The following is a 54,736-nucleotide window of genomic DNA, read 5'->3' on the forward strand; positions in this document are numbered from 1 at the left end:
GGACGTTGAACTCCGCCCATTCCGCGGTCATCGATTTGGTCAGCAGGCGGATGCCGCCCTTGGCGGCGGCATAGGGCGCCACGGTGACGCGGGCCTGCTCGCTGGTCAGCGAGCCGATGTTGATGATCTTGCCCGCCCGCCGCGCGACCATGCGGCGGCCCGCCTCGCGCCCGACGAGGAAGGCGCTGGTCAGGTTGGTGTCGATGACCTTGCGGAAGTCCGCCACCGGGAAATCGACCAGCGGGCTGCGGATTCGGATGCCGGCGTTGTTGACCAGGATATCGACGGAGATGCCCTGCTCGTCGAATTGGGCGAAGGCCTTCGCCACGGCGTCCTCGTCCGTCACGTCGAAGGCGGATTTATGGACGGTATAGCCCTTGTCGCGCGCCCTGGCGGCGGCATCGGCGAGGGTGTCGGGGTTGATGTCGCTGAGGATGATCGCGGCACCGGCCTCGGCCAGCCCTTCGGCGATGGCGTTGCCCAGCCCGCGGGCCGAGCCGGTGACGAGGGCGGTCTTCCCGCTCAGATCGAACATGGTCGTCATGGTGGTGGGTCTTCCGGTTAGAGGCTTGTGCGGCGGACGCGCAGATCGGGACGCTCGAAGACGGCCGGCAGCAGTTCGGTGCCGAGCCCCGGCCCTTCCATTGGCAGGACATGGCCGTCGACGATGCGGGGAACCTCGGTGACGAGTTCCGCGTACCAGCCGGTGTAGAAGGCCCGCACCGACTCCTGGATCAGCGTGTTCGGGTTCGACAGCGAGGAATGGACCGCGGCGACATAGGCGACCGGGCCGGTGCAGTCGTGCGGGGCGTAGGGGCGGTGGTAGGTGTCGGCGAGCGCCGCGATCTTGCGGCCCTCGGTCAGCCCGCCGGTCCACACCAGATCGGTCATCACCACGCCGATGGCGCCGGATTCCAGCATGTCCTTGTAGGGGAAACGCGATCCCAGCGTTTCCGAGGCGCAGATCGGCACGCTGGTCGAGGCGGCCAGCTCGGTCAGCGCATTGACCGAGTTCATGCGGATCGGATCCTCATACCAGGTGGGATCGTAGTCCTCCAGGACGCGGGCGATCCGCTTGATCGTCGGCAGGTTCCACAGGCAGTGGAATTCGACCATGATCTGCATGCGGTCGCCGACCGCCTTGCGGATTTTCTCGAACGGTTCGACGGCGCGCTTCATCTGCTCGGCGGTGATGAAACGGCCGTCGTTGGCGATGGCGGCAGGGTCGAACGGCCAGATTTTCATGCCGGTGATGCCCTGTTCCAGCAGGCTTTCCGCCAGCCGGCCGGCATCGCTCATGAAGCCGTTCAGATCCTCGTACGGCCCCTCGCTGGAGCCCAGGTTCCAAGTGTCGACCGGCTTGATCTTGTTGGAGCGCACATAGCCGTAGCCGGCGCAGGTGTTGTAGACCGGCACCCGGTCGTGGCAGAGCCCGCCCAGCATCTGGTGCACCGGCTGGCCGCAGACCTTGCCGAAAATGTCCCACAGCGCGAGGTCGATGGCCGACGCGGCGCGGTATTCGGCGCCGGTCGAGGACTGCGCCATCGGCAGGTTCACCAGTTCGCGGGCGTGGGCCTCGATGCGCAGCGGGTCCTTGCCGAGCAGGCGGCCGGCCAGCACGTCATGGATGTGCGCCTCGACCGCGCCGGCGCCGTAGAAGGTCTCGCCGAGGCCGATGATCCCGGCATCGGTGTGGACGCGGACCCAGACGACGTTGGAGAACTCGTCCGTCCTCAGTGTTTCCAGCTGCGTGATTTTCATGGAGCGCTCGCAAGGGAGGGGTGGGCTTGCGCCGTGCCGCGGCACGGCGCCACCGGATCAGAAGACGATCTGGACCTTCATGTTGCTGTTGCGGTCACGCGCCGCGGCGAACGCGTCGGCCGCCGCCTCGAACGGGAACTGCGCCGTGGCCAGCGGCGACAGGTCGACGCCGCCGGTGGTCAGGGCGGACACCGCCCAGGCGAATTCCTCGTGGAAGCGGAACGAGGTCTTGAACGTCACTTCCTTTGCCAGCAGCCGGTTCAGCGGGATCGGGGTGAGGCCGGGCGCCAGCATGCCGACCTGGACGACGGCGCCGCCGGGGCGGGTGCTGAGTACGCAGGTCTCCACCGCCCTGGCGCTGCCCGACGCTTCGAAGCAGACGTCGAAGCAGCCGCGGTCGGCCTGCCAGCGGTTGGGGGTTTCGCTGTCGGCCAGCACGTTGACGGTTTCATCGGCGCCGATCCGGGCGGCGATCTCCAGCGGCTTGTCGGACAGGTCGGTGATGGTGATGTGCTCCGCCCCCGCCCGGCGCGCGGCGACGGCGATCAGGCAGCCGATCGGCCCGGCGCCGGTGATCAGCACCCGCCGGCCGAGCAGGCTGCCGGCCTGCGCCACCGCATGGAGGGCGACGGCGAAGGGTTCGGCGAAGACCAGATTGGTGTGCTTCGTGTCGGCCGGCACCGGGAAGCACTGGAAGTCGCGCACCACCAGCGTTTCACGGAAGGCGCCCTGGACATGGGGGAAGCGCGAGGCGCTGCCGAAGAAGATCATGTTGGCGCAGAGATTTTCCCGGCCGCCCAGGCAGTGCGGGCAGGTCCGGCACGGCTTGCCGGGGTTGACGGCGACGCGGTCGCCGATCCTGGTCCGGGTGACGTCGGCGCCGACCTCGACGACATCGCCGCTGATCTCGTGGCCCAGGACCATCGGCTCCCGGACGTTGAAGTCGCCGACGCGGCCTTCGAAGAAATAATGGAGGTCCGAGCCGCAGATGCCGCCGGTGGCGATCCTGACGCGGACCTCTCCCGGCTTCAGCGCCGGTTCGTCGAGCGTTTCAAGGCGAAGGTCCTTTTGTCCATGCAGAACACAGCCGCGCATCTGGTCTCTCCTGAAAGGTAACGGCGCGCCGTCGCGCCTCGTGTCCGTGTGGTGTCCCGTGTGGGATGCGGTCCGATTGTCCGGCCCCGCGGACGCCCCGTGCCTTGCCGGGTCGCCCGGCAGCGGTGGCGGCGCGTATCCGGTAAAATGGACCAATATACGAATTGGTCTTCTGGTTTGATGATTATGCTGGTCGCGCGGACTTGTCAACACGGCGTGTTCGGACTTGGGGCTGGCGTCGTCGGAAAGGGGCAGCGGCGATTGCCGGCGTGCCGGGGGTATCAGGAAAAATTTAGCGTTCTATCAATGGGATGGGCGCGAGCGTCCAGGCGGAGATCCCTGTCGGGCCGGGGGCTCGGTCCATAAAGGGGCGGGAAGTCAAGGCGTTGCCCTGCGACCGTCGGTCGCACGTTGGCAAAACATTTTGTGCATCCAGCGTTATGCAGTTGACAGGCCCTCGTCCGGTGCACTATCCACTGGAATAGAAGACCAATGTACCAATTGCCCAATTTTCGGCGGCCGGTCCGGCAGGTGCCTTCGGGATTTGGGCGGCATGGGGTGCCTTGCGCCGCCGCCCGCGATAAGAAGCACGCAGCATCCGGCCGGAGCGTGAGCGGACCGGAGCAGGGCATCGGATCCGGTCGGGCAATCAATCCATTCCGCTGGCCTCAGCGCTCCGTCGCTGCGGAATCCGGCGGGAAAACCATCGAGGGGGAACCATGAGTGCTATGCCCAAGGGGAAATCGCAGGCCGGCGGGGGCGCCGCGCCGCCCGTGTCCCCCCTCCGCGTGGTCATTGCCGACGCCAACTTCCTGCCCCACCGCGCCTTGATGGAGGCGCAGCTTCCCGCGGGCACCGTCGTGTCCTGGCATCCCGCCTTCGACGAGGCGGCGGTCGCCGCCGACCTGCCGGGCGCCGACGTCTTCGTCGGTCCGCGCTTCACCGCCGCGATGGGGGCCGCCGCCGACAGCCTGCGGCTGGTCCATGTCGGCGGTGCCGGCTATGACGGCATCGACGGCAAGGCGCTGCCCGCTGGCGTGCTGTGCGCCAACACCTTCTGTCACGAATTCTCGATTGCCGAATATGTCGCGGCGACCAGCGTCGTCATGCGCCGCCAGCTTTTGCAGCAGGACCGCGAACTGCGCCGGGGGCACTGGGATTCCTCCGTCTACGAATTGCAGCGCTCTCAATTGGGGTCGCTGGCCGGTGCCACCGTCGGCATCGTCGGGTACGGCCATATCGGATCGCATGTCTGGAAGCTGATGCGGGCGTTCGGCGCCTCCGGCGTCGCCGTCACCTCACGGCCTGCCAGGGCCGAAGGGGAGGGGTTGAACTGGGTCGCCGGCACCGACGGTCTCGACCGCCTGCTCGCCGAGAGCGACATCGTCGTGCTGTGCCTGCCGCTGCTGCCGGAGACGCGCCACCTCATCGGCAAGGCCCAGCTTGCGGCGATGAAGCCCGATGCCCTGCTGGTCAATGTCAGCCGCGGTCCGCTGGTCGATCCCGAGGCGCTTTACGACGCGCTGAAGGAGCGCCGCATCGGCGGTGCCGTCATCGACGTGTGGTACCAGTACCCGAACGGCGGCGCCCATGCCCAGCCGGCGGCGCTGCCCTTCGACACGCTCGACAACATTCTGATGACGCCGCACATCTCCGGCGTCACCACCCAGACCTTCCAGGGCCGCGTGCGCGACGTCGCCGCGAACATCGCCCGGCTGGCGGCGGGAGAGCCGCTGCGCAATCCGGTCAGCCCCCGCTGAACGCCGGCTGACACCGTCGCGGGCCTGCCCGGCGGCAAGCCCGGACGGGTCCAACCGTTGGGCCATTCGCTGGCGCCGCACCGGCCGGCTTGTCCATCGCCGGCACCCTCACGATCGCGCCCCTCATCGCGCGGCCCCTCATCGCGCGGTTCCGGCCGCGCACGCTCATTGCTCCACCGCTGCGGTGGTTGATGAAGGAAGCAGGACATGTCTCAGATATCCAGCTCCATCGCGGAAACCGAACGGATCGCCCGGGCAGATGCCCCTGCCGACGCTCCTGCCGCCACTCCTGCCGACGCCAAGAATGTGCGCCGCGCCGCGCTGGCGGGGCTTATCGGCACGATGCTCGAGAATTACGATTTCGTGATCTACGGCACCGCGTCGGCCCTGATCTTCAGCAAGCTGTTCTTCCCGACGATCTCCCCGGCGGCCGGCATCATCGCCGCCTTCGGCGCCTATGCCATCGGTTTCCTCGCCCGGCCGCTCGGCGGCCTCTTCTTCTCGCATTACGGCGAGAAGTTCGGCCGCAAATGGGTGCTGGTCACCACCCTGTTCCTGATGGGCGGGGCGACCTTCGCCATCGGCTGCCTGCCGACCTACGAGACGGCGGGCGTCTGGGCGCCGCTGCTGCTGGTGCTCTGCCGCTTCTTCCAGGGCTTCGGCGCGGGCGCCGAGCAGTCGGGCGGCGCCACGCTGCTGACCGAAACGGCTCCGCTGGGCCAGCGCGGCCGGCTGTCGTCGCTGATCATGGTGGGCGCCGCCTTCGGCACCGCGCTGGGCGCCGTCGCCTGGATCGGCGCACAGCAGCTTCCCAATGAAGCGCTGATGAGCTGGGGCTGGCGCGCGATCTTCTGGAGCAGCATCGTCGTCACCATCGCCGCCTTCGTCATCCGGCTGAAGCTGTCCGAAAGCCCGGTTTTCCTCGAACTCAAGAAGAAGGTGGACGTCAAGAACCAGGCTCCGCTCCGCGTCGTCGCGAAGCATGGCAAGAAGAACGTCATCAAGGTCATCCTGATGAACTGGGGCGTATCCACCCAGTCCTACACCTATCAGGTCTTCATGATCTCCTACCTGATCAATGTGGTGGGGGTCGATACGCACTTCGTTCCGCCGGTCCAGCTTGCCGCCGCCATCGCCGCCTCCTTCGCCGCCTTCCTGACCGGCAGCCTGTCCGACCGTTTCGGACGCCGGCGGATGACGCTGGTGCTGACCGGGATCCTCGTCGTCACGCCGTTCCTGGTCTTCCCCGGCCTCAACACCGGCTTGCCGGTCCTGATCACCGCCATCATCGTGTTCGGCTACATGGTCGCCGCCCAGGGCGTGACCGGCGTGCACATGAGCTTCTTCCCGGAGATCTTCGGCAGCCGCTACCGCTATGCCGGCGTGACGCTGGGGCGGGAGTTCTCGTCGATCATCGGCGGCGGCATCGCCCCGCTGCTGTGCGCCTCGCTGCTCGCCTGGTACGGCAATTCCTGGGTTCCGGTCGCGATCTACATGGCCGTCACCATGCTGGTGTCGTTCCTGGCCACCTACTCGCTGCCCGAAACCCTCGACCGCGACCTGAACACGCCGACGGATGCCGAATGGGGCGAAGCCCGGTCTTCCGGCCGCACCTGACCCGTGCGACGGCCAGTGCGGGGGGCGCGATCCGGGATTGCGCCCCCCGCACCCGTGAAAAACTGCCCGCGAGAGAGAAAGTTGACAGCCATGACCACCGAGCATCGTTACAAGCCCCTCCGCGTCGTCGGCGCCTATGCCGCCCAGCCGGATGAGGCTCATGAGCGCAGGGCGTTTCTGGAGGAGGTTCTCTCTCTTCCCGGTGTCGACGGCCTGGAGATTTCCTGGGGCGCGCCCGGCTGGGAGCAGGATGCCCCGCTTCTGGCCGAGCTGCTCGGCAATCGAGGGGGGCGGGGAGGGCATGTGCTGACCCTGATCGGGGCTGCGGCGACGATGGCTGCCAAGGCTCCGTCCGTCGGCTTGGCCTCACCCGACCGCGATGGACGCGAGCGGGCGGTCCAACTGGTTGCGTCGGCCCGCGAGGCCGCCCTGGACTGCCTAGCGCGCGGGCAGCGCATCGTCGCCGTCGAGCTTCAGTCGTTTCCGACGCTGGCGCCGGCCGATGCCGGGCTGGGCGGCGAGGCGCTGGAGCGGTCGCTGTGCGAGATTTTGGCGTGGGACTGGGACGGCATCGCCGTCGTCCTCGAACATTGCGACGCCCGCACCGCGACCTTGCCTTGGCAGAAGGGCCTGCTTCCCCTCGGCATCGAGATCCAGGCCGTTGCGGCTGCCGCGGCAAAGTCGCCGACGCCCACGGGAATGGCGGTGAACTGGGGCCGCTCGGCCATAGAGGAGCGGGACGCGTCGGCGCCCGAACGGCATGTGCAGCGCCTGCGCTCCGCCGGCTTGCTGCGCGGCGTGATGTTTTCCGGCGCGACGGATCGCGATGGCGCCTACGGCATGGCCTGGAGCGACGTGCATCCGCCGCTCCGCGAGCAGATGCCCGATTTCGTCATGGACCGCTTCACGGTGGTGGCGACGCTCGACGCCGCCGGCAGCGGCCTGCTCTATGACGGCGTCAAGGTCGCGGTACGGCCGCCGCAAACCACCGTGAAGGACCGCATCGCCGCAATCCGCGGCACGCTCGCCGCACTCGATGGCACGTCGCCCTGACCACGTGTGAAGCGGAGAGAACACCGCGTTCGTTTTCGCAGGCCCTGACAGGGACGGCGGGTTGCGGTTTCCGCCTGTTCGGACAGGCTCGGGGGAGACGGGATGGTTTGCGAAGGGGCGGGCATGGCGCGGGTCTCCGATTACGGCATGGCACCACCCAGCCATGGCGCGGATCGGCGGGCGCTGCTTTGGCAGACTGAACGGCATTATCTTCTGTCGATGACGGAAAGCCCGGTGCTTTGTTCTGCCGAAAGAAAGCCACTCGGCCGTCGACAGGCGGGCGGTCCGTGTTAAGCTCCCCCGCCATGCCCGGCAGAATTATCTGCTGCCGTCGTTCCGCCCCCCGCCTTCGAACCGGATGGGTTCCCCATGAAGCTGGACCGCATCGACATCAAGATTTTGCATCAGCTCCAGAAGAACGGCCGGATCACCAACGTCGAGTTGGCCGAACTGGTAAATCTGTCGCCCAGCCCCTGCCTGATGCGGGTCAAGAAGCTCCAGGCGGAAGGCTACATCGAAGGCTACACGGCGCAGATCAATGTTAGCAAACTGGGGCAGACCCTGACCGTCTTCACCGAGGTGACGCTGAAGAACCACCGGCAGGTCGATTTCGCCCGCTTCCTGGCCGCCGTCAAGAAGATCGAACAGCTGCTGGAATGCCATCTGGTGTCCGGCGGCTACGACTACATGCTGAAGTTCGTCACCTCCGGCATCGGCGAATATCAGGAGATCATGGAAAAGCTGACCGACATGGACATCGGCATCGACAAATATTTCAGCTATGTCGTGCTGAAGTCGCCGATCGTGCGTGCCCACATGCCGCTGACGACGCTGTTCCAGATGTGATAGCGCGCGGGGGGCGGTGCAGCGGACGGATCGTCCGCCGCATCGCCCCGGCTTTCAACGCACGAACGCTGTGACTTAGGCGCCGAGCTTCGGCACCGTGTGGGTGTCGAGCGCCACGCAGATGTTCTTCGTCTCCATATAGAAGTCGAAGCTGTAGTCGCCGCCGTCACGGCCGATGCCGCTGGCCTTCATGCCGCCGAAGGGGGTAGGGAGGTGGCGGTTGTTCTCCGAATTGATCCACACCATGCCGGCATCGAGCTCCAGCGCCACGCGGTTGGCCCGGCTGACGTCGCGGGTCCAGACATAGCCGGCCAGCCCATAGGCGACGTCGTTGGCCACCGCGACCGCTTCCGCCTCGTCCTGGAAGGGAATGGCGGTCAGGACGGGCCCGAAGATTTCCTCCTGGGCGATGCGCATGCGGTTGTTCGCGCCGGTGAACAGCGTCGGACGGACATAGTTGCCGCCGCTGCCCGGCTTTCCGGCGCGGACGCCGCCGACCTTGACCGTCGCGCCGTCCTCCTGCGCGATGGTGCAATAGCTCAGAACCTTGTTCAGATGGCGCTCGTGCACCAGCGGGCCGACCTCGGTGGCGGGATCCAGCGGGTGGCCGACGCGGATGCGGGCGACACGCTCCGCCAGCCGGTCGACGAAGGCGTCATGGATGCCGCTCTGCACCAGCAGGCGCGAGGACGAGGTGCAGCGCTGGCCGTTCAGGCTGTAGATCATGAACACCACGGCGTCCAGCGCCCGGTCCAGATCGGCGTCGTCGAACACGATGACCGGGTTCTTGCCGCCCAGCTCGAAATGGACGCGCTTCAGCGTCGGGGCGCCCTGGGCCATGATGTGGCTTCCGGTGGTCGATTTACCGACGAAGGCCACCGCCTTGATCGCCGGATGCTCGGTCAGCAGCTTGCCGGCCTCCTCGCCCAGCCCGTTGACCAGATTGGCGACGCCGGCCGGCACGCCGGCTTCGGCCATGATCTCGGCCAGCAGCATGGCGGTCAGCGGGCTCCACTCCGCCGGCTTGTGGACCACCGTGCAGCCGGCGGCCAGCGCCGGGGCGATCTTCCAGGTCGACAGCATGAAGGGCGTATTCCAGGGCGTGATGACCGCCACCGGTCCCAGCGCCTGCCGGACGGTGAAATTCAGATGGTCCTTGGCCGGCAGCGACAGGCCGTTGGCGGCATCCGGCGCCCGGTCGGCAAAGAAGCGGAAATTCTCCGCCGCGCGTTCGGCGGCCTTGCTCATGAAACGGATCGGCTGGCCGCTGTCCAGGCTTTCCAGCACGGCGATCTCCTCCGCCCGCGCCAGGATGCCGTCGGCGACCCGGTGCAGGATGCGCTTGCGCTCGGTGCCCGGCAGGGCGGCCCAGGCGGGGAAGGCGCGCTGCGCCGCGGTCGCGGCGGCATCGACGTCGGCGGCGTTGCCGGCATGGACCCGGTTGATGATCCCGCTGTCGATGGGGGACAGATTGTCGAACAGCCGCTCCGACTGGCCGGGCACCTCCCGCCCGTCGATGAAATGGCCGAGCGGACGATCCCGGAACCGGGTCAGGAGCCGTTCCGCGGTTGCGAGATTTGTTTCGAAAGCGGATGCCATGGCGTTTCACTCCAGGTTTTGGTTGGCGCTTGTTGGGTGGTGCTATGCGGGGCCGGGATATGGCGGGCCGGGGGGTGCCGCGGGCGGCGCGCCCGGCGGAGAACTTGATTTGTTAATATTTAACATGTTATATAAATCGCGCTGCGGTGCTGTCAAGCGCTTTCCCTGCGCAGGGCCGCCGCGTTATGGTGCGGGAAACCTCCAGACATGCGTCTACTCTTTCCAGATGAGGCCGGAGCCTTGGGCAGACCTTCCAGAAAAGCCGCGGCGGCAGAACCCACAGGAGTAACCGGGCAGTCCGCTGGCGAGATGCGGGCCTTCCGCCGGTCCCTGCCGATGGCGCTGCTTAAGGCGCGCGAGGCGGTGATGGCGCGCTTCCGTCCGCTGCTGCACGAACATGACCTGACCGAACAGCAGTGGCGGGTGCTGCGCGCCCTGACCACGGCGGACGAGTTCCGTGCCGGCGAGTTGGCGCGGGTCAGCAGCATCAGCATGCCCAGCCTGTCACGCATCCTGCGCACGCTGGAAAAGCGCGGGCTGATCCAGCGCGGGATCGAGGACAAGGATTTGCGGGCGGCCCAGATCTCGATCACGCCGTCCGGCCGCGACATGATCGCGCTGATCGCCCCCCACAGCGAACGGCGCTATGCCGAAATCACCGAGGCCTTCGGCGCCGACCGGCTGGCGACGCTGTACGGGCTGCTCGACGAACTCGCCGATTGCCTGGGCGGTGCGGACGGCGGCGGCGAGGAGGAGTAGGGGGGCTACAGTCCCCCCATGCACAGATATTTGATCTCCACATAATCCTCGATGCCGTAGCGGGAGCCTTCACGGCCGTAGCCGGATTGCTTCACCCCGCCGAACGGCGCCACCGCGGTGGAGATCAGGCCGGTGTTGATGCCGACCATCCCGTATTCCAGCGCTTCGCCGACGCGCCAGACGCGGGCGTGGTCGCGGGTGAACAGATAGGCGGCGAGGCCGTAGTCGCTGTCGTTGGCGAGGCGCACGGCCTCGGCTTCATCGGTGAAGCGGATCAGGGGAGCGACCGGGCCGAAGATCTCCTCCACCGCCACCCGCATCGACGCAGTGACGCCGGTCAGCACCGTCGGCTCGAACCATGTGCCACCCAGCGCATGGCGCCGGCCGCCCACCGCCACGCTGGCGCCGGACCGGGTGGCGTCGGCCACCAGCTCCTCCACCTTCGCCAGGGCGGCGGCATCGATCAACGGCCCCTGCTGCACGCCGTCCTCGAGCCCGTTGCCGACCGTCATCGCGGCCACCGCCTCCGACAGCCGGGCGGCGAAGCGGTCATAGATGCCGTCCTGCACCAGGAAGCGGTTGGAACAGACGCAGGTCTGGCCGGCGTTCCGGTATTTGGAGGCCAGGGCACCGGCGACCGCCGCGTCGAGATCGGCGTCGTCGAAGACGATGAAGGGGGCGTTGCCGCCCAGTTCCATCGACAGCCGCTTGACCGTGCCGGCGCATTGCCCGATCAGCAGCCGGCCGACCTCGGTGGAGCCGGTGAAGGTCAGCTTGCGCACCGCCGGGCTGGCGGTCAGCACCGCGCCGATCTGCCGTGCCGGCCCGGTCACCACCGAAAAGACGCCGGGCGGGATGCCGGCGCGCTCGGCCAGTGCCGCCAGCGCCAGCGCCGACAGCGGCGTCTGTTCGGCTGGCTTGACGATCATCGTGCAGCCGGCCGCCAGTGCCGGCGCCGCCTTGCGGGTGATCATCGCCGCCGGGAAATTCCACGGCGTGATGGCGGCGCAAACGCCGACCGGCTCCTTCACCACGACGATGCGGCGGTCGGGCAGGGGGGACGGGATGACGTCGCCATAGAGGCGCTTCGCCTCCTCGGCGAACCATTCGACGTAGGAGGCGGCGTAATCGATCTCGCCACGTGCCTCGGCCAGCGGCTTGCCCTGCTCCCGCGTCATCAGCAGGGCGAGATCCTCGCGGTTCTCCAGGATCAGCTCGAACCAGCGGCGCAGCAGGGCGGCGCGGCGGCCGGCGGTTTCCGCCCGCCAAGCGGGGAAGGCGGCCTCGGCGGCGGCGATGGCGCGCGCGGTCTCCCCGGTGCCGCAGCGCGGGACATGGGCGATGGTGGCGCCGGTCGCCGGGTCGGTGACGGGGCTGCGCCCGCCGTCGTCGGCGTCGATCCAGGCGCCGGCCACGAAGCAGCGCTCGCGCAGCAGGGTGCTGTCGGTCAAATCGATCATGGATTTGTATCCTGCGGGGCTGGGGCGGTCAGTAGCCGCCGGGCGCCGGAGTGGCCGCCGTCGGAGAGGTCGTCGGCGAGGCAGATGGCTGGCGGAAGCGGGCGGCCAGGTCGGCGGCGGCGCGGGCGAACAGGGTGGTGTCCACCCCGACCCCGACGAACAGGGCGCCGGCCGCCAGATAGGCGCGGGCCAGCGTCTCGTCGGTCGCCAGCACGCCGGCGGCCTTGCCCGCCTTGCGGGTGCGGGCGATGCCGTTCTCGATGGCCGCGCGCACGGTCGGATGTCCCGGCTGGCCGCGCAGGCCGAGCGATGCCGACAGGTCGGCCGGGCCGAAGAAGACGCCGTCCACCCCCTCCACCGCGGCGATGGCGTCGAGATTGTCCAGGCCGCGGGCGGATTCCACCTGCACCAGCAGGCAGATCTCGCCGTCGGCCTCGTCCAGATAGCCGCCGATGCGGTTCCAGCGCGAGGCGCGGGCGAGCGCGCTGCCCACCCCGCGGATGCCGCCGGGCGGATAGCGGGTGGCGGCGACCAGCGCCGCCGCCTGCTCCGCCGTCTCCACCATCGGCACCAGCAGGGTCTGGGCGCCGAGGTCCAGCATCTGCTTGACGATCGCCGCGTCGCCGACCACCGGGCGGACGATGGGATGGCTGGGATAGGCGGCGATGGCCTGGAGCTGGGCCAGGATGCCGCGCAGGTCGTTCGGGGCATGCTCGCCGTCGATCAGCAGCCAGTCGAAGCCGGCCCCGGCCGCGATCTCCGCGCAGTAGGCGTCGGCCAGCCCGAGCCACAGGCCGAATTGCGGCTGTCCCGTCGCCAGCGCCCGCTTGAAGGTGTTTTCCGGGTTCTTCATCGATGCACTCCTTGGGATCTTTACACGAAGCGCAGCGCGATGGAGCCGAAGGGGCCGTAATCGGCATGGACCGTGTCGCCGGCCTTGACCGGCACCGGGCGGGTGAAGGAACCGGCGAGCACGACCTGCCCCGGCTCCAGCGCCACGCCATGCGGTGCGAAGCGGCGGGCGAGCCAGCAGATGCCGTTGGCCGGGTGGTTCAGCACGCCGGCCGCGACGCCGGTCTCCTCGATCACGCCGTTGCGGTAGAGCAGGGCGGCGGCCCAGCGCAGGTCGGTGTCCAGCGGCCGCATCGGCCGGCCGCCCATGACGATGCCGGCATTCGCCGCATTGTCGGAGATGGTGTCCATCACCTTGCGCGGGCGCTTGCTGTCGGGATCGACGCGATGGCAGCGGGCGTCGATGATCTCCAGCGCCGGAATGACATAGTCGGTGGCCGACATCACGTCGAACAGGGTGACGTTCGGACCCTCCAGCCGCGATTTCAGGATGAAGGCCAGCTCGACCTCCACCATCGGGGCGATGAAGCGGTCGATGGCGATGTCGCCGCCGTCGGGGAACAGCATGTCGTCGAGCAGGGTGCCGTAATCCGGCTCGTCGATCTGCGAGGATTGCTGCATCGCCCGGCTGGTCAGGCCGATCTTGTGGCCGATGACCTTGCGCCCCCCGGCGATCTTCGCCTCCACCCAGCAGCGCTGGATGGCATAGGCGTCCTCGATGGTGATGTCGGGGTGGTCGAGGGAAATCTGGCGGGTCTGGACGCGGGTCTTCTCCGCCTCGTGCAGGCGCGCGGCGGCGGCCCGGACGGCATCGGAACTGAGCATGGGGAATGCCTCGTCTCAAGCGGCCTTGTAGCGGCCGTGGATGTTGTTGTGCTTCCAGGTGCCGGCCTCGCTGAATTCCTGGATCTCCAGCGACAGGGCGAGGAAGCGGCTGGCGAAGAGCGCCGCGAAATGGTCCTTGACCATGGCGAACAGCGCGTCGCCGGTCTTCATCTTCTGCTCGGCGCTGCGGCCGGCGCCGATCTTCAGCGTCAGGTGGACGAAGGCGTCGTCGGCCGTGCCGTCCGCCACGCAGAAATCCTCCAGCCGGATGGCGCGGGAGCGGATGCCGCCGGTCGGAAAGACGCCGCCCTGGGCGATCAGCACGGCATTGGCCTTGCGCAGCAGCGCCGGGATGTCGGCTTGTTCGCCGAGGTTCCCGGTATATTCGACGGTCAGATGCGGCATGGTCGGCCCTCCCGCCTCAGACCGAGAAGACGGCGTTGATCTGGCCGGTGCCGGAGGAGGCGAAATAGGGCGTGACAATGTCGACGCTGCCCTCGTAGCGGTCCCAGCCCAGCGCGCCAAACAGCATGGCGGTGTCGTGCATGTAGCCCTCGCCCCAGCATTTCTCGGCATACATCGGCAGCATGGCGGTGAAGGTCGCCCACTCGCCGCGCTGCCACAGATCGACCACGCGCAAATCGACCTGCTCCAGGAAGGGGTCCCACATCTTGTGCAGATACTGCTCCGACACGCCGTTCTGGGCGAAGCGGTGGGACAGCAAGCCGCTGGCGAGGATGGCGACGGTGCCGTCATACTCCTCCTCGATGGCGCGGCGGACGGCGCGGCCCAGCGTGGCGCTGTCCTTCAGGTCGTGGACGGTGCAGAGCGAGGAGACCGACACCACCTTGAAGCGGCGGTCCTCGTTCATGTAGCGCATCGGCACCAGCGTGCCGTATTCCAGCGTCAGCGAGGTTTCCGAATGCGCCCGCGTGTTCACCCCGGCCGCCGTCGCCTTGCTGGCGAGCAGGTGGCCGAGCGCCGGATTGCCGTCATAGGCGTAGGGCAGGTTCTTGATGAAGTGCGGCAGCTCGTTGCTGGTGTAGACGCCCTCGAAATGGGCGGCGCAGTTGACGTGGTAGCCGGAATTGACCAGCCAGTGGGTGTCGAACACCACGATGGTGTCGACGCCGAGGTCGCGGCAACGCCGGCCGATCTCCCGGTGTCCGGCGATGGCGGCGTCGCGGCACCCCTTGTGCGGGCCGTCCAGCTCCGACAGGTACATGGACGGGACGTGGGTGATCTTGGCGGCGAGTGCGAGTTTGCCCATGCTTTCCTCCGGAATGCGGCCGGTTCGGCCCGGCTTGGCGATGGATGTCTGAAAAACCGTCAACCGGCGACGATGTGGTTGACGAGGCTGCCGATGCCCTCGATCTCGGTGGTGACGGTATCGCCCGGCACCACGTCCGCCAGTCCTTCCGGGGTTCCGGTCAGGATGACATCGCCCGGCGACAGGGTCATGATCGACGACAGGTAGGCGATCAGGTGCGTCACGTCGAAGATCATGTCGCGCGTGCTGCCCTCCTGCGTCACCCGGCCGTTGACCAGCGTGCGCAGCGGGAGGTTCATCGGATCGGGCACGTCCGCCGCGTCCACCAGCCAGGGGCCGAGCGGCGTGCAGCCGTCACGGTTCTTCACCCGCAGGTTCGGGCGGTAGTAGTTTTCCAGATAGTCGCGGATGGCATAGTCGTTGGCGACGCTGTAGCCGGCGACCACCTCATAGGCGCGGTCGCGCGGCACGTCGCGGGCGGTGCGGCCGATCACCACCGCCAGTTCGCATTCGTAATGCATGAAGGTGGCGTCGGCCGGGCGCCGGGTGCTGGCGCGATGGCCGGCGATGGTGTTCGGCCCCTTCAGGAAGACCAGAGGCGTTTCCGGCGCCTTGAAGGCCAGTTCCTTCGCGTGGTCGGCATAGTTGAGGCCGAGGGCGAAGACGGTGCGCGGCTCCACCGGCGGCAGCCAATCGACCGCTTCGGGAGCAATTAATCGGCCGTCGGACAGCCGCAACCGTCCCTGTTCCTCGACGGCCGCATGGACCGTGCCGTCCAGCAGGATGCGGGCGCGCTTCATGGCGTTTCTCCTTCCGCCGCGGCGTCTTCGATGACGATGTCCAGGGGGGCGAAGCCGTCGATCTCCAACCGGACGCGGTCGCCGGCCCCGGCCTGCGGCCCGCTCAGCGCGATGCCCAGATGCAGGATGTCGCCGGCCCGCAGGGTCATGAAGCCGGTGACCTCGGCCAGCAGCCGGGCCGGCGGGCGGACCAGATCGGACAGGCTGCGCTCCGCCACCACGGTGCCGTTGACCAGCGTGCGCAGGGTCAGCGCCTCCAGCCCCGCCACCGCCGCATAGGGCAGCGTCTCGCCCATCGGGCAGGAGCCGTCGAAGCAGCGTTCGCGCACCGGCGGCCGGTAAAACGACGGGTTGGGCAGGCTGACGTCGAGGATCGGGCGCAGCCCGGCGACCGCGTCCATCGCCGTGGCCTCGTCCAGGGCGGTGGCGTCGCGGCCGATGACGAGGCCCAGCGTCGCCACCAGCTCCACCCGCTCCGCCCCGCGCGGCAGCCGAACCGAGGCGCCGGTGCCGGCATGGGTGTTGTAGGGCTTGATGTAGAGGATCGGCGCCTTCGGCGGCGCGCCATAGGGCGGCTGCGACAGGGCCGGGCCGAGGCGGTCCAGGGTGGGACGGTCGTTCAGGATCACGCCGTAGACCATTCCCTGGGCCATTCCCTGAGGGGAAACGGTTTGCATGGTGTCAGCCTCCGAAGGCATGGACGAGCCACAGGCAGATGCCCGGCACGAAGACGATCAGCAGGATGCGCAGCAGGTCGGATGCCAGGAAGGGCATGACGCCCCAGGCGGTTTCGCGCATCGGCACGCCGCGCGCCAGCCGGTTGATGACGTAGAGGTTCATGCCGACCGGCGGATGGACGAGGCCGATCTCCACCACCATCAGGGCCAGGATGCCGAACCAGACCGACTTGTCGGTGGCGTCCATGCCGAAGAAGTCGAGGCCCATCACCACCGGGTAGAAGATCGGGATGGTCAGCAGGATCATCGCCAGCAAGTCCATCACGCATCCCAGCAGGATGTAGATGCCGATGATGCTGAACAGGACCAGCAGCGGCGGCATGCCGCTGTCGCGCACCCAGGCGGCCAGCTCCACCGGCATCTGCGAAACCGCCAGCGCCGAGTTCAGCAGGTCGGCGCCGATCAGCACGACGAAGATCATGGCGGTCGCCTGGGCGGTGCCGTAGATGCTGGCAACCAGCTGCGGCCAGCGCATGCCGCCCGAGGCGAAGGCGATCAGGCCGCAGGCGGCGGCGCCGATGGAGGCGGCCTCCGTCGGGTTGGCCCAGCCGTCATAGATGCCGACGATCACCACTAGGAAGACCAGCAGCACCGGCAGCACGCCGAGCTGGGCGCGCAGCCGCTCCGACCAGGGCAACGGGGCGCTGGCCGGGCCGGCGGCCGGGTTGCGCCGCACGATCAGCGCGATCACCGCGACATAGCCGAGGGCTGCGATGACGCCGGGGATCACCGCGGCGACGAACAGCTTGCCGATGGATTCCTGCGTCAGCACCGCATAGACGACCAGCGGCACCGACGGCGGGATCAGGATGCCCAGCGTCCCGCTGGCCGCCAGAGTTCCTGTCGCCAGCCGCCCGGAATAGCCGCGCGCCTGCAATTCCGGCAGCGCCACCTGGCCCATGGTGGCCGCGGTCGCCAGCGACGATCCGCAGATGGCGCCGAAGGCGGCACAGGCGGCGGTGGAGGCCATCGCCAGACCGCCGCGCCAATGGCCGATCAGGGCGCCGGCGGCGCGGAACAGCGCCTTCGACAGCCCGCCATGGGTGGCGAACTGGCCCATCAGCAGGAACAGCGGGATGACCGACAGGTCGTAGTTCGACAGCCGGGCGAAGGCGAGGTTGTTGAGGGTGAACAGCAGGGCGGCGGTCTGGCCGTCGTTGATGGTCAGATAGATGGCGCCGCCGGCGATGAACATCGCCACGCCGATATGGACGCGCAGCGCCAGCATGCCCATCAGCCCGGCGAAGCCGGCAAGTCCGATCGCGGTCCCGCTCATCGTGCCACCTCCGCCGTGCCGGCCGTCTGTCGTTCGTTGGATGTCAGGTCGCGCCAGCCGCGGGTCAGCGCACACAGCGCCGTCAGGGCGAGGCTGGGCAGCATGGCGAGCATCGGCATCCAGACCGGCAGGCCCAGAAGCGGCGTCACCTCTCCCGCCTCGCGGATGTCGATCACCTGGAGACCGGTGCGCCAGACCAGCAGCAGGGCCAGCGCGCCGAGCAGCAGGTCGGCCACCGCGTCGAGCAGACGGCGCATCCAGGCCGGGGCGGTTTCGGTGAAGAAATCGACGCGCAGATTCTCGCCCAGGATGGTGCAGAGCGGCAGGAAGGCGCAGGCGGCCACGGCGGTGCCGACCTGCATCAGCTCCACGTCGCCGGTGATCGGCAGGTTGGCCAGCTTGCGCCCGAAGATGGACAGCAGCGACATGCCGATCAGCGCCATGAAGATGCCGCCGCCGGCCAGGGCGAAGCCTTTCGCCGCAAGCAGCAGGGCACGCTCGCCCGCGCTCCTTGGCCGGAAGTCCGGGCTTCCGATGGGTTCATGCATGATGAAGGGTCTCCGCGAGGGGGATCAGCGGGCGGCGAGCGCGCGGGCGTCGGCCACCAGGGCGGTGCCGTCGATGCCGCGCTTGGCGATGTCCTGGCGCCATTCGGCTTCGACCGGCGCCGCGGCGGCGCGCATCGCCTCGTAATCCGCGGGATCCTGGTTCTGGATGGTGCCGCCGTCCTTGGCGACCAGGGTGCGGGTGTCGGCGGTCACACGGTCCCAGACCTGCCCGAAGCTCTCGACCAGCGCCGGGCCGCTGTTGCGGTCGATCGCCACCTTCAGGTCGGCCGGCAGCGACTGGTAGCGCTCCTTGTTCATCAGCAGCGTCAGGACCGTGGTGGAGTAGTAGGGCTGGCCGGCCGGCGGCTGGGTGTGGAACTTCGTCACTTCCTGCAGCTTGGTCGGCGTCACCACCTCCCACGCGCCCATGGCGCCATCGACGATCCCCTTGGAGATCGCTTCGGTCACCTGGGCCGGCGGCATGTTGACGGGGGTGGCACCCAGCGCGGTCAGCAGCTTGGAGACCATGCGGGTGGAGGCGCGCAGCTTCTGCCCCTTCAGGCTGTCCACCGCGGCGATGGGCTTGCCGGCGGTGTGGAAGGCGACGCCACCATCGACATGGACGGCCAGCACCTTGTAGGCGGCGAACTCCTCCACCGCGTGGCGCTGGTAGAAGTCCCAGGCCGCCCGGCTGCCCGACAGCCCGTCGCGCACGACGAAGGGCAGCTCCATCGTCTCGATGACCGGGAAGCGGCCGGCCGAATAGCCGGGGGCGGTCCAGACGATGTCGGCGACGCCGTTCTTCGCCAGATCGACCAGCTGCGCCGGCGTGCCGCCGAGCTGCATCGCCGGATAGAACTGGCAGGTGATGCGTCCGCCCGACTGTTCGCCCAGGGTCTTGCACCAGGGCTCCATCACCTGCTTCTGCGCCGGGGCGCCCGGCGGCAGGAAATGCGTGATCTTCAGCGAGACGCCGTCCGCGGCGGCGGCAGGGTTGGAGACGGCAAGCGGCAGCAGCGTGGCCAGGGCGAGTGCCGCCGGCCGGATCGTTTTCAGCATGGGGTTTCCTCCACCGATGCGCGGGGGACTGAGCGGACCGAAGGGTCCGCCCGTCCTCTTGTCGGCGCGTTGTTCATTGATGGTGTGTGATGCTGTTAACGAGTTAAACATTAACATGTTAAACAGTCAAGCGCGTTGTGCGTGGCTTGGGCGCGCCGCCGTCTTGGAAGGTCAGTCCATTGCCGGGTAAAGGCCGCGGGTGCCCGCCATCAGCCGGGTCAGGCCGAGAAGGGCGTCGAGGTTGGGGGTCGGCTGTCCCAGCCGCCCGGCGATCTCCTTCACCGCCCCCAGCAGCGCGTCGATCTCCAGCGGCTTGCCGGCTTCGGCATCTTGGAGCATCGACGTCTTGAAGGCGCCGAGCCGGCGGGTCACCGCGTTGCGGTCCTCGCCGCTCTGCTCGATGGGGCAACCGATGAGGCGGCCCAGCTCGGCGGCCTCCGCCATCACCGACAGGCAGAAGCCGCCGACCAGCGGATCGTCGAGAATCCGGTCGCAGGTGGCGCCGGTCAGCGCCGACACCGAATTCATCGTCATGTTGCCCCACAGCTTGTACCAGATCTCGGTCTGGATCCGCGGGGAGGACAGGATCTCGAACCCCGCCGCGGTCAGGCAATCCGCCAGCCTGCCGAGGCGGGCCGACAGGCTGCCGTCCGGTTCGCCGACGATCAGCCGGTTGCCGAAGCCGTGGCGCACCAGACCCGGCTCGGCAACCGAGCAGGTGGCATGGACGACGCAGCCGATGACCGCCTCATCCGGGATGGCGGCGGCGATCCGCCGGCCGGGATCGACGCTGTCCAGCGGCATCCCGGCGAGCGGTCCGCCGAAGCGGTGGAAGAACCACCAGGGCACGCCGTTCATCGCCGGCAGAACCATGGTCTGCGGCCCGATCAGGGGCGTCAGCGACGGGGCGAGGCCGGGCAGCGACTGCCCTTTCACGGCGATGACGACGAGTTCCTGCGGCCCCAGCGCCGTCAGGTCATCGGAAACCCGGACGGACCCCGTGACCTCCCCGTCCGCGGTGGCAAGCCTCCAGGGACCGGCGTGGAGCGCGTCGGCGGTGGCGCCGCGTGCCAGGACCGACACGTCGCAGCCGGCCTGGGCCAGACGGATGCCGATGAGGCCGCCGATGGCGCCGGCCCCGATGATGCAGGTCTTCATCGACGTCCTGTCTCCACAGTCTATAAGGATGATCAGCGCCGCCGCAGCGTTTCCGACGGCGTCTCGCCATAGCGGCGGCGGTAGTCGCCGGCGAAGCGTCCGAAATTGCCGAAGCCCCAGCGCAGGGCGATGTCGGCCACGCCTCCGGTCCCGGTTCCTTGCAGCAGATCGTTCCGCGCGGCGGCCATGCGGATGTCCCGCAACTGCTGCATGGGGGATTGGTCGCGGAAATTGCGGAAGCCGGCGGTCAGGGTCCGGATGCTGACGCCGGCCGCCTCCGCGATCTCCGCCAGGGTCAGCGGCTCCCCGGCATTGGCGCGCATGAACTCCTCGGCCGCCCGGACATGGCGCGGGGCGGGGGTGGCCGGCGTGCCCGCCATCTGTTCCGCTCCGCTGTGCTCATGCCCGGTCAGCAGCATCAGCATCGCGGTCTCCTCCAGCTGTCTCCGCAGAAGGTCGGGCAGGGCCGGGGCCAGAGCCGTATCGGGGCCGGCGGAGGGTGCGGTGCAGGACAGCACCATCCGCATCACCGACTGCCAGCGGGCATGCATGGCGGTTTCCGGCCGGATGCAGGGCGCGAACTCCAGCGGGCGGGCGGGGGCCTTGCCGGTCAGCCGCTCATACAGCCCGTCCAGCGCTGCGATCCCGAGGCGGAGATGCAGCCGCTCGCTGTCGGCGCTGAAGCGCTTCCTCACCGGCGACCTCGCGGAATCGACGACCATCAATCCCGGTCCGCCGCTGAAGCTCTGCCCCTGCGTGTCGATCTCGGACCAGCCGCTGACCTGCGTCGTCACCAGGATGAAGCGGCCGGTCGGCACCTGCGACAGTTCCACCCCGGTGTTGAAGCGCAGCAGGGCCATGCTCCCCGACCAGCCGACCCGCAGCCGCATGCGGAAATCGCGCGGCGGCCCGATCACCCGCATCCGGTGCGGGGTGTAGTTGCGGAACAGACGCTCCGAGGCGCAGTCGGGGTCGCTGGTGACCCAGTCCCCCGTCTGGTCGCCGGCCTGGGAGGCCAGGGCCCGTTCCGCCTCCAGCCCCAGCAGCCGGGCATCGGTGGCCGACCGGCTCGTTTCGTCCAGACCGCATCCGTTCATTGTTCGCAAGCCCCTTTGTGGAGTACGCGAACGATAAAGCGATTAACATGTTAATTAGTCAAGTATCTTGGAATGGGGCCTTTGACGTCGTCCCGTCACGACCGATAGGACGGGTCGATGCGGTCGATGATGCGGGTGAGCGCTGCGAAGGCGTCCTCGCCGGCCCCGTATTTCGGATTGAAATTCAGGCTGTCGGCAACGCATTTCTCCAGCACCGCCACCGGGATCTGCCGCGCCCGGCCCATCGAATGGGTGGCCAACTGGATCTCGCAGGCACGGTTGACCAGCCACATCAGCGAGAAGGCCTGGGCCAGCGTGGATCCCACCACCACCGGGCCATGGTTGCGCAGCAGCAGGACCGGCTTGTCCCCGGCGCTGGCCAGGATGCGCCGTCCTTCGTCGAGATGGACGGTGATCCCCTCGAAATCATGGTAGGCGATCTTGCCGTAGAGCTGGGCGGCGTAGAAGTTGGTGAAGGCCAGCCCGTCCTCCAGGCAGCAGACCGCCTGCGTCTGGGTGGTGTGGACATGCATCACGCAATGGGCGTCCGGCAGGGTCGCATGGATGGCGCCGTGGAAGGTGAAGCCGGCCGGATTGATCGGCCAGTCCGAATGGCCGACGATGTTGCCCTCCACATCGACCTTCACGAGGTTGGAGGCGCGGACCTCCGAATAATGCAGGCCGAACGGGTTGATGAGGAAATGGCCGGGCTCATCCGGAACCCGGAGCGAGATGTGGTTGTAGATCAGCTCCGACCAGCCGAGATGGTCGAAGATGCGGTAGGCCGCGGCCAGCTTGACGCGGGCCTGCCATTCGGCCGGGCTGAAACGGGCGGGCTGTTCGAAATAGCGGGGGGCTGTGCTCATGTCCGGTCTCGCTGGTCCTGATGGGTGGTGCGCCGAAATCGGCAGGGCCGTCAGTGGGATGGTCAGTTTGGCCGCGGGGCCAGCTGACGGGCCGCGGCGGCGAGGGGGGCGGCGTCGATGCCCTTGGCCGACGCCTGGGCGATCCATTCGGCGGTGACCGGCTCCAGCTTCTTCAGCACCTCGTCATAGGCGCTGCCCGACAGCACGGTGACCGCCTGCCCCTGTGCCTTCACCCGGTCGCGCGTCGCGGTGATGGTGGCGTCCCAGGCCCGCCCGAAACGCTCGACGAGGACCATGCCGCTGTTCTTCTCAAGGATCGCCTTGAGGTCCGCGGGCATGGCGTCGAAGCTCTTCCTGTTCATCAGCAGGGCCAGGACGGTGGCGCCCAGGACGGGCTCGTCGGGCGAGGTTTCCAGATGGAAGCGGGTGACCTCGTCCAGCTTGGTCGGGCCGACGACCTCCCAAACCGCGGACGCGCCGTCGACCACACCCTTGGAGATCGCCTCGGTCATCTGGGCGGGCGGCATGGCGACGGGGGTGGCGCCAAGCTCCGTCAGGGTGCGGGCGATGGTGCGGTTCGGCGCGCGCAGCTTCAACCCGGCGAAATCGGCCGCCTTGGCGACCTGCTTGTTCGCGGTGTGAATGGTCATGCCGCCGTCGCCATGCAGGGCGAGCAGCTTGTAGGCGGTGTATTCGTCCTGGAGATGCGCCTGATAGAAGGTCCAGATCGCCCGCCCGCCCGCGAGGCCGCCGACCGGCAGCATGCCCGGAAGCTCCAGCACCTCGGTCTTGGGGAAGCGGCCGGTGGAATAGCCGGGGGCCGTCCACACGATGTCGGCCACGCCGTTGCGCGCCAGATCGACCAGCTGGGCCGCCGTGCCGCCCAGTTGCAGCGCGGGATAGAACTGGCAGCGGATGCGGCCGCCGAACTCCCGGCCGAGATCGTCGCACCACGGCTCGAGAACCTGCCTTTGCACCTGCGCCACGCCGGGCAGGAAATGCGCGATCTTCAGCGTCACGGTTTCGGCCGCATGGGTGCCGACCGACGCCATCAGTCCTGTTGCAAGTACGATTGCCGACGTGAGCGTGCGCAGAGTGCTCATCCCTAGACCTCCCGTTGACTTGGCTTTTCTGTCCGCCGGCGGTGTTCGCGGCGGTGTTCTCCAAGGGTAGGCGGGGCTGGCGTCCTGCTCTATCCGCGCCGGGCAGGCGCTGTCCGGAACGGGCGGAAGTTTTGCGATGGAACCGTGCGCGGCTGGCCCATGCTGCGGCGCCATTTCCGCTTTGGATTTCCCCTTTGGACGGTGCAAGGCGCTCTATTGCGGTTCCAGGCGGTTCCCGCCGCGGGCGGTGCCCGGTTCGATCCCGGGGATCTGCGCGATCCGCTCGGCAAGGAAATCGACCAGCAGCCGGACGCGCGCGATGCCCGCACGTTCCGGCACGATCAGCATGCTGAGCGGCACCGGGGGCGGTTCATAATCCGGTAGCACCCGCGCAAGCCGTCCGGCCGCGAGAAGGTCCTCGACCAGCCAGAGATGGGCGGGAGCGATGCCGCGTCCGGCCGCGAGCGCCTCGCGCACGGCAAGCCCATGATCCATCTGCAGCCGTCCGCCGAAGGGCAGTGCGTGGCGCTCCCCCCGCCCTTCGAGGATGAGGAGGTCGCTTCCGGCGATGTTCGACATCCGGATGCCTTCGTGCGTGCCCGAATCCCGCGGATGCGCCGGGACCCCGCTCCTTGCGAGATACTGTGGCGCCGCCACGAGCAGGCGCCTCGATTGGCCCAACGGCTTCAGCTTCAAGGAGCTGTCGGTGAGCGGTCCGAGACGAAGCGCAATGTCGATGCCGTCGCGGACGAGATCGATGCGCTCGTCGCTGAGGCTGAGATCGATGGCGATGTCCGGATACAGATCCTGGAACGCGAAGATCAGACGGCTGACATGCAGGACACCGAGCGCGGCCGTACAGGAGATGCGGATCGTGCCGGCCGGTGCGCCGCGGGTGCTGCGCGCCTCCTCGCTCGCCAGATCGACCAGCCGCAGGATCTGCACGCACTGTGCGTGGAACCGGCCGCCCTCGTCCGTCACCGTCACCCGCCGCGTCGTCCGGCTCAGCAGCGGCACGCCGACGGCCGTCTCCAGTTCCCGCAGATGGCGCGTCACCGTCGACTGGCCGACGCCCAGTTCAAGGGCGACCGCCGACAGGCTTCCCCGTTCGGCCACGCGGACGAAGGTGCGCATACGTTCGAGCGTGACGTCCAATTTATCTGTTTTCCGGCATAATCATATCCATTCCCACCATATACCGGATCGCCGCTCTCCATGATACCTGCTCACCGGTTGCATCACTCAGCCGGAGCCGGCCATGAAAATCCTCATTGTCTTCGCCCACCCCGAACCGCGTTCGCTCAGTGCGTCGCTGCGCGACGTCGCCATCCAGGACCTGGAAGCACAGGGCCATGAGGTGCAGCTGTCCAACCTGTACGACATGGGTTGGAAATCGGAGATCGACCGGGACGACTTCCCGACGCTGCCGGCCGGGGACCGGCTGAAGGTACCCGCCTCGTCCCGCGGCGCCTTCGATGCCGCGGCGCTGACCGCGGATGTCGGGGCCGAGATCGGGAAGCTGCGCTGGGCGGACACGCTGATCCTTCAGTTTCCGCTCTGGTGGTTCTCGATGCCGGCGATCCTCAAGGGCTGGGTCGACCGGGTCTATGCCAACGGCTTCGCCTATGGCGTCGGCGAGCACAGCGACCGGCGCTGGGGCGACCGCTATGGCGAAGGGGCCCTGGCCGGCAAGCGCGCCATGCTGATCGTAACCGCGGGCGGTTGGGAGGAGCATTATGCGCCGCGTGGGATCAACGGGCCGATGGACGATCTGCTGTTCCCGATCAACCACGGCATCCTCCACTATCCGGGCTACGAGGTGCTTCCGCCATTCGTGGTCTACCGTGCCGACCGCCTGGACGAGGCCGGCTTCGAACTGGTCGCGGAGCGGCTGCGCGGGCGGATGCGGACGCTCGCGACGACGACGCCACTCCCCTTCCGGCGTCAGAACGGTGGCGATTATCTGATCCCGGCCATGCAGCTCCGACCGGGTCTCGAGGAGCCGGGCACTGCCGGCTTCGCGCTCCACCTTTCGCGCGGCGGCGCGGACAAGATCGATTGAGGCAAGGGCGCAAGGCTGTCACGGGCGGCGCGGGTTTCGCGATACCCCGAATTTCTCGGGCCTACCTCCACGAGGGTGTGGTTTGTCCGGCACGCCCGCAACTACGCTGGAGAAGCACCGATGCCGGCGCCCACCTGCGGCCGGATTGCCCCGGATCCGAACCTGTTCCTTGTCCATCCGGCCGATGGCGCCTTGTTCCAGTCGACGCCCCAAGAACACGGGCCCAGAACCCGTGCGACGACCAAAAGAGCGATGCAATGGGAGGAATGATGAAGACCGGTCTGAACACCGCGCTTTTTCTGGCGGTTGCATGCCTGACGATGCCCGCCGGGGCCCAGGACTATCCGCAGCCGCCCGGCAACCTCGAGAAGTTGCAGCAATTCAAGACCACCGGCGACGTGACCGAAATTCCGGTCGTTCCGCAATCCGGTCCGAAGGCGGCGGCGATCGCCAAGACCCTGTCGCGGATCAAGCTGCCGCAGGGCTTCAAGATCGCGCTCTATGCCATCGTGCCCGACGCCCGCCACATGGCCGTCGGGCCGCAGGGCGTGGCTGTCTTCGTCGGGACGCGCAAGACCAAGGTCTATGCGGTCACCGATCGGGACAAGGACCGCGTCGCCGACGAAGTGAAGGTCTTCGCGCCGACGATCAATTTCTCGGTGCCGAACGGGGTCTGCTTCTCGAAGGACGGATTCCTGTTCGTCGTGGAGCAGAACCGGGTGCTCACCTTTCCCGCCGCCGAGTTCTTCTATGAGGGCGCCGACGTCGCCGCCTTCCAGGTGGCCAAGGGTGGCGAACTCATTCCGAAGGAGGAGGAAAGCTACAACCACACCGCCCGCGTGTGCCGGGTGGGTCCGGACGACAAGCTCTACATCGCGCTCGGGCAGCCCTTCAACGTGCCGGCATCCGACAAGCTCGACCTCTACAAAAAATGGGGGATCGGCGGCATCGTCCGCATGGACCGCGACGGAAAGAACCGCGAAGTCTATGCCTGGGGGGTGCGCAATTCCGTCGGCATGGACTTCAACCCCAAGGACAAGGCGCTCTGGTTCACGGACAACCAGGTGGACGGCATGGGCGACGATGTCCCGCCGGGCGAGTTGAACCGGGCGGAAAAGTCGGGCCTCAACTTCGGCTTCCCTTATTATGGCGGCGGCAAGATCCGCACCGTCGAATACAAGGATCAGCAGGCACCGGCAGACGCGGTGTCGCCGCAGGTCGAATACGACGCGCATGCGGCCGATCTCGGCATGACCTTCTACAGCGGCAGCCAGTTCCCGGCGAAGTACCGCGGCGGCATCTTCGCCGCCGAGCACGGGTCGTGGAACCGCACCAAGCCCATCGGGGCGCGGATCATGTTCACCTCGCTCAAGCCGGACGGCACCGCGGACAAGACCGAGGTCTTCGCCGAAGGCTGGCTCACCTCGGACGGCGAATATCTCGGGCGGCCGGTCGATGTGGCGGTGCTGGCCGACGGCTTGCTGCTGGTGTCGGACGATTTCGCAGGAGCCGTCTACCGGATCTCCTATGGACAGTGAGGGGCGATGCGGTCGGGCGGGAGGATGAGGATGCGATACCGGTGGAGCGTGCCGATCCTGCTGGGACTGGCCGTCTGTGCGGCCGGCGCCCATGCCGGGGATCCTGGGGCGGGAAGAAAGAAGGCCATCCAGTGCCAGACCTGCCACGGGTTGGACGGGCTCTCCAGGATTCCGGAAGCGCCCAATCTGGCCGGGCAACCGGAAATCTACCTCCGGAAGGCGCTCAGCGATTACAAGACGGGGGCCCGCAGGAACGAGATGATGTCGGTGGTCGCCCCGTCGTTGAGCGAGGCGGACATCGACGATCTCGCATCCTATTTCAGCTCCATCCGGATCGAGGTGACGCCGCCGTAACGCCGCAGGTGCCGGTGGAGCCCTTCCAGGATCAGGGCGACCGGTCGATGACCCCGCTCAGGTGAATGGCGAGTTCGACCGAGAAGCGGCGATCCGGGCTTTCGACATCGATGCCGAACAGCTCTTCGATGCGTGTCAGCCGATAGCGCAGGGTGGTGACGTGCACGCCGAGCTGATCGGAGCAGGCCTTGGTGCGGCACCCCGTCTTCAGATAGGCGGACAGCGTCTCCAGATAGGGCGTCCCGTGCTGGCGGTCGTACTCGATGAGGGCGCCGATGCTGTCGGCGACATAGCCGCGCACCTCGTGGGTGTTGGCGGCGGCCAGCAGCATGGGCAATGGGCCGAACTGCCGGGCATCGAGGACGCCGGGGCGGCCGAACTCTTCGGCGATCCGGATCATCCGCCAGGACCGGTCCCACGCCTCCGCATAGTCCGGCGGGGCCATGCAGCGGCTCGTCAGCACGACGAACGGCTCGGCACGCAGGATGTCGGCGACGGACCGCGCGATCTGCGCCATCAGCCGCTTGACCGGTCCGTGGCTCCGCTCGTCGACGGCGGGAATGAGGCAGACCAGCCCGGCCGGAACGGTGACGAGCGTGCCGGCGATCCCGTGCAGCGACAGAAGCCGCTGGACCGGGAGCTGGAGGTCGGCCGCCGCGCTCACCGCCCGCGGACTGCGGCCGGGCAGTCCGACCAGGATCATCTGGGCCGGCAGATCGAGGTTGAGGCCGAGCCGCAGCGCGCGCTGCCCGATGTCCAGCGGATCCCGCCACCGCCGCTCCACCAGCTCCAGGAACAGCTCGGTCACTGTCCGGTTCTCGTAGCGGAAGCGGATGACGTTGCGCAGCATCTGGATGCCGAGGGCGTGCTTGATGCCGTCGAGCAGGAGCTGATCGGCCTGGCCGTAAGGCTGCGGTCCCGGAAAGATCATCAGCACGCCGACCACCTCGCCGTCGGCGGTCAGCGGGTCGATGCGCGGCGCCGTGCGGATGCGCTTGCCGTTGACCTCCCAGAACAGGGTCGCCCCGGTGGCGGTGGGCCCGGTGGCAACGGGATGGTCGATGGCATCGCGCGCCGCCTTCATGATCGAGGGGCCGAGGTCGGCCGCAACCGCCGCCTGCCAGTCGGCGTCGCCGATGTCGCTGCCGCAGGGCGCCCGGTCGGCGGTGACGAGGTTGGCGGTGAAGTCGACGATGACGATGGAGTAGGGCAGCAGGTCGCGGATGCGGGGCAGCAGGGTGGCCATCGCCCCGTCCTCCAGCGCCTGGCGCAGCAGCGAGGTGTTCACTTCCAGCGCCCGTTGCAGGCGTTCGGCGGCCAGGGTCTCGGCACGCAGCCGGTGCTGGCGTTCCACCGCGATCTCGCCTAGCTGGACGATCATGCCGATGAAGGCCAAATCCTCCTCGCTCACCTCGACGATGCCGCGGGACACGACGCTCAGCACCAGCGGCCGGCCGCTGTCGTCGGTGCAGTTCATCGGCACGACCAGCACGCTGTGGTAATCGCGCTCGAAGGCCTCCCGGCGATAGCCGGGGAACTCCTCCGATACGCGGGCGTCGGGGATGAAGATCGGCTCGTTCCGCCGCAGGGCGACCAGGGACGGGCTGGTCGCCAGCTCCCAGCGGTCGGGCAGCGGGCGCTGGATCAGCGTCGGGTCGTGGCGGACGACGACCAGGGCGTAGCCATGCTCGACATCGACCGCCATGATCGACCCCATCGACCAGTTGGCATGGCGGCAGGCGGCCAGGACCAGGCGCTGGAGCACCGTCGCCAAATCCCCGCCCGAATTGATCAGGCTCGCCACCACGCGCAGCGACTGGATGCGCGACGTCTCGACCATGTTCCTCCGGCGAACGGATGGGCCCAGGCCCGGTTTCGACCAACTCTAACCCGATGACGGTACTCGGAAAAAGCGGAACGTCAGCGCCCGTCCGACGGCGGGGCACCCGGCGGCCCGAAATCGGCAGGCGGGGTGCCGGAGGACTCAACGGTCGTTCTGGGGCCGGAGATCGCCGCTCCCGTCAGGCTGTCGGGCGGCAGCGGGCGGAAGGCCGGCGGGCCGGGCGCCCGATCCCGCTCCCGCACGGCGCGGCGGATCAGGACGAAGGCGGCCAGCGCGGTGCAGCCGGCGGCGGCGTAGACGAACAGTCCCGACGGGCCGAGCCTGTCCATCAGCAGGGCGCCCGGCACCGGACCGACCATCGCCCCGGCGGCCCAAACCACCAGCAGGCCGCTGACCGTGGGGACAATGCGGCCTGGCGGCACCACGTCGCAGGCATGGGCGACGCACAGGGCGTAGATGCACAAAACCTGACTGCCCCACAGCGCGAACCCCGTCCACACCAGCCAGGCCGGGCTGCCGGCCGGCAGCAGCGCCAGCCCGGCGGACAGGACGGCGCCGGCCGCGGCCACGGTGGCGATCACGACGCGGCGGTCCCGCCGGTCCGACAGCGCGCCGAGCGGCCATTGGGCGAGAAGGCTGCCGCCCTGGAGGGCGACGAGCAGGGCGGCGGCGGCCGGTTCGGACAGGTCGATGCGCAAGCCATACAGCGGGGCGAACGCGATCATCGTGCCGGTCACCACCCCGACCGCGAAGCAGCCGACCAGGGCCGACGGCGCCAGCCTGAACAGTCCGCGCAGGTCGAGCGAGACGGCGGTCGGCAGGGCCGGGCGGACCGGCCGGGTGACGGCGACCGGCAGGACCGACAGCAGGATCAGCAGGATCAGCAGCCGGAAGGGCTGGTCGCCGCCGGGATCGAGCAGGAGGGGGCCGGTCATCAGCGCCAGCTTGGTGGTGACCATGTAGACCGCCAGGATGCGCCCGCGGTTGCCGTCCTGCGCTCCGGAGCCGATCCACCCCTCGATCACCGTGAACAGCCCGGCGAAGCCGACGCCGGTCAGCGCGCGCAGCAGGACCCAGCCGACGCTGCCGCCGGCCAGCGGCAGGGCGAGCGCGAGGATCGCCATCAGCGCCGCCAGCCCGGCATAGGCGCGGACGAAGCCGAGCTTGCGGACGACCCTCGGCGCCGCCAGACAGCCGGTGGCGAAGCCGACGCCATAGGCGGACGCCACCATGCCGATGTCGGCCGCCGACAGGCCCTGCCCTGCATGCGCAGCGGCAGCAGGGCCTGGAGCAGCCCGTTGCCGGCCTGCATCAGGACGGCGGCGGCCATCACCGGCAGAAGCGGCGCCATCATCGATAGCCGCGCCCCCGCTCGACCCGGTTGGCCAGCGGCCGTCCGTCGCGGAAGGCCGCCAGGGTCGCCGCCACCTGTTCCACCGCCTGCGCCGGGTGGGTGGCGGCGGCGCTGTGGGGGGAGACGCGGATGCGCGGATGCCGCCAGAAGGGATGGCCGGCCGGCAGCGGCTCCTCGCTGAACACGTCCAGGCTGGCGCCGCCCAGCCGGCCGCAATCGAGGGCGTCGAGCAGGTCGGCCTCGACCAGATGGTCGCCGCGCCCGGCATTGACCAGCACGGCACCGGCCGGCAGGCGGGCGAACAGGCGCCGGTCCAGGATGCCGCGGGTGTCGGCGGTCAGCGGCAACAGGCAGACCAGCTGGTCGCACTGCGGCAGCATCGCCTCCAGCCCGTCGGGGCCGGCGAAGCACTCCACGCCGTCCAGCCGTTTCGGCGACCGGCTCCAGCCGAGGACGCGGTATCCCAGCGCCCCCAGGACGGCGGCGGCGGCCCGTCCCAGCTCCCCCAGCCCGAGCAGCCCGATGGTGACCTCGCGGGCCGGCCGGTAGGGCAGCCACCGCCAGACCCCCGCCGCCTGCGCGGCGTCGAACTCGTCGGAATGACGATGCCAGCGCAGCACTTGCAGGGCGACGAAGCCGGCCATGTCGTCGCTCAGGCTGTCCGCCACCATGCGGACGAGCGGCACGTCGGGAAGCGATGGGTCGGCCAGCAGCGTCTCGACCCCGGCGCCGAGCGACATCACCAGCCGCAGCTTGGCCAGTCCGGCGAAGATGCCGGGCGGCGGCTGCCACACCAGCGCCATGTCGATGTCGTCCGGGTCGCCGACCTCCGGCCAGACCCGCAGCGTCACCTCGGGAAGGCGGCGGTGCAGGGCCTCCCGCCACAGGCCGGCATTGTCGATGCCCGAGCAGAACAGCAGCGTCATCGGGCTGCGTTGCAGCGGCATGTCGGTATAGCCTCGATCCATTCGAAAAGCCGGTCGTGGGCGGGAGCGGGCGCGCTGGAGCCTCAACGGGCGACGGCCTTTTCCGCGTCCATCTCCTCCATGTCGAGGAAGCGGTCGCCGATGCGCGGATGGGCGCGGCTGCCGTCCGACGCGCCGATGGCGACCAGCAGCTCGTCGGGACCGGGGGAGTCGGGAACCTGGAAATTGGCGGTCAGGAAATGCGCTCGCTTGCCGGTTTCCGTCTTGTGGATCATCGGCAGGGCGAGCAGGGCGCCGGGAGCGTTGCGGGTGTTGGTGAAGCTGAGGAAGGTGGTGCCCTGCGCCGCTTCGCGGAACATGTTGCCGAAGCGCAGCGTGTGGATCAGGGCGGAGGCGTGCTCGATCTCGCCGTTGACGCCGACCGACGCGGCCTTGCCGTAGGCCTCGATGCGCGCGGCCGGCATCAGGGCGACCAGGCGCCGCGTCATCTCGGCCCCCAGCACCGGGGCCACCCGCAGGATCTCCGGCCGCAAATTCTCGACGAAGCCCTGGCCGGCCCAGGGGTTGCGCAGCACGGCGGCGACGACGACCGACGTGATCGGCCGTTCGGCCGGCTTGCCGCCTTCGACGATGGTCTCCTCGATGAAGGTGGAGATCTTGCGCAGTCCGATGTCCATCATGTCCTGTCCGATTCTCTGATGTCCGGTCCGGAGCCGGCCGGACCGGGGACGGCCGGCGGCTTCGGGGGGTGGAAACTGGGGAGCGTTGGATGTCGGGTCAGCTCGCCGCCCTGGCGCTGGCGACCCACTGCTCGAAGGTCGGCTTGTTGGTGGCAAGCCACTCCTGGGCGAGTGCGCGGATATGGCTTTCGCTGGCGCCCTTCTCGCTGATGCTGCGCTCCCAGGCGGCCCACATCTGCAGCGGGAAGCCGATGTTCTCGACGAGCGCCTTCACCGCCGGGTTGGCGGCGATGAAGTCCCGGTTGGCGACGGTGTTCCAGTTCCAGGAGGCCATGGCCATCCGGCAGGGATCGGCGCCGCCGGCGCAGCCCGACACGCCGCTGACCAGGGCCGTGCCCTTGTTAGGCACCGACGGGGGCAGGGCGTCGAACGGGGTGGGCAGCCAGACCACGTCCTTGCCGGGGACCAGCGTGTTGGTGACCCAGGACGGGCTCCAGGCGTAGAAGAAGGCGGGCTTGCCGCGGCGGACGCGGGCGACCGCCTCCACCATCAGCGGCTCGTACTTGCCGCGCACCGAGGTCACCGTGTCCTTCAGGCCGAACTTGTCGAGCTGGAAGTCGACCACGTCGCCGCAGCTCCAGCCGGGATCGCAGTTGACCGAATCCGCCTTGCCGCCCTTGCCGAACAGCGCGGCGATCTTCGGATCCTTCATCTGCTCCAGCGAGGTGATGTGGTGGGCGTCGGCCGTCTTCTTGTCGATCAGATAGCCGTTGACCCCGCCCTCCTTGATCAGGCCGCCGCCGACGATGGTCGCCTGCTGCTCCACCTTGCGGAAGGCGGGCTTGCGCTGCGGGAAGTTGATGTCGGTGGCGATGTCGAGGTCGCCCTGCGCCGCCGCCTGGAAGAACAGGGTCGTGCTCAGCGTGCTGAGCTTGACCGAATAGCCGAGTTCCTTGAAGGCGGCGGTGACGATCTGGGCGGTGACGTAGTTGGCGCCGAGGCTGTCCGACTGGGCGTAGCGGATGGTCTTGCCCTTGCCGGGCTGGTCGGCGGCCAGGGACGGCTGGACGCAGGCCGCGGCGAGGAAGGTGGCGACGGAGAGGGACTTGGCGACCGACTTTGTGAAGAAGGGCATGGCGGTTTCCTCGAACGGGGTCGGGACGGGATTGGGGTGGAGCGGGGCTTGCGGTCTGGGATCCGGATCACTGGTCCGGACTGGAGATCGCCGGCTTGGAGGTGGCCGGGCCGGCGGCGGCCTTGCCGTCGGCCGGACGGCCGGAGCGGACGAGGGCGCGCAGGCTGCGGAGCAGCGGGCGACCGCCGGGGCCGCCGGGCTGGGCCAGCTTCTGGGTGATGCGGTCGAGCATCATCGCCAGCAGGACGATGGCGATGCCGCCCACCGCGGCGCGGCCGACGTCGAGCCGCCCGAGGCCCTGGAGCACCACCAGCCCGAGACCTTCCGCCCCGATCATGGCGACGACGACCGACATCACCATCGCGGTCAGCACCGTCTGGTTCAGGCCGCCGAGGATGGTCGGCACGGCCAGCGGAAGCTGGACCTCCCACAGCAGCTGCCGCTTGGTGGCGCCGAAGGCGAGGCCGGCCTCGACCATCTCGGTCTCGACCATGCGGATGCCGAGGTTGGTGAAGCGGATCAGCGGCGGGGCCGCCGCCGTCACCACCGCCACCTCGCCCGGCACCGTGCCGACGCCGAACAGCATCACCACCGGCACCAGATACACGAAGGTCGGGGTGGTCTGCATGATGTCGAGGATCGGGCGGACCACGCCCCACATCCGGTCGCTGCGGGCGCAGCCGATGCCGATCGGGATGCCGATGGCCGCGCAGATGACGATGGCGGTGGTGATCAGCGACAGGGTGGTCATCGCCTCCGACCAGACCCCCAGCGCGGCGATGGCGACCAGGGCGACGGCGCTGAAGCAGGCGACCCCCAGGCTGGCCAGCCGCCAGGCCAGCAGCACCGCCACCGCCACGATGGCGAGGAAGGGGATCTCCTGAAGCAGGAAGATGTTGAGGTTCAGCACATACTCGACCGGCCATTTGATGGCGAGGAAGAGCGGGCGAAGGTTCAGCGCGATCCACGCGACGCCGTCCTGGATCCAGGCGTCGACCGGGAAGACGTTGAGGTCGTTTGCGTCAAGCATGCAGGCCTCCCGCTGGGTGAGGAGGGGCGGAGGCGATGCCCGCCAGGATGCGGTCGGCGGCGAGCGTGCCGGTCAGCCGGCCCTCCTCGTCGACCACCGCCATCGGCCGTCCGGCCCGGTGGGCGCGGGCGGCGTCGAGAAGGCTGTCGCACTCGCGCACCGTGACGAAGTCCTTGCGCAGAGTGCCGAGGCTGTTATTCCCGAGGCCGGCGGTGTCGCGCAGGCCCCGCAGCGTGTCGGCGTCGAGCGCGCCGACGACATGGCCGCCGTCGTCGAGCACCAGCCCGCCGCCGTCGCCGGTCTCGGCGAGGCACAGGCCGGCGGCCAGCGGGACGGGCTGCACCGGGGTCATCGCCCAGCGGGCGTCGAACAGGCGCGAGCGGTCGACCTCGCGGGTGAAGGCGGCGACATAATCGCTGCCCGGCTCCAGCACAATCGACTGGGGGGTGCCTTCGCGGACCAGCTCGCCGTCGGCCATGATGGCGATCCGCGTGCCGAGCTTCAGCGCCTCCTGGAAATCGTGGGTGATGAACAGGATGGTCTTCTTCAGCGTGCGCTGGAGGCGCAGAAGCTCGTCCTGCATCTCGGTGCGGATCAGCGGGTCGAGCGCGCTGAACGCCTCGTCCATGATCAGCACGTCGGCATCGGTGGCGAGCGCGCGGGCCAATCCGACCCGCTGGCGCATGCCGCCGCTCAGCTCGTGGGGGTAATGGTTGCCCCAGCGCGCCAGCCCGACAATCGACAGAACCTCCTCCGCCCGGCGCCGCCGGGCCTGGGGGGAGACCCCCTGGAGCTTCAGCCCGAACTCGGTGTTCTCGGCGACGGTGCGGTTGGGCAGCAGGGCGAAATGCTGGAACACCATGGAGATGCGCTTGCGGCGGATGTCGCGCAGCTCCGCCTCGCCGGCGGCGACGATGTCGCGGCCGTCCAGCAGGATGCGGCCGGCGCTCGGTTCGTTCAGCCGGTTGATGCAGCGCGCCAGGGTGGATTTGCCCGATCCCGACAGCCCCATCACCATATAGATGGCGCCGCTCGGAACCGACAATGAAACGTCGTTCAACCCTACAACCATTCCGGTTTTTGCCAGAACATCGGCTTTTTTTGCACCTGCGGCCAACATCCGCAGGGCCGGATCGGGAGATTTGGAGAAAACTTTATAGAGATTCTCTACCCTCAGTCGTTCTGTCACAACCGTCTCCCATCGTTGTGTTCGGTGGGCTTTCCCTGTCTTTAAGATTTTTACTTGTGCCCATTAGGAAGACTTGCGCGTCTTCCTGTCTTCCTACGAAACAAAGGAAAAGCGGCCCTATCGTTCCTGCGAATCGGAGCATGACGCTGCCGGTTCGTTATTTCAGGGGCGAGAAGGCGGTCGGCAGCAGGATGCGGTTTTCCGCCGTCTCGATCAGCGCCGCCAGCTTCGGGATGAAGGCCTGCCAGCGCGCATCCTCGGAGAGCTGCTGGCGGCGGGCGGTGCGGTCCTCGAAATCGGCATAGCCCCACATGTGGACGACATGGTTGAGCGGGCCGATCTCGCTGACGAAGTAGCCGATCAGATTGCCGAGGATCGGTTGCTGGATCGCCAGCCCTTCGCTCTGCACCAGCGCCAGATACTCGCGCAGCTTGCCCGAACGGATGCGGTAGATGCGTTCCTCGACGATCATGGCGTGCCTCCCGTGCCGTCTTCGGCGATCTCCTGGCGGATTTTGCGGGCGATGCGGAAGCACTCAACGCCGGCGGGAATGCCGCAATAGACCGCGATCTGGATCAGCGCCGCCTGCAACTCGGCATCGGACAGGCCGTTGCGGATGGCGCCGCGCAGGTGCAGTTCGAACTCGTGCATGCGGCCCAGCGCCGCGATCATGCCGAGGTTGAGCAGGCTGCGCTGGCGGCGGTCGAGCGCGTCGTCGGCCCAGCACTGCCCCCAGCAATATTCGTTGACCATCTGCTGGAAGGGCCGGGAGAAATCGTCGGCCGCCGCCATCGCGCGGTCGACATAGGCGTCGCCGAGCACGTCGCGCCGGACGCGTTCACCCGCCCGTTGCAGGGGTTCATCCATGGCTTGCGCCCTCCTTCGGCTGCTCGGCGGACGTCAGGAAGCGCCCCATCAGCCCCGCCACCGCGTCCGGCGCCTCGATCAGGATCGAATGGCGCAGGCCCGGCAGGATGTGCAGAGCAGAACCGGGGATGCTGTCGTGCATGGTGTGCGCCATGCGCGGGTTGGAGCCGATGTCCTCCTCCCCGGTGGCGATCAGGGTCGGGCAGCGGATCTGGTCGAGAAAGCCGCCGAAATCGGTTTCCGCCAGGACGCGGTAGGCGGCGGCGTAGCAGTCGGGGTCGTTCCCGGCGTTGCGTTCGCGTAAGGTCCGGATCAGCTCCGGGTTCCGCTCCTGGAAGTCCTCGGTCAGCCAGCGCGACAGCGAGGCGTCGTAGTGCGCGCCCGGCTGCCCGGCCTGCAAGGCCGCCAGACGGTCGAGCACCCGCCGGCGCTCCTCCGGGTTGCGGCCGGCGACGGTGGACAGCAGAACCAGCCGTTTGACGCGCTCCGGATGGGTCAGGGTCAGGCGCTGGGCGATCAGCCCGCCGAGCGAGAATCCCGCCAGATTGAAGCGGCCAAATCCCACATGGTCGGCCAGCGCCAGCGTCTCGCCGACGAAATCGTCGATCTCGTAGCGGCCCTTGATCCTGGTAGAGCTGCCATGGCCGCGCAGGTCGAAGGTCAGGATGGTGAAGCGGTCGGCAAGCCACTCCGCCACGCCGCTCCAGGCCTCCAGATAGGAGCCGACGCCATGGATGCAGACCAGCGGTTCCGGTCCCCGGCCGTCGAGCCGGTAGTTCAGCGTCACCGGCCCGACCGTGAAGTGACGGGAGTCGGCCATGGTCAGCGCCCCGCCGCGGCCATGCGAGGCGGCGCGGCAGCAAGGCGGCGCTCCTCCTCGAACCGGCGGTCGCGTTCGCGCTCGGCGAAAACCGGCAGCACCTCGCGGGTGAACAGGTCGAGCGTCTTGCGCTGGAGTTCGACCGGCAGGTTGAAGGACAGGCCGAGCGAGAACTGGTCGACGCCGGCCGCCTCGTAGTCCAGCAGCTTTTCGATCACCTCGTCCGGCGTGCCGAACATCAGGTTCTTCAGGACGTTCTCCGGCTTGTAGTTGTCGCGGCCGGCGACGCTTTCATAGGACACCGCGGTCGGGAAGCCGTTGGTCACCGTGCCGATGTTCTGGAACAGGTTCTCGAAGCTGCGGCCGTAGTCGATGCTGTGCCGCACCGCCAGTTCGGCCTCCTCCGGCCGCTCGTAGCAGCAGGTGCGGCGCTGCATCATGAAGCGCGGGCGCGGCACCTCCGGATGGTCGGCTACCGCCTTGCGGAACTTCTCGCCCAGCACGGCGATCTCGGCGGCCGGGGCGGCCAGCGGCGTCGACAGGATGCTGGCGCCGATGCCGACGGCCCAGTCGAAGGTGCCGGGGTCGCGGGCCGCCACCCAGATGCGCGGGTGCGGCGCCTGCAACGGCTTGGGCACCGAGGTCGCCAGCGGGAACTTCCAGTAATGGCCATCATGGGCGTAGTCGCCGGCCCACAGCTTCTGCACCGCCGGCACCAGCTCCTTCATGTAGGCGACGCCCTCCTGCTGGGGCATGCCGCCGGCCATGCGGTCGAACTCGTACTGGTAGGCGCCGCGGGCGATGCCGAACTCCAGCCGGCCGCCGGTCAGATGGTCGCACAGCGCCGCTTCGCCGGCCAGCCGGATCGGGCTCCAGTAGGGGGCGACGATGGTGGCGGTGCCGAGCCGGATGCGCTCGGTGTGCTGGCCGAGCCAGGTCAGGATGGTGAAGGGGTTGGGGGAGATCGTGCACTCGATGGTGTGGTGCTCGGCGGTCCACAGGGTCTCGAAACCGCCCTGGTCGGCCATCTTCACCAGCTCCAGCATGGTGCCGGTCACGTCGCTCATCGGCGTGCTGGGTGAGAAGCGCTCCATGGAAAGCGCGACGGCGAACTTCATGTCCTTGTCCTTTTCTCGGGGGAGGAGAAGCCCGGTCGGGGCGGATCAGCGCAGCCGGATGACGAAGGGGTCCTGCATGGCGCCGGAATAGTCGATGACGACGTTCTTCGACCGCGAGAACTCGCGCATCACGTCGAAGCCGCCGCGCCGGCCGTAGCCGCTCTGCTTGAAGCCGCCGTTCGACGACATGTAGGCGGCGGCGCGGTAGGTGTTGATCCAGACGGTTCCGGCATCGATCCGGGTGGCGAAGCGCATGGCGCGGTCGATGTCGCTGGTCCAGATGCCGGACGCCAGGCCATAGCGGGTGTCGTTCGCCATGGCGATCATCTCGTCCTCCGAGGCGAAGGGCACCACCCCGACGACCGGGCCGAAATCTCGTCCTGCATGAAGCCCATGTCGTTGCGCGCGTCGGCCAGCACCGTCGGCTCGAAATACCAGCCCTTCTCCAGCCCCGCCGCCTGGGGACGCCGTCCGCCGGCGGCCAGCCGGGCGCCGTCGCGCTGGCCCGAGGCGACATAGTCCTCGACCTTGGCGAGCTGCGCCGACAGGGCGAGCGGGCCGATGTCGGTGCTCTCCTCCATCGGGTGGTTGACGGTGATGCGCCCGGTGCGGGCGACCAGCGCCTCGACGAAGCGGTCGTAGATGGCGGCCTCGACGAAGCAGCGCGACCCGGCGACGCAGGTCTGCCCGGCGGCGGCGAAGACCCCGGCGACCACGCCGTTCACCGCCCGCTCGATGTCGACGTCGCCGAACACCACATGGGGCGACTTGCCGCCCAGCTCCATCTGGCAGGGCACGAGGTTGGCGGCGGCGGTGGCGGCGATGCGGCTGCCGGTCTGGGTGCTGCCGGTGAAGACGATTTTGGCGATGCCGGGGTGGCGGGTCAGCGCCTCTCCGGCGGTGGCGCCGCCGCCGGTCACCACATTGACGACGCCGTCCGGGAAACCGGCCTCGGTGACCAGCTCGGCGAGCGCCAGGGTGGAGGCGGTGGCGTGTTCCGACGGCTTGATCACCACCGTGTTGCCGATGGCGAGGCAGGGCGCCAGCGTGCCGGTCAGCAGCATCAGCGGCGAGTTCCACGGCGTGATCATGCCGACGACGCCCAGCGGTTCGCGCAGGTTGAAGTTCAGCATGTCCAGCTTGTTCACCGGGATGGTGTCGCCTTGCAGCTTGTCGGCCATCCCGGCGAAATAGACGTAGCTGTCGGGGATGGCGCGCATCTGGGCGCGCATTTCCTTGATCAGCTTGCCGTTGTCGCGGGTCTCCATCAGCGCCAGTTCCTCGGCGTTGGCGAGGATCAGCTCGGCCAGGCGGCGCACCAGCTTGCCGCGGTCGCTCTGGGTCATCCGCCGCCACGCCGGATCGACGAAGGCGGCCCGCGCCGCGGCGACGGCGGCATCGACGTCCTCGGCACCGGCGTCGGCCAGCTCGTACCAGGGCTCGGCGGTGGTGGGGTCGTAGCTCGGGATGTAGCGGCCGCTTTTCGGTTCGACGAACCGTCCGCCGATATAGAGGGCGCGGCGGGTGCCTTCGAGGGACCTGCAGGTGGTGAGCATCGCGGTCTCGTCTTTTGTGGAGGGGCGGCGGGGGAGATCAGCCGTGTTCGGCGAAGGTGCCGGGCCAGGGAGAGGGGCGGCCGTCGACCATCGCCAGCCGCCCGCCGTCGCTCGAGTCGATGTAGATGCCGAAGCGGTCGGCCTGCCGTTCCCGGACATAGCGGCGCAGCATCGCCCGGGTCTCGCGCGTCGCCATCGCCTCGAAGGGCAGGGCGTCGAGCGCGAAGACACGGAGCCCCGGCGGCAGGGTCATGGTGGCCGCATCGGCGGCGAGGCGGGTGCGATAGACCAGACAGCCGAAATCCTGCCCGGCGACGTCGAAGACCGAATAGAGGAAGCTGTCGTCCGGCCGCAGCGGCAGCGTGCTGCCGTCCGCCAAGGGCAGAGCCCGTTCGGCCTTGCGGCTGCGGCCGCCCGGCAGGCGCCAGCCGCCCGCTCCGTCGGACTGCAGCAGGATGCCGTCGTCCGCTTCGACGAGGTAGCCGACCTGCATGCCGTGCGGCGCCTCGGCTCCGGCGTCCTGCGCTTCGCGCACCGTCGCGTACCGGCCCCGGCAGAAGCCGAGCGGAGCTGTTCCACCTGCCGTCGCGCTGGAGCCGAAGGCCTGGACGCGGCCGATGAGAACCAGATGGTCGCCGGCCATCACGCGGTCGTGCACCGTGCAATCGAACCAGGTGAGGCAATCGGTCAGGACCGGCGCGCCGGTGTGTTTCGGGCCGAAGCCGGTCGACTGGAATTTCTCGGGTGAACGGGAGGCGAAAAGGCTGGAGACATCGGCCTGTCCCGCGTGCAGCAGGTTAACGGCGAAGGACGGTGTGCTGCAAAAGATCGGAAAGCTGAAGGATCGGTTTCCGATGCAGACAAGGACCAGCGGCGGATCGAGCGAAACGGATGTGAAGGAATTCGCCGTTATCCCGCGGGGATTTCCGTCTTCGTCGAGCACGGTGACGACCGTAACCCCGGTCGGGAACATGCCGAAGGCGTTTCGAAGGTCTCTTTGATTGATGGGCGATGGTTCATTCGAAGAGAATGTCACGTCAGCCTCCCTTCTATTACGAAGACGAGGCTACCCTGGGCGGACACCGCCATCTTCCTCCTCTACAGAGGAATGTGCGACATTTTGTCCCATCAATTCCAAGGAACAGGTCCTGCCGCGGCAGCGCCGTCGCTGGCGGACAGGGGCTGCGGGCAGAGGGAAATGCAGCTGGGGCGAGGCAGATGTCCTGCCCCGCCCCAGTTCAGGCCAACGTCTGACTTCAATCCACGCGCCGCCGCGTGCCCGGCCCGATCAGTTGGACGCGGCGCAGAGCTTCTCGCGGGAGGTCTGCTTCGCAGCCTCGGCGGAGAAGCCGTAGGGCTCGATGATCTTGGCGAACTCGCCGGACGCCTTCATCTCGGCCAGCACCTTGTCGAAGGCGTCGCGGAGTGCGGTGTCCTGCTTGCGGAAGGCGGCGCCGTCGCAATAGACCGGGGCGCCCTTGACCGGGGCGACCACCTCGATGTTCGGGTCGTTGGCCTTGCCGACCAGATCGTGGATCGACAGGACCGGCAGCGAATAGACGTCGATGCGGCCGTCCTGCAGCATCTTCATGCCGCTCTGCGGGTCCGGCACCACGATCACGCGGTCGCGCGGCACGCCGGCCTGCAACGCCAGCTTCTCCTCGGTGCCGCCGCCGGGAGCGCCGATTTTGGCGTTCGGGTTCTTGGCGATGTCCTCGTAGGAGGTCAGCTTCAGAGGGTTGCCCTTCTTCAAGGCGAAGGATTCGGCGTCGCAGAGGATCGGCTCGGAATAGGCGACGGCCTTGCAGCGCTCCGGCTTCATGAACAGGCCGGCGGTGACGGCGTCGAAGCGGCGGGCCTGGAGGCCTGGAATCATCGCGCCATATTCGGAGATCGAGGCGACGACGTCGTTGACCCCCAGTTTCTTCATCACCGCGCGGGCGACGTCGGGGGCGGCGCCCGACACGGTGCCGTCCGGCTTGACGGCGGTGTAGGGCGGTTCGTTGGCGATGCCGATGCGGGCGAAGCCCTGTTCGCGCAGAGTCTCCAGCGTGTCGGCGGCAAAGGCCGGCGCGGCGAGCGTCAGAAGTGTCGCGGCGGCGATGCCGAAGCTTTTGGCGATCTTGAGATGTTTCATGTCGGCCGTCCCTTTTTCCGTAATTCGGTGATTGCCCGGCCGGCGCTTCCGTCGGCGCGCCGGCCCCTGTCCGGTCGGTGTCGATACCGTTCTTCACACGCCCGCCTTCTGCCGAGGCGGGTTTCAACAGGCGGCGGTCAGCTCTCGACCGTTCCGACCACCGCGATGCAGTCGCCGGCCTTGACCAGGCCGGGGAAATGCCGGGCCGCCAGGATGCCGTCCAGCGCCGCCCGGTATTCGGCCGGCGCCAGCCCCGTGCGGCCGATGGGGTGGATGCGGGCGAGCAGGTCGCCCGCCCGCACCGGCTGGCCCAGATCGACGCAGGCCTCGATCAGGCCGCTGTCCTCGGCGAAGCGGAAACAGTCGCCCGACGGCATGTCGAGCCAGCGGCTGGCTTCCGCCTGCCCTTCCGCCGCTTGGCCGTCCGTCAGGATCCCGGCGTGGCGCAGGACGTTGCGGACGCCGCGCTTGGCGATGGCGATGGTCTCCGCCCGGCCGGTGCCGCCGCCGCCGAGTTCGGTGGTGACGAAGGTCTTGCCCAGCTCCTCCGCCGCCGTGTCGTACATGCCGACCGCGTCGATCTCCAGCATGCGCATCGAAAAGGGCGCGGCGAAGGCGGCCACGGCAGCGAAGCAGCGCGCCTCCTGGTCCTTGTCGGGCAGGATGTGGGCGGCAGCGAAGGGAACGAAGTCCAGCGTCCGGCCGCCGGAATGGATGTCCATCACCAGATCGGCCAGCGGCAGGAGGTCGCGGGTGAAGTAATCGGCGATCTTCTGCGTCACCGTGCCGTCGGGCCGGCCGGGAAAGCTGCGGTTCAGGTTGCCCTTGTCGATGGGCGAGCTTCGGGTTCCCGCCTGGAAGGCCGGGTAGTTCATCGCCGGAACGATGATGACGCGGCCGGCGACCCGGTCGGCGGTGAGGGTCTGGGCGAGGTCGAACAGGGCGACGGCGCCCTCATACTCGTCGCCATGGTTGGCGCCGGTCAGCAGGGCGGTCGGCCCGCTGCCGTTGCGCACCACGGTGAGCGGGATCATCACGGACCCCCAGGCCGAATCGTCGCGGCTGTAGGGCAGGCGCAGGAAGCCGTGCTGCACGCCGTCGCGGTCGAAATCGACCGTCGGGGTTATGGGGGAGGGGGCAAGTGCAACGGGCGCCATGGTCAGGACTTCACGAACAGCTTGCGCGGCACATCGGCCAGGCATTCGACGCCGGTGTCGGTGATGGCGATGCTCTCGGTGATCTCCAGCCCCATATCCTCCAGCCAAAGGCCGGTCATGAAGTGGAAGGTCATTCCGGGCTGGAGTTCGGTGCGGTCGCCGGGGCGCAGGCTCATGGTGCGCTCGCCCCAGTCCGGCGGATAGCTGAGGCCGATGGGGTAGCCGGTGCGGTTGTCCTTGGTGATGCCGTAGCGCTTCAGCACAGCGAAGAAGGCGTTGGCGATGTCCTCGCAGCTGTTGCCCGGCTTGGCGGTGGCAAGCCCGGCCTCCATTCCCTCCAGCGTCGCCTTCTCGGCATCGAGGAAGGCTTGGGTCGGCGTGCCGAGGAAGACGGTGCGCGACAGCGGGCAGTGATAGCGTTTGTAGCAGCCGGCGATCTCGAAGAAGGTGCCTTCGCCGAGCTTCATCGGCTTGTCGTCCCAGGTCAGGTGCGGGGCCGAGGCGTCGGCGCCCGACGGCAGAAGCGGGACGATGGCCGGATAGTCGCCGCCGAAGCCGTCCGCCCCGCCGATGCCGCGAATGCCGGCGTCGTATATCTCGGCCACGAGGTCGCATTTGCGCATCCCCGGCTCGACGCGCTCGACGATGCGGGCGTGCATCGCCTCGACGATGCGGGCGGCCTTGCGCATGTAGTCGAGTTCCTGCGGGCTCTTCACCGCGCGCTGCCAGTTGACCAGCGCCGTCGCGTTCTTGAAGCGGGCGTTGGGCAGATGGGTGGTCAGCGACTGGTAGGCGGCGGCGGTGAACCAGTAATTGTCCATCTCGACGCCGATGCCGAGATTGCCCCAGCCGCGATCCGCCAGGATCGTCGACAGCAGGTCCATCGGATGGCGTTCGGTCGACTGCACGTAATGGTCGGGATAGCCGATGATGCTGTCATGGGCCAGATAGGCGGTGCGCTTGGCGCCGTTGGCGTCCTGGCCGCGGCCGTACCAGATCGGCTTGCCGTGCGGCGGCACGATCACGCATTGGTGGACGTAGAAGGACCAGCCGTCATAGCCGGTCAGCCAGGCCATGTTCGACGGATCGGTGACGATCAGCAGCTCGATGCCGGCCTTGTCCATGGCGGCACGGGTCTTGTCGAGCCGGGCGGCATATTCGGCCCGGCTGAAGTTCAGCGTCGGTTCCAGCATGTCGGGAGTCTCTCTCGTAAGAGGAGGGGCATGGGAAAAGAAGGATCAGGCGTCGAAGACGGTGCCGGCACCGGCCGCCAGGGCCCGGCCGCGCGCCAGCGTGGCGATGGCGGTGTCCTGCACCCCGGTTCCGGTGAGGTCGCAGACGGTGATGGCATCGGTGGACAGGCGGCCGGCGGCCTGCCCGGCGATGACGGCGCCCAGTTCCGGGAAGTCGCGGTCGGCGGCGACCGTGCCGGCGGCAATCGCGTGGTGCAGTTCGCCAAGCCGGCGGGTCTGCGTCAGGCGGTCGGCGACATAGAGGCCGGCACGGGACAGGATGGCGGGATCGAGTTCGTTCTTGTGCTCGGCGTCCGACCCCATGGCGGTGACTTGCTGACCGGGTTCGAGCCAGTCCGCCATCAGGATCGGCCGGTCGGCCGGGGTGGTGGTGACGACGATGTCGGCACCGGCGACCGCCGCCCTGCTCTCCGCCGCGGCATGCACGGGGAAGCCCAGCCGCTCCGACAGGCGGGCGGCGGCGGCGGTGGCGCGCTCGGGCTGGCGTGCCCAGAGGCGGGCCTCGCGGATCGGGCGGACCAGGGTCAGCGCCTCCAGCTGCAACGCCGCCTGCACCCCGGCGCCGAAGATGGCGGCGACGGCGCTGTCGGGACGCGACAGATGCTTGGCGGCGACCGCCCCCGCCGCCGCGGTCCGCACGTCGGTCAGATAGCCGTTGTCGAGAAGCAGGGCTTCGACCAGACCGGTCCGGCTGCTCAGCAGCACCATCAGCCCGTTGACGCTGGGCAGGCCGAGCGCCGGGTTGCCGAAAAAGCCCGGACTGATCTTGATGGCGAAACCGTCGAGGCCGGGTACATAGGCGGTTTTGACGTCGACTTCCCCACGATATTCGGGATGTCGAGCCGCAGGATCGGCGGCATCGCCACCGGGCGGGTGGCCAGCGCCAGGAAGGCGTCCTCGACGCAGGCGACGGCATCGCGGTCGAGCGGAACGATCCGCCGCAGCTCCGCCTCGGTCAGGATGGTCATGCGGGGCATGGCAGGCCTCCGGTGATGATGCGGCGGTGCAGGTCCATGGCGATGTTGCGGCCGGACAGCAGCGCGATTGTGGGCCCGCGCGGCGTCGCCTTGCCGGCGAGCAGAGCGGCGATGCCGACGGCACCGGCCCCCTCGACGATCTCCTGCTCGGCGGAATAGGCGTGTTCGATGCCGGTGGCGATCTCCGCCTCGGTCAGCAGGACCACGTCGTCGAGCAGGCTGGCGGCGAGCCGGTGGGTGTGGCGGTTGTCGAGCCCGATGCCGCCGCCGAGCAAGTCCGCCAGCGTTTCCAACTCCTCGACCTGGACCGGGCGTCCGGCCTTCAGGCTGGCATGCATCGCGGCGCCGCGTTCCATCGACACGCCGATCACCCGCAGGCCTGGCCGCAGGGCCTTGGCCGCCAGCGCCACGCCGCCGATCAGGCCGCCGCCCGACAGCGGCACCAGCAGCAGCTCGGCGTCGGGCACCGCCTCGATGATCTCCAGCCCCAGCGTGCCCTGTCCGGCGATCACGTCGGCATGGTCGAAGGGCGGGACGGTGGCGAAGCCCTCCTCGCGGACCAGCCGGTCGACCTCGACCTGCGCGTCGTCCTGGGAACGGCCGACGATGCGGATCTCCGCCCCCAGCGCGCGGATCCCCTCGATTTTGTTGGCTGGGACCAGCGCCGACATGCAGACGACGCAGCGGACGCCGGCCTGTGCGGCGGCATGGGCGAGCGCCCGGCCATGATTGCCGGTGGAAGCCGCCGCGACCCCCGTCGCCAGTGCCTCGCGCGGCAGGGCCGACAGCGCGTTGGTGGCGCCGCGCAGCTTGAAGCTGCCGGTGGTCTGGCGGGTTTCCAGCTTCAGGAAGACCGGAGCGCCGCAGCGGGCGGTCAGGCTGGGCGAGGCGACGGTCGGCGTCGCCACGATCCGCCCGGCCAGCCGCGCGCGGGCGCGGAAGACGTCCTCCAGGCCGATGCGGCGCTCTGTCATGACCAGGCCTTCCCCGGCAGCGGCAGGGTCATCAGCCGCCCACCTTCAGGCCGGGGCCGGTCGTCGCCGCACAGCCGCAGCGCGGCCCAGGCGGTGGCCTGGTTGCTGGTGACGACGGGGCGGCCGATGGCGGCCTCGATCTCGGCGGCGACGCCGGCCGAGCGCAGGGCGGTGCAGGAGATGAACAGCGCCTCGGCGTCGGGCGGCATCGCTTCGACGGCGGCGCGGACCAGACTGGCCGGCGCGATGCGCGCCATCTCGCGGTCGTCGTCCAGCCCGAAGCAGGTGAAGCGCGCGATGTCGAAGCCATGCACGCCGAAATAGGCGGCCATCGGCCGGCTGGTCTGTTCGGTGTAGGGGGTCAGCACGGCGATGCGCTGAACGCCGAACGCCGTCAGGCCGTGGCGGGCGGCGGCGGGCGGGGTGATGACGGGAACGCCCGGCTTGGCCGAGGCGATGGCCTGCTCGATGGCGTCGTCGCCCATCACGACGCTGGCCGAGGTGCAGGAATAGCAGATGGCGTCGAGCGGCTCGTCGGGCAGGATCAGCGCCGCCCCTTCGGCGAGGCGCGGCTGCATGCGGCGCAGATTCTCCGGCGTCGTCGGGTTGGCGTAGGCGATGCGCGCGGTGTAGATGCCGATGCGGTCGCCGGCGACCATGCGGCGGAAGTCCGGTTCGGTCGTGTGGTCGGTCGCCAGCACGACGAGGCCGACGCGCTTTTCGACCGGGCGGTCGTCGAAGGCCAGCGCGGTGGGCGAGCGCAGGATGGGGAGGGAGGACATGGCTCGAAAACTCCGGGATCGGCGTGTCAGCGCGTCGGCAATCTGCGCGTCAGCAATCAGCGGGGTGGCCGGAACCGGCGTTCCAGCAGGTGCAGGGCGGGCACGGCGATCAGGCTGATGCACAGGAACAGGACGCCGACCATCGTCATCGGCTCCAGGTAGCGGTAATTGCTGTTGGCGACGCCGCGGGCCTCGCTCATCAGCTCGATCACCGTGATGGCGGAGAGCAGCGGGGTTTCCTTGAACATCGCGACGAAATAATTCGCCAGCGCCGGGATCATCGGCGGGATCGCCTGCGGCAGGATGATGTGGCGCCAAGTCTGGTAGGGCGTGAGGTTGCAGGCCTTCGCCGCCTCCCACTGGCCGCGCGGCGTGTTGTCGATGCCGGCGCGGAAGACCTCCGACGTGTAGGTGGCGTAATGGAGGCCCAGGCCCACCACCCCGGCGGTCAGCGGCGACAGCAGCAGGCCCAGTTCCGGCAGCACGTAGAACAGGAAATACAGTTGCACCAGCAGCGGCGTGCCGCGGATGAACTCCACCACGAAGCCGGTGATGCGCGCCACCGGCCGGCTCTTCGAGCGGCGCAGCAGGGCGAAGCCCAGACCGGCGGCGGCGGCCAGGATGGAGCCGAGCAGCGTGGCCAGCAGCGTGATGCGCAGGCCGTCCAGCAGCATCGGCATGATCTCGCGGACGAACTCCCAATCCCATTCCATGGCCGGTTTCCTTAAGTGCGCAGCCCGTCGAGGCCGCGGGTCATGCGGCGCTCCAGGGCTTTCATGCCGGCCGAGATCAGGCTGGCATAGGCGAAGTAGATGACCAGCACGGTCAGGAAGGGCAGCGCGGTGCTGCCGGTCTGCGAGCGGACGACCTGCGCCTGGAAGGTGAGGTCGCTGAGCGAGATCAGCGAGACGACCGAGGTCGCCTTCAGCAGTTCGATGGCGTTGTTGCAGAAGGTCGGCACCATCACCACCGCCGCCTGCGGCAGCAACACGTGACGCAGGCTTTGCCAGCGCGTCAGGTTCAGGGCGACGCAGGCCTCGTGCTGTTCGCGGCCGATGGACTGCACCGCCGCCCGCACCACCTCCGCGCCATAGGCGCCGACATTCAGCCCAAGCGCCAGCACCCCGGCCTGCAACGGCGTCAGCGTCACCCCGATCAGCGGCAGGACGAAATAGGCCCAGAACAGCTGGACGAAGATCGACGTGCCGCGAAAGAACTCGATATAGGCGACCGACACGGCGCGCACCGCGGAGTAGCGCGACAGCCGGCCCAGCCCGGCGAGGAAGGCGGCCGGCAGGGCCAGCGCGCAGCCGAGCACGGTCAGCTTCGCCGTCACCAGCGCGCCGTCCAGCATCAAGCCCAGATAGCCGGCCCAATCAGCCATGAAGCCGAGACCTCCTGCGTTCGGGGAAAAAGCGGAAAACGGACGCAGTCGGATGCGCCGAGCCGTCGGATGCGTAGACCGTCAGATCCGCTGTCCGGCAGCGATGATCTTTTTCAAAAAGGCCTGGGTCCGCTCATGGGTTGGATTTGTGAAGAGGACGTCCGGCGGCCCCTCCTCCACGATGCGGCCTCGGTCGAAGAACAGCACGCGGTCGGCGAAATCGTGGGCGAAGCTCATCTCGTGGGTCACCAGCAACATGGTCATGTCGGTGGTGGACCCCAGCATCCGCATCACGCTCAGCACCTCTTCCACCAGTTCAGGGTCGAGGGCCGAGGTCACTTCGTCGAACAGCATGATCCTGGGCTGCAATGCCAGGGCGCGGGCGATGGCCACCCGCTGCTTCTGGCCGCCGGACAGCTGGGCCGGCATGGCGCGGGCCTTGTCGGCGAGGCCGACGAGGTCCAGCAGTTCCATCGCCCGGCGTTCGGCATCCGCCTTCCTCACGCCCTTGGTCAGCATCGGCGCCAGCGTGACGTTGTCCAGCACGCATTTGTGCGGGAACAGGTTGAACAGCTGGAACACCATGCCGATCTTGGTGCGCATCCGGTGCAGATGCGCCTCGTCGGCGGGGACCAGGCTGCCGTTGCGCTCCATCTGGAACAGGGGCTTGCCGTCGATGCGGATGGTGCCGCTTTCGATGGTCTCCAGCGTCATCAGCGTCCGCAGGATCGTCGTCTTGCCGGAGCCGGACGGCCCGATCAGCGCCAGCTTCTCACCCGGCCGGACTGAAAAACACAAATCCTGCAGCACGGTGTGCGAGCCGTAGCGCTTCGTGACCCGGTCGATGTCGATGATTGTGTCGGTCACACCGGTCTTCCCTTGCAATGGTTGGCGACCGTGGATGTGCGCAAACGATGCGGGACCGCAAAAATCATGTCAATCCGGAAAATCAAATCATGACAATTCCGGAGGGGGTAGGCTCGGGACGGTCATATGGCGAGCAGCACCGGCTCCGGGTCGCTGTTCAGCAGATTGACGATCACGCGCAGGCCAGCATGCAACTCCGCCTCGGTGGTGGAGCCGATGGAGACACGCAGCGCGTCGGGGCGCGTGCCGGGACCTATGGCAAAGGCCGATCCCGGCGCCAGCGCCACCCCCTGATGGCGGGCATGCGACACGAAGGTCGCCTCCGGCCGCCCTTCCCCCAGCGGCAACCACAGATGCAGCCCTTCGGCATGGCTGCGGTGGGGGATGCCCTTCAGGATCTCCGCCGCCAGCGCGTGGCGGCGGTGCAAGGCCTTGCGCTGCCACTCCACCATCTCCATCGCGAATCCGCTCTCGACCCAGCGGGTGGCGATCTCGGCGACGATGGGCGTCGCGATCCAGTTGGTCACCAGATGGCGGTTGGTGACGGCGGCGAGCAGCCGGTCCGGAACCACCAGATAGCCGGTGCGCAGGCCCGGCATCACCGTCTTGGTGAAGCTGGTGACGTAGAGGGTCCGTTCAGGCGCCAGGGCCGCCAGCGGCGGACGCCGCTCGCTCAGCAGGGGCCCGAGCGGGTCGTTCTCCACGATGGAGAGATTGTGCCGCTGGGCCAGCCGCGCGATCTCCCTCCGCCGGTCCTCGCCCATGTGGGTCGCGGTGGCGTTGATCGGGTTCGGCATGACGAACAGGGCCTTGGCCGTGCCGTCGCGGCAGGCGGCGTCGAGGGCGTCGGGCCGGATCCCTTCCTCGTCGATGGCGACGCCGCGCAGCTTGATGCCGAGATAGGAGGCCAGCGGCAGCAGGGTATGGTGCCCGACCTCCTCCGTCACCACGGTCGATCCGGGAGGGGCGGCGGCCATCAGGGCGATGGTCATGCCGGCGGTGGCGCCGTTGGTCAGGGTGACGTTGGCAGCCCCCGTCTCCACCCCGCAGTGGCGCAGCCAGGACACCGCCGTCGCCCGGTGGCGGGCGAACAGGGTGTTGGGGCGGAAGGACAGCACCACGGCCGGCGGCAGGCTGGCGGCAAGCTCCACCAGCGCGCCCCGCATCGCCTCCACATGCAAAGGCTCGCACACCGGCTTCAGGATCGACAGGTCGATCACCTCGTCGGTGCGTTGCGGGATGTAGGGCGGGTCGACCTCGGTCTGGACGGCACGGATGAAGGTGCCGCGCCCGGTCTCCCCGCTGATCAGACCGCGTCGGATCAGCTCCTCGTAGGCGCGGCTGACGGTCTGGACGGAAATGCCCAATTCGTCGGCAAGCTGCCGGTGGGTGGGCAGCTGGTCGCCGACCGCCAGTTGGCCTTGCGTGATCGCCCGCTGCACCTGATCGGCCAGCGAGAGATAGACAGGCCTGCTCAAAGCCGATGCATCGGGGTGCCACTTTGTCATGCAACATTTCTGCTGGAAATCACCACATTTGACAATGGCGGAAAGCGCGGACATCGTCGGGTCGTCATTTTCCAGAGGCACGCTGTTCCATGCCCGACCTGAAGCTCGATTCCATCGATCTGCGCATCCTTTCGGAAATCCAGCGGGACGGCCGCATCACCAAGCTGGCTTTGGCCGACAGGGTGGGGCTGTCGCCGACGCCGTGCTGGGTGCGGCTGCGCCGGCTGGAGGAGGGCGGCATCGTCACCGGCTATCACGCGCGGCTGGCGCTGCGGCAGGTGACGCCCTTCGCGATGGCGCTGGTCGAGGTGACGCTGGGAAGCCACCGGCAGGCCGATTTCGACCGCTTCGAGCGGGCGGTCAGGACCGAGCCCGGCATCGTCTCCTGCTGGTCGGTCGGCGGCGGGGTCGATTATGTCCTGCGGGTGGTGGCGCGCGACGTCGATGCCTATCAGCGGCTCATCGACCGGCTGCTGGACGGCGACGCCGGGATCGACCGCTATTTCACCTACATCGTCACGCGGACGGTGAAGGACGATGCGGCGATGCCGCTGGAGGCGCTGATGGAGGAGCCGGGCGGGTCCGTCGCAAGCTGATAGAGACTTTCTCTTCCTGCCCGCCTCGGGAAAGAGACACTCTCCGCCCCAAGGGGCAGGTTCGGACACTTTCTCCATCGCGGCACCCCTAAACTCCGGACATCGGCGTTTCGACGCCCAATTCTTTCCGGAGGTGCCCATGACCGCGCAGCTGTCCCGTCCGGACCGTCACGACGCCGTCAGCCGCCTGAGCGACCGCCGGCTGCTGCGCGAACTCGCCTATATCGGCGGACGCTGGACCGCGGCACCGGACGGCGCCACCTTCGCGGTGACCGACCCGGCCAGCGGACGGACTCTCGCCCAGGTCGCGGCGCTGGACGCCGCCCAGGCGACCGCCGCCGTCACCGCCGCCGCCGCCGCCTTTCCGGCCTGGAGCGCCCGGTTGCCGCAGGACCGCGCCGCCCGGCTGCGCGACTGGTTCGACCGCATCACCGCGGCTAGGGAAGACCTCGCTCTGCTGATGACCTTGGAGCAGGGCAAGCCGCTCGCCGAATCGCGGGGGGAGATCGACTACGCCGCCTCCTTCGTCGAATGGTACGCGGAAGAAGCCAAGCGGGTCGGCGTCGAGAGCATCGCCAGCCACCTGCCCGGTGCCGAAATGCTGCTGCGGCGGGAGGCGCTGGGCGTGGTCGGCATGGCGACGCCCTGGAACTTCCCGTCGGCCATGCTGACGCGTAAGGCGGCGGCGGCACTGGCCGCCGGCTGCACCGTGGTGGCGCATGCGTCGTCCGAAACGCCGCTGTCGGCGCTGGCGCTGGCGGAACTGGCGGAGCGGGCAGGCATCCCCGCCGGCGTGTTCAACGTCCTGACCGGCGATCCGGAACCGTTGGTCGGCGCGCTGTGCGACGATGCCCGCGTCCGTGCCATGAGCTTCACCGGCTCCACCGAAATCGGCAGCCGCATCGCCGCGCGCTGCGCGCCCACCATGAAGCGGCTGGCGATGGAACTGGGCGGCCATGCGCCCCTGCTGGTCTTCGCCGACGCCGATCTGCAACGGGCGGTGGACATCGCCGTCGACGCGAAGTTCGCCACCTCCGGCCAGGACTGCCTCGCCGCCAACCGCATCTATGTGCAGCGTCCGCTCTATGACAGCTTCTGCGCCGCCTTCACCGCCCGCAGTGCCGCGCTGCGCGTCGGGCCGGGGCTGGAGCCGGACGTGCAGATCGGCCCGCTGATGAACGGGCGGGCCGTCGACAAATGTGCCCATCATGTCCGCGACGCGCTGGACCGCGGCGCCCGCTGCCTGACCGGCGGTGAGGTCCATCCCGCCGGCCCGCTGTTCTACAGCCCGACCGTGCTGGCCGACGTGGCGCCGGACTCGCTGATCCTGCGCGAGGAGACCTTCGGCCCGGTCGCCGCGATCCTGCCGTTCGACGACGAGGCGGAGGCGGTGGCCCGTGCCAACGACACCGACTACGGCCTCGTCGCCTATCTGGTGACCCGCGACGCCGGCCGGATCCTCCGCCTGTCGCGGGCGCTGCACTACGGCATGGTGGCGGTCAACCGGGTGAAGATCACCGGCGCGCCGGTTCCTTTCGGCGGGGTCAAGCAATCCGGTCTCGGCCGCGAAGGCTCACGCCATGGGATGGAGGCCTTCACCGAGCTGAAATACGTCTGCCTCGACGCCGCCTGAGCAGAAACTCCCGATCTGGAAAGAAACGTCATGACCGACCTGACCAACGAGCTGACCGCCTGGGACCGCGACCATTTCTTCCACCCGTCGACCCACATGGCGGCGCATGCCCGCGGCGACACCCCGACCCGCGTCGTCACCGGCGGCGACGGCGTCTACATCACCGACCGTGACGGTAAGCGCAGCCTGGACGCCTTCGCCGGCCTCTACTGCGTCAATGTCGGCTATGGCCGCCGCGAGATCGTCGACGCCATCGCCGAGCAGGCCGGCAAGCTCGCCTATTATCACGCCTATGTCGGGCATGGCAGCGAACCGTCGATCACGCTGGCCAAGATGATCGTCGACCGGGCGCCCGCCGGGATGTCGCGCGTCTATTTCGGCCTGTCGGGATCGGACGCGAACGAGACCAACATCAAGCTGGTCTGGTATTACAACAACATCCTCGGCCGGCCGGAAAAGAAAAAGATCATCTCGCGTTGGCGCGGCTATCACGGGTCGGGGGTGATGACCGGCAGCCTGACCGGGCTGGAGCTGTTCCACAAGGCCTTCGACCTGCCGCGCCCGCCGGTGCTGCACACCGAAGCCCCCTATTACTTCCGCCGGGCCGACCGCAGCATGAGCGAGGAGCAGTTCTCCCAGCACTGCGCCGACCAGCTGGAGGCGCTGATCCAGGCGGAGGGGCCGGACACCATCGCCGCCTTCATCGGCGAACCCGTGCTGGGCACCGGCGGCATCGTCCCGCCGCCCGCCGGCTACTGGGAGAAGATCCAGGCCGTCCTCGACAAGCACGACATCCTGCTGATCGCCGACGAGGTGGTGACCGGGTTCGGCCGGCTCGGCAGCATGTTCGGGTCCGACCATTACGGCATCAGGCCCGACCTCATCACCATCGCCAAGGGCCTGACTTCCGCCTATGCGCCGCTGTCGGGGGTGATCGTCGGCGACCGGGTGTGGAAGGTGCTGGAGCAGGGCTCCGACCAGCTCGGCCCCATCGGCCATGGCTGGACCTATTCGGCGCATCCGCTCTGCGCCGCCGCCGGGGTGGCAAATCTGGAGCTGGTCGACACGCTCGATCTGGTGTCCAATGCACGCGAGACCGGGGGCTATTTCCGCGCGGCGCTGACCGACGCGCTGGGCGGGCATCCGATGGTCGGCGAGGTGCGCGGCGAGGGCATGCTGGCGGCGGTGGAGTTCGTCGCCGACCGGGACGAGCGCCGCTTCTTCCCCGCCGAGGCGAAGGTCGGGCCGCGCCTGTCCGCCGCACTTCTGGAGCGGGGTGTCATCGCCCGCGCCATGCCCCAGGGCGACATCCTCGGCTTCGCACCGCCGCTCTGCCTGACGCGGGAGGAGGCCGACATCGTGGTGGCGGCGACAGCCAAGGCGGTGAAGGCGGTCGCGGCCGAACTCTGAACGCCGAACTCTGAATGGGGCTCCGTCAGTGCGCCGGTACCGGCC

General features: G+C 68.6%; 53 protein-coding genes and 1 pseudogene (2 of these 54 only partly in view). 11 read left to right on the forward strand and 43 right to left on the reverse strand.

The features are described 5' to 3' along the window. The 3 genes in view from ABNQ39_RS33720 to ABNQ39_RS33730 are tightly spaced (at most 57 nt apart) and all read right to left on the reverse strand, a layout consistent with a single transcriptional unit that may run on beyond the window. Positions 1–544: the 5' portion of an SDR family oxidoreductase gene (locus tag ABNQ39_RS33720; RefSeq protein WP_376966730.1), read on the reverse strand. 221 nt of this gene lie to the left of the window's left edge; the window shows 544 of its 765 coding nt (coding positions 1–544); its start codon is at positions 542–544; the stop codon falls past the left edge of the window. Between the two features lie 17 nt (positions 545–561). After that, on the reverse strand, positions 562–1,761 hold the full coding sequence (locus tag ABNQ39_RS33725) for a mandelate racemase/muconate lactonizing enzyme family protein (protein ID WP_376966732.1): 1,200 nt from the start codon (positions 1,759–1,761) through the stop codon (positions 562–564). Positions 1,762–1,818: 57 nt separating this feature from the next. Next, positions 1,819–2,856 (reverse strand): L-idonate 5-dehydrogenase, encoded by a 1,038-nt coding sequence (locus ABNQ39_RS33730; protein ID WP_376966734.1) that lies wholly within the window; start codon positions 2,854–2,856, stop codon positions 1,819–1,821. 719 nt (positions 2,857–3,575) lie between these two features. Between ABNQ39_RS33730 and ABNQ39_RS33735 the strand changes: the two genes are divergently transcribed. The 4 genes from ABNQ39_RS33735 to ABNQ39_RS33750 all read left to right on the forward strand — a co-directional run bounded on the left by ABNQ39_RS33735 (position 3,576) and on the right by ABNQ39_RS33750 (position 8,132). Beyond that, complete coding sequence (locus tag ABNQ39_RS33735; RefSeq protein ID WP_376966736.1) at positions 3,576–4,616, forward strand: 2-hydroxyacid dehydrogenase; 1,041 nt, start codon at positions 3,576–3,578, stop codon at positions 4,614–4,616. Between the two features lie 207 nt (positions 4,617–4,823). Next, positions 4,824–6,233, forward strand: coding sequence for an MFS transporter (locus ABNQ39_RS33740; RefSeq protein WP_376966738.1), 1,410 nt, complete (start codon positions 4,824–4,826; stop codon positions 6,231–6,233). Positions 6,234–6,323: 90 nt separating this feature from the next. Next, on the forward strand, positions 6,324–7,286 hold the full coding sequence (locus ABNQ39_RS33745) for a DUF4862 family protein (RefSeq protein WP_376966740.1): 963 nt from the start codon (positions 6,324–6,326) through the stop codon (positions 7,284–7,286). A 369-nt stretch (positions 7,287–7,655) separates the two neighbouring features. Then, complete coding sequence (locus ABNQ39_RS33750) at positions 7,656–8,132, forward strand: Lrp/AsnC family transcriptional regulator (protein WP_098734844.1); 477 nt, start codon at positions 7,656–7,658, stop codon at positions 8,130–8,132. A 75-nt stretch (positions 8,133–8,207) separates the two neighbouring features. On the opposite strand, the gene hpaE is transcribed toward ABNQ39_RS33750, so the two are convergent. Beyond that, positions 8,208–9,731 carry a 5-carboxymethyl-2-hydroxymuconate semialdehyde dehydrogenase gene (gene hpaE, locus ABNQ39_RS33755; RefSeq protein WP_376966742.1) on the reverse strand — a complete coding sequence of 508 codons (1,524 nt, stop codon included), beginning with the start codon at positions 9,729–9,731 and terminating at the stop codon, positions 8,208–8,210. Positions 9,732–10,067: 336 nt separating this feature from the next. On the opposite strand from hpaE, the gene hpaR reads away from it, so the two are divergent. Beyond that, the gene (gene hpaR, locus ABNQ39_RS33760; protein ID WP_376966744.1) at positions 10,068–10,490 is read left to right on the forward strand and encodes a homoprotocatechuate degradation operon regulator HpaR; all 423 of its coding nucleotides are present in this window, start codon (positions 10,068–10,070) and stop codon (positions 10,488–10,490) included. A 5-nt stretch (positions 10,491–10,495) separates the two neighbouring features. Here hpaR and ABNQ39_RS33765 read toward each other — a convergent pair whose 3' ends face one another. The 15 genes from ABNQ39_RS33765 to ABNQ39_RS33835 all read right to left on the reverse strand — a co-directional run bounded on the left by ABNQ39_RS33765 (position 10,496) and on the right by ABNQ39_RS33835 (position 24,696). Continuing rightward, on the reverse strand, positions 10,496–11,950 hold the full coding sequence (locus ABNQ39_RS33765; protein WP_376966746.1) for an NAD-dependent succinate-semialdehyde dehydrogenase: 1,455 nt from the start codon (positions 11,948–11,950) through the stop codon (positions 10,496–10,498). A 28-nt stretch (positions 11,951–11,978) separates the two neighbouring features. Further along, positions 11,979–12,803, reverse strand: a complete 825-nt coding sequence (gene hpaI, locus ABNQ39_RS33770) for a 4-hydroxy-2-oxoheptanedioate aldolase (RefSeq protein ID WP_376966748.1) — start codon at positions 12,801–12,803, stop codon at positions 11,979–11,981. Positions 12,804–12,823: 20 nt separating this feature from the next. Next, positions 12,824–13,627: a 2-oxo-hept-4-ene-1,7-dioate hydratase gene (hpaH, locus tag ABNQ39_RS33775; protein WP_376966750.1), complete on the reverse strand. Its 804-nt coding sequence runs from the start codon at positions 13,625–13,627 to the stop codon at positions 12,824–12,826. Between the two features lie 15 nt (positions 13,628–13,642). After that, positions 13,643–14,032, reverse strand: a complete 390-nt coding sequence (locus ABNQ39_RS33780) for a 5-carboxymethyl-2-hydroxymuconate Delta-isomerase (RefSeq protein ID WP_376966752.1) — start codon at positions 14,030–14,032, stop codon at positions 13,643–13,645. Positions 14,033–14,048: 16 nt separating this feature from the next. After that, positions 14,049–14,897: a 3,4-dihydroxyphenylacetate 2,3-dioxygenase gene (hpaD, locus tag ABNQ39_RS33785; RefSeq protein ID WP_376966754.1), complete on the reverse strand. Its 849-nt coding sequence runs from the start codon at positions 14,895–14,897 to the stop codon at positions 14,049–14,051. Between the two features lie 59 nt (positions 14,898–14,956). Then, positions 14,957–15,697, reverse strand: coding sequence for a fumarylacetoacetate hydrolase family protein (locus tag ABNQ39_RS33790; protein WP_376966756.1), 741 nt, complete (start codon positions 15,695–15,697; stop codon positions 14,957–14,959). Then, entirely contained in the window at positions 15,694–16,374 is a 681-nt protein-coding gene (locus ABNQ39_RS33795; protein WP_376966758.1) for a fumarylacetoacetate hydrolase family protein, read from the reverse strand. The genes ABNQ39_RS33790 and ABNQ39_RS33795 overlap by 4 nt, the downstream gene beginning before the upstream one ends. Before the next feature lie 4 nt (positions 16,375–16,378). Continuing rightward, on the reverse strand, positions 16,379–17,710 hold the full coding sequence (locus ABNQ39_RS33800; RefSeq protein ID WP_376966760.1) for a TRAP transporter large permease: 1,332 nt from the start codon (positions 17,708–17,710) through the stop codon (positions 16,379–16,381). Continuing rightward, positions 17,707–18,258: a TRAP transporter small permease gene (locus ABNQ39_RS33805; protein WP_376966762.1), complete on the reverse strand. Its 552-nt coding sequence runs from the start codon at positions 18,256–18,258 to the stop codon at positions 17,707–17,709. Before ABNQ39_RS33805 ends, ABNQ39_RS33800 begins: the two co-directional genes overlap by 4 nt. A gap of 24 nt (positions 18,259–18,282) precedes the next feature. Further along, positions 18,283–19,317, reverse strand: a complete 1,035-nt coding sequence (locus tag ABNQ39_RS33810; protein ID WP_376966764.1) for a TRAP transporter substrate-binding protein — start codon at positions 19,315–19,317, stop codon at positions 18,283–18,285. A gap of 171 nt (positions 19,318–19,488) precedes the next feature. Continuing rightward, on the reverse strand, positions 19,489–20,475 hold the full coding sequence (locus ABNQ39_RS33815; protein ID WP_376966766.1) for a 2-dehydropantoate 2-reductase: 987 nt from the start codon (positions 20,473–20,475) through the stop codon (positions 19,489–19,491). A gap of 32 nt (positions 20,476–20,507) precedes the next feature. Continuing rightward, positions 20,508–21,572, reverse strand: coding sequence for a helix-turn-helix transcriptional regulator (locus ABNQ39_RS33820; RefSeq protein WP_376966768.1), 1,065 nt, complete (start codon positions 21,570–21,572; stop codon positions 20,508–20,510). A 95-nt stretch (positions 21,573–21,667) separates the two neighbouring features. Further along, entirely contained in the window at positions 21,668–22,438 is a 771-nt protein-coding gene (locus ABNQ39_RS33825; RefSeq protein WP_376966770.1) for a class II aldolase/adducin family protein, read from the reverse strand. Between the two features lie 62 nt (positions 22,439–22,500). Further along, entirely contained in the window at positions 22,501–23,541 is a 1,041-nt protein-coding gene (locus ABNQ39_RS33830) for a TRAP transporter substrate-binding protein (protein WP_376966772.1), read from the reverse strand. A gap of 213 nt (positions 23,542–23,754) precedes the next feature. Further along, complete coding sequence (locus tag ABNQ39_RS33835) at positions 23,755–24,696, reverse strand: LysR family transcriptional regulator (protein ID WP_428846425.1); 942 nt, start codon at positions 24,694–24,696, stop codon at positions 23,755–23,757. A 103-nt stretch (positions 24,697–24,799) separates the two neighbouring features. Here ABNQ39_RS33835 and ABNQ39_RS33840 point away from each other — a divergent pair, with 103 nt between their 5' ends. The 3 genes from ABNQ39_RS33840 to ABNQ39_RS33850 all read left to right on the forward strand — a co-directional run bounded on the left by ABNQ39_RS33840 (position 24,800) and on the right by ABNQ39_RS33850 (position 27,495). Beyond that, positions 24,800–25,603, forward strand: coding sequence for an NAD(P)H-dependent oxidoreductase (locus ABNQ39_RS33840; RefSeq protein ID WP_376966774.1), 804 nt, complete (start codon positions 24,800–24,802; stop codon positions 25,601–25,603). 266 nt (positions 25,604–25,869) lie between these two features. After that, positions 25,870–27,141 (forward strand): PQQ-dependent sugar dehydrogenase, encoded by a 1,272-nt coding sequence (locus ABNQ39_RS33845; protein WP_376966776.1) that lies wholly within the window; start codon positions 25,870–25,872, stop codon positions 27,139–27,141. 30 nt (positions 27,142–27,171) lie between these two features. Beyond that, positions 27,172–27,495 carry a c-type cytochrome gene (locus ABNQ39_RS33850; protein WP_376966778.1) on the forward strand — a complete coding sequence of 108 codons (324 nt, stop codon included), beginning with the start codon at positions 27,172–27,174 and terminating at the stop codon, positions 27,493–27,495. 31 nt (positions 27,496–27,526) lie between these two features. On the opposite strand, the gene ABNQ39_RS33855 is transcribed toward ABNQ39_RS33850, so the two are convergent. The 23 genes and pseudogenes from ABNQ39_RS33855 to ABNQ39_RS33965 all read right to left on the reverse strand — a co-directional run bounded on the left by ABNQ39_RS33855 (position 27,527) and on the right by ABNQ39_RS33965 (position 51,052). Continuing rightward, the gene (locus ABNQ39_RS33855) at positions 27,527–29,335 is read right to left on the reverse strand and encodes a helix-turn-helix domain-containing protein (protein WP_376966780.1); all 1,809 of its coding nucleotides are present in this window, start codon (positions 29,333–29,335) and stop codon (positions 27,527–27,529) included. 80 nt (positions 29,336–29,415) lie between these two features. After that, complete coding sequence (locus tag ABNQ39_RS33860) at positions 29,416–30,696, reverse strand: MFS transporter (protein WP_376967182.1); 1,281 nt, start codon at positions 30,694–30,696, stop codon at positions 29,416–29,418. Beyond that, positions 30,689–31,639 (reverse strand): 2-hydroxyacid dehydrogenase, encoded by a 951-nt coding sequence (locus tag ABNQ39_RS33865; RefSeq protein WP_376967184.1) that lies wholly within the window; start codon positions 31,637–31,639, stop codon positions 30,689–30,691. Before ABNQ39_RS33865 ends, ABNQ39_RS33860 begins: the two co-directional genes overlap by 8 nt. Before the next feature lie 62 nt (positions 31,640–31,701). Continuing rightward, complete coding sequence (locus tag ABNQ39_RS33870) at positions 31,702–32,298, reverse strand: amino acid synthesis family protein (protein ID WP_428846426.1); 597 nt, start codon at positions 32,296–32,298, stop codon at positions 31,702–31,704. A 97-nt stretch (positions 32,299–32,395) separates the two neighbouring features. After that, positions 32,396–33,433 carry a glycine betaine/L-proline ABC transporter substrate-binding protein ProX gene (proX, locus tag ABNQ39_RS33875; protein ID WP_376966782.1) on the reverse strand — a complete coding sequence of 346 codons (1,038 nt, stop codon included), beginning with the start codon at positions 33,431–33,433 and terminating at the stop codon, positions 32,396–32,398. 67 nt (positions 33,434–33,500) lie between these two features. Continuing rightward, on the reverse strand, positions 33,501–34,463 hold the full coding sequence (locus ABNQ39_RS33880; RefSeq protein WP_376966784.1) for an ABC transporter permease: 963 nt from the start codon (positions 34,461–34,463) through the stop codon (positions 33,501–33,503). After that, positions 34,456–35,652 carry a quaternary amine ABC transporter ATP-binding protein gene (locus tag ABNQ39_RS33885; RefSeq protein WP_376966786.1) on the reverse strand — a complete coding sequence of 399 codons (1,197 nt, stop codon included), beginning with the start codon at positions 35,650–35,652 and terminating at the stop codon, positions 34,456–34,458. Before ABNQ39_RS33885 ends, ABNQ39_RS33880 begins: the two co-directional genes overlap by 8 nt. 157 nt (positions 35,653–35,809) lie before the next feature. Next, a complete protein-coding gene (locus tag ABNQ39_RS33890; protein WP_376966788.1) occupies positions 35,810–36,124 on the reverse strand; it encodes an NIPSNAP family protein in 315 nt (104 codons plus the stop codon). Then, complete coding sequence (locus ABNQ39_RS33895; protein ID WP_109448911.1) at positions 36,121–36,519, reverse strand: carboxymuconolactone decarboxylase family protein; 399 nt, start codon at positions 36,517–36,519, stop codon at positions 36,121–36,123. The genes ABNQ39_RS33890 and ABNQ39_RS33895 overlap by 4 nt, the downstream gene beginning before the upstream one ends. Next, entirely contained in the window at positions 36,512–37,339 is an 828-nt protein-coding gene (locus tag ABNQ39_RS33900) for an alpha/beta fold hydrolase (RefSeq protein WP_376966790.1), read from the reverse strand. Before ABNQ39_RS33900 ends, ABNQ39_RS33895 begins: the two co-directional genes overlap by 8 nt. Before the next feature lie 2 nt (positions 37,340–37,341). Then, a complete protein-coding gene (locus ABNQ39_RS33905; RefSeq protein ID WP_376966792.1) occupies positions 37,342–38,457 on the reverse strand; it encodes an LLM class flavin-dependent oxidoreductase in 1,116 nt (371 codons plus the stop codon). A 45-nt stretch (positions 38,458–38,502) separates the two neighbouring features. Next, positions 38,503–40,013, reverse strand: a pseudogene (locus tag ABNQ39_RS33910) (aldehyde dehydrogenase). Positions 40,014–40,050: 37 nt separating this feature from the next. Then, positions 40,051–40,986: a flavin reductase family protein gene (locus ABNQ39_RS33915; RefSeq protein WP_376966794.1), complete on the reverse strand. Its 936-nt coding sequence runs from the start codon at positions 40,984–40,986 to the stop codon at positions 40,051–40,053. A gap of 315 nt (positions 40,987–41,301) precedes the next feature. After that, positions 41,302–42,150, reverse strand: coding sequence for an ectoine/hydroxyectoine ABC transporter substrate-binding protein EhuB (gene ehuB / locus ABNQ39_RS33920; RefSeq protein ID WP_376966796.1), 849 nt, complete (start codon positions 42,148–42,150; stop codon positions 41,302–41,304). 137 nt (positions 42,151–42,287) lie between these two features. Continuing rightward, complete coding sequence (gene doeB, locus ABNQ39_RS33925; protein ID WP_376966798.1) at positions 42,288–43,307, reverse strand: N(2)-acetyl-L-2,4-diaminobutanoate deacetylase DoeB; 1,020 nt, start codon at positions 43,305–43,307, stop codon at positions 42,288–42,290. A gap of 2 nt (positions 43,308–43,309) precedes the next feature. Beyond that, complete coding sequence (gene doeA / locus ABNQ39_RS33930) at positions 43,310–44,500, reverse strand: ectoine hydrolase DoeA (RefSeq protein WP_376966800.1); 1,191 nt, start codon at positions 44,498–44,500, stop codon at positions 43,310–43,312. A 45-nt stretch (positions 44,501–44,545) separates the two neighbouring features. Next, positions 44,546–45,466 carry an ectoine utilization protein EutC gene (eutC, locus tag ABNQ39_RS33935; RefSeq protein ID WP_376967188.1) on the reverse strand — a complete coding sequence of 307 codons (921 nt, stop codon included), beginning with the start codon at positions 45,464–45,466 and terminating at the stop codon, positions 44,546–44,548. Between the two features lie 58 nt (positions 45,467–45,524). Next, complete coding sequence (eutB, locus tag ABNQ39_RS33940) at positions 45,525–46,511, reverse strand: hydroxyectoine utilization dehydratase EutB (protein ID WP_376966802.1); 987 nt, start codon at positions 46,509–46,511, stop codon at positions 45,525–45,527. Continuing rightward, the gene (gene eutA, locus ABNQ39_RS33945; protein WP_376966804.1) at positions 46,508–47,293 is read right to left on the reverse strand and encodes an ectoine utilization protein EutA; all 786 of its coding nucleotides are present in this window, start codon (positions 47,291–47,293) and stop codon (positions 46,508–46,510) included. Before eutA ends, eutB begins: the two co-directional genes overlap by 4 nt. A 56-nt stretch (positions 47,294–47,349) precedes the next feature. After that, on the reverse strand, positions 47,350–48,006 hold the full coding sequence (ehuD, locus tag ABNQ39_RS33950) for an ectoine/hydroxyectoine ABC transporter permease subunit EhuD (RefSeq protein ID WP_098734882.1): 657 nt from the start codon (positions 48,004–48,006) through the stop codon (positions 47,350–47,352). Between the two features lie 11 nt (positions 48,007–48,017). Further along, positions 48,018–48,677, reverse strand: coding sequence for an ectoine/hydroxyectoine ABC transporter permease subunit EhuC (gene ehuC, locus ABNQ39_RS33955; protein ID WP_376966807.1), 660 nt, complete (start codon positions 48,675–48,677; stop codon positions 48,018–48,020). Between the two features lie 81 nt (positions 48,678–48,758). Continuing rightward, positions 48,759–49,544: an ectoine/hydroxyectoine ABC transporter ATP-binding protein EhuA gene (ehuA, locus tag ABNQ39_RS33960; RefSeq protein ID WP_376966809.1), complete on the reverse strand. Its 786-nt coding sequence runs from the start codon at positions 49,542–49,544 to the stop codon at positions 48,759–48,761. Between the two features lie 122 nt (positions 49,545–49,666). Next, entirely contained in the window at positions 49,667–51,052 is a 1,386-nt protein-coding gene (locus ABNQ39_RS33965) for a PLP-dependent aminotransferase family protein (RefSeq protein ID WP_376966811.1), read from the reverse strand. A gap of 89 nt (positions 51,053–51,141) precedes the next feature. Between ABNQ39_RS33965 and ABNQ39_RS33970 the strand changes: the two genes are divergently transcribed. From ABNQ39_RS33970 to ABNQ39_RS33980, 3 genes are all read left to right on the forward strand, one after another. Further along, the gene (locus tag ABNQ39_RS33970; protein WP_376966813.1) at positions 51,142–51,648 is read left to right on the forward strand and encodes an Lrp/AsnC family transcriptional regulator; all 507 of its coding nucleotides are present in this window, start codon (positions 51,142–51,144) and stop codon (positions 51,646–51,648) included. 139 nt (positions 51,649–51,787) lie between these two features. Continuing rightward, positions 51,788–53,281, forward strand: coding sequence for an NAD-dependent succinate-semialdehyde dehydrogenase (locus ABNQ39_RS33975; protein ID WP_376966815.1), 1,494 nt, complete (start codon positions 51,788–51,790; stop codon positions 53,279–53,281). A gap of 30 nt (positions 53,282–53,311) precedes the next feature. Further along, positions 53,312–54,691: an aspartate aminotransferase family protein gene (locus tag ABNQ39_RS33980; protein WP_376966817.1), complete on the forward strand. Its 1,380-nt coding sequence runs from the start codon at positions 53,312–53,314 to the stop codon at positions 54,689–54,691. A 44-nt stretch (positions 54,692–54,735) separates the two neighbouring features. Here ABNQ39_RS33980 and ABNQ39_RS33985 read toward each other — a convergent pair whose 3' ends face one another. After that, position 54,736, reverse strand: partial view of a hypothetical protein gene (locus tag ABNQ39_RS33985; protein WP_376966819.1) — a 1-nt sliver only. Its footprint extends 203 nt past the window's final position; only 1 of the gene's 204 nt is visible here; its start codon lies beyond the right edge, outside the window; its stop codon straddles the right edge of the window (only 1 of its three bases is visible, at position 54,736).

Origin of the sequence: Azospirillum sp. A26 (assembly GCF_042604635.1) — a bacterium.
In the GTDB taxonomy this organism is placed as follows: Bacteria; Pseudomonadota; Alphaproteobacteria; order Azospirillales; family Azospirillaceae; genus Azospirillum; species Azospirillum palustre.

What these genes read in the sequence shown, in the direction of transcription:
- ABNQ39_RS33750 (WP_098734844.1), top strand. Translation starts at nt 7,656, where the DNA reads ATGAAGCTGGACCGCATCGACATCAAGATTTTGCATCAGCTCCAGAAG.
- ABNQ39_RS33845 (WP_376966776.1), top strand. Translation starts at nt 25,870, where the DNA reads ATGATGAAGACCGGTCTGAACACCGCGCTTTTTCTGGCGGTTGCATGC.
- eutB (WP_376966802.1), bottom strand. Translation starts at nt 46,511, where the DNA reads ATGACAGAGCGCCGCATCGGCCTGGAGGACGTCTTCCGCGCCCGCGCG.
- eutA (WP_376966804.1), bottom strand. Translation starts at nt 47,293, where the DNA reads ATGTCCTCCCTCCCCATCCTGCGCTCGCCCACCGCGCTGGCCTTCGAC.
- doeB (WP_376966798.1), bottom strand. Translation starts at nt 43,307, where the DNA reads ATGGCGCCCGTTGCACTTGCCCCCTCCCCCATAACCCCGACGGTCGAT.
- hpaH (WP_376966750.1), bottom strand. Translation starts at nt 13,627, where the DNA reads ATGCTCAGTTCCGATGCCGTCCGGGCCGCCGCCGCGCGCCTGCACGAG.
- ABNQ39_RS33890 (WP_376966788.1), bottom strand. Translation starts at nt 36,124, where the DNA reads ATGATCGTCGAGGAACGCATCTACCGCATCCGTTCGGGCAAGCTGCGC.
- ABNQ39_RS33970 (WP_376966813.1), top strand. Translation starts at nt 51,142, where the DNA reads ATGCCCGACCTGAAGCTCGATTCCATCGATCTGCGCATCCTTTCGGAA.
- ABNQ39_RS33880 (WP_376966784.1), bottom strand. Translation starts at nt 34,463, where the DNA reads ATGCTTGACGCAAACGACCTCAACGTCTTCCCGGTCGACGCCTGGATC.
- ABNQ39_RS33965 (WP_376966811.1), bottom strand. Translation starts at nt 51,052, where the DNA reads ATGACAAAGTGGCACCCCGATGCATCGGCTTTGAGCAGGCCTGTCTAT.
- ABNQ39_RS33740 (WP_376966738.1), top strand. Translation starts at nt 4,824, where the DNA reads ATGTCTCAGATATCCAGCTCCATCGCGGAAACCGAACGGATCGCCCGG.
- ABNQ39_RS33765 (WP_376966746.1), bottom strand. Translation starts at nt 11,950, where the DNA reads ATGATCGATTTGACCGACAGCACCCTGCTGCGCGAGCGCTGCTTCGTG.
- ABNQ39_RS33795 (WP_376966758.1), bottom strand. Translation starts at nt 16,374, where the DNA reads ATGCAAACCGTTTCCCCTCAGGGAATGGCCCAGGGAATGGTCTACGGC.
- ABNQ39_RS33840 (WP_376966774.1), top strand. Translation starts at nt 24,800, where the DNA reads ATGAAAATCCTCATTGTCTTCGCCCACCCCGAACCGCGTTCGCTCAGT.
- ABNQ39_RS33980 (WP_376966817.1), top strand. Translation starts at nt 53,312, where the DNA reads ATGACCGACCTGACCAACGAGCTGACCGCCTGGGACCGCGACCATTTC.
- ABNQ39_RS33975 (WP_376966815.1), top strand. Translation starts at nt 51,788, where the DNA reads ATGACCGCGCAGCTGTCCCGTCCGGACCGTCACGACGCCGTCAGCCGC.
- ehuC (WP_376966807.1), bottom strand. Translation starts at nt 48,677, where the DNA reads ATGGCTGATTGGGCCGGCTATCTGGGCTTGATGCTGGACGGCGCGCTG.
- ABNQ39_RS33870 (WP_428846426.1), bottom strand. Translation starts at nt 32,298, where the DNA reads ATGATGGACATCGGACTGCGCAAGATCTCCACCTTCATCGAGGAGACC.
- ABNQ39_RS33855 (WP_376966780.1), bottom strand. Translation starts at nt 29,335, where the DNA reads ATGGTCGAGACGTCGCGCATCCAGTCGCTGCGCGTGGTGGCGAGCCTG.
- hpaE (WP_376966742.1), bottom strand. Translation starts at nt 9,731, where the DNA reads ATGGCATCCGCTTTCGAAACAAATCTCGCAACCGCGGAACGGCTCCTG.
- doeA (WP_376966800.1), bottom strand. Translation starts at nt 44,500, where the DNA reads ATGCTGGAACCGACGCTGAACTTCAGCCGGGCCGAATATGCCGCCCGG.
- hpaD (WP_376966754.1), bottom strand. Translation starts at nt 14,897, where the DNA reads ATGGGCAAACTCGCACTCGCCGCCAAGATCACCCACGTCCCGTCCATG.
- ABNQ39_RS33800 (WP_376966760.1), bottom strand. Translation starts at nt 17,710, where the DNA reads ATGAGCGGGACCGCGATCGGACTTGCCGGCTTCGCCGGGCTGATGGGC.
- ehuB (WP_376966796.1), bottom strand. Translation starts at nt 42,150, where the DNA reads ATGAAACATCTCAAGATCGCCAAAAGCTTCGGCATCGCCGCCGCGACA.
- hpaI (WP_376966748.1), bottom strand. Translation starts at nt 12,803, where the DNA reads ATGAAGAACCCGGAAAACACCTTCAAGCGGGCGCTGGCGACGGGACAG.
- ABNQ39_RS33815 (WP_376966766.1), bottom strand. Translation starts at nt 20,475, where the DNA reads ATGAAGACCTGCATCATCGGGGCCGGCGCCATCGGCGGCCTCATCGGC.
- hpaR (WP_376966744.1), top strand. Translation starts at nt 10,068, where the DNA reads ATGGCGCTGCTTAAGGCGCGCGAGGCGGTGATGGCGCGCTTCCGTCCG.
- ABNQ39_RS33735 (WP_376966736.1), top strand. Translation starts at nt 3,576, where the DNA reads ATGAGTGCTATGCCCAAGGGGAAATCGCAGGCCGGCGGGGGCGCCGCG.
- ABNQ39_RS33900 (WP_376966790.1), bottom strand. Translation starts at nt 37,339, where the DNA reads ATGGCCGACTCCCGTCACTTCACGGTCGGGCCGGTGACGCTGAACTAC.
- ABNQ39_RS33730 (WP_376966734.1), bottom strand. Translation starts at nt 2,856, where the DNA reads ATGCGCGGCTGTGTTCTGCATGGACAAAAGGACCTTCGCCTTGAAACG.
- ABNQ39_RS33810 (WP_376966764.1), bottom strand. Translation starts at nt 19,317, where the DNA reads ATGCTGAAAACGATCCGGCCGGCGGCACTCGCCCTGGCCACGCTGCTG.
- ABNQ39_RS33745 (WP_376966740.1), top strand. Translation starts at nt 6,324, where the DNA reads ATGACCACCGAGCATCGTTACAAGCCCCTCCGCGTCGTCGGCGCCTAT.
- ABNQ39_RS33825 (WP_376966770.1), bottom strand. Translation starts at nt 22,438, where the DNA reads ATGAGCACAGCCCCCCGCTATTTCGAACAGCCCGCCCGTTTCAGCCCG.
- ABNQ39_RS33805 (WP_376966762.1), bottom strand. Translation starts at nt 18,258, where the DNA reads ATGCATGAACCCATCGGAAGCCCGGACTTCCGGCCAAGGAGCGCGGGC.
- ABNQ39_RS33830 (WP_376966772.1), bottom strand. Translation starts at nt 23,541, where the DNA reads ATGAGCACTCTGCGCACGCTCACGTCGGCAATCGTACTTGCAACAGGA.
- ABNQ39_RS33820 (WP_376966768.1), bottom strand. Translation starts at nt 21,572, where the DNA reads ATGAACGGATGCGGTCTGGACGAAACGAGCCGGTCGGCCACCGATGCC.
- ABNQ39_RS33780 (WP_376966752.1), bottom strand. Translation starts at nt 14,032, where the DNA reads ATGCCGCATCTGACCGTCGAATATACCGGGAACCTCGGCGAACAAGCC.
- ABNQ39_RS33915 (WP_376966794.1), bottom strand. Translation starts at nt 40,986, where the DNA reads ATGTTCCCGACCGGGGTTACGGTCGTCACCGTGCTCGACGAAGACGGA.
- ABNQ39_RS33790 (WP_376966756.1), bottom strand. Translation starts at nt 15,697, where the DNA reads ATGAAGCGCGCCCGCATCCTGCTGGACGGCACGGTCCATGCGGCCGTC.
- ABNQ39_RS33850 (WP_376966778.1), top strand. Translation starts at nt 27,172, where the DNA reads ATGCGATACCGGTGGAGCGTGCCGATCCTGCTGGGACTGGCCGTCTGT.
- proX (WP_376966782.1), bottom strand. Translation starts at nt 33,433, where the DNA reads ATGCCCTTCTTCACAAAGTCGGTCGCCAAGTCCCTCTCCGTCGCCACC.
- ABNQ39_RS33895 (WP_109448911.1), bottom strand. Translation starts at nt 36,519, where the DNA reads ATGGATGAACCCCTGCAACGGGCGGGTGAACGCGTCCGGCGCGACGTG.
- ABNQ39_RS33865 (WP_376967184.1), bottom strand. Translation starts at nt 31,639, where the DNA reads ATGCCGCTGCAACGCAGCCCGATGACGCTGCTGTTCTGCTCGGGCATC.
- ABNQ39_RS33905 (WP_376966792.1), bottom strand. Translation starts at nt 38,457, where the DNA reads ATGAAGTTCGCCGTCGCGCTTTCCATGGAGCGCTTCTCACCCAGCACG.
- ABNQ39_RS33725 (WP_376966732.1), bottom strand. Translation starts at nt 1,761, where the DNA reads ATGAAAATCACGCAGCTGGAAACACTGAGGACGGACGAGTTCTCCAAC.
- ehuD (WP_098734882.1), bottom strand. Translation starts at nt 48,006, where the DNA reads ATGGAATGGGATTGGGAGTTCGTCCGCGAGATCATGCCGATGCTGCTG.